Raw genomic sequence first — 57,042 nt, forward strand, 5'->3', positions numbered from 1 at the left:
GGACGAGGAGAAAAATTTGTGGCAAACTGTCTGTAAAGGCACGATGAGGTCTCTTCTGTATTGTTAGCGCAACCAGTAGATCACACTTCATCGTGCCTTTCATTTTTCTGGGGATACCTCAGCCCCACGGGAGAGGGTCGGGGTGAGGGGAAAATCAATGCAGCCAGTGCACGCCGTCGTCCGGCATAAAGAGCGCGTTGTAGCGCATCTGGAAATTATTGATTTCCGCCACGTCCGGCTCCAGCTCGCGCAGGAAGCCGAGCGCCTGACGCACCTGGGCGTCGGTCAGCGGAGCGGCAAGGCGGGCTTTTTTCAGCAGACGGTGCCAGTACTGGAGGTTTTGCTCGCTGGCATCGACAATGCACGCCTGCCATACCAGCAGCACCTGCGCGGCATTTTGCAGATGGGCTTCATCCGGGCGCGCCAGATACTGAATGTACTCCGCGCCTGCGGTTTTCCCCATTTGATCCAGCATCGACTCCACCGGCACTGGCGTGATGCCGAGCCGTTCATTCAGGCGGCGCACCGCCCGACGGGAGTCGGAGGTTAATACCCGAAACCCCACTACAAACACGACGACCAGCGTCGCCAGCGTTAACCAAATCATGAAAGCTCCAGCCCCTTTTGCGAGCGCTTATCATAAGGGTAAACGCGGCGACGTACAGCCTCAGTTTATGCCGTTATGCCGGTGGTTACGGTGAAACGCCGGGTTTCCAGCGGGGCCAGCATCAGCAGGCTGCCGTTACGCTCTGCCGCCAGAAATCCTTCCGGACGACAGGTCGCCGGCAGGGCAAAGGCTGCAACCTGCTGATCGCCGTTATATAAAATCCAGCGCGTGACATAGTTGAACTCAGCGCTGGAAAAACGGGTGACAAAGGTGGTGCCGTCCGGCGCGGTCATACTGAATTCGGGCGTCGCCGTGTAGCGATCGAGTTTATCGGCAAAAAAGACGATCTCCGGATCGTAAAACTGCGGCTCGCTCAGGGTAGTCACCGTGGTTTCGCCCTGGCGGATGCGTTCGTTAAACGCCAGCCACTGTTCGGTAGGCTTCACATGCGCCGGAACAGACTCCCGCAGCGCCAGCGCCTCATCCGGCAGGTTCTGGCTGAACGCCGCCTGCGGCACGTATGCGTAATTCATATGGCACATGTACTGCAACGGCATCGCCACCGACGCCAGATTGGTCACCGCCATCTGGATGTCGAACAGCGCGCTGGCGTTATGCAGCGTGACCGACGGCTGCGCCTCGTAGTGATGCCCGAAGCCCATCACATATTCGTAGCGCCCGCCGACACGTAACGCCTCGCCGTCCAGTTCCAGCCAGGCGTCGTCCATCGCCGCGCAGGCCATTTCACCGTGCAGCGAGTGATTATCCTCCGGCGAGGGACAGCCGTTCGCCAGCAGCCCGGAGTGAAACGCGAAACAGCCATAGGTGTCGACAATCTGCGCTGCCGGTTTCGGCTGGCGGAACATGTTTTTCATGGTCAGGTCGTGACCATCAAATTCCGCGTCCCAGATCATCTGCCCCAGCCACGGCAGGATCACCAGATGCCCGCGGGTGTTCGCCACTTTCAGCCCTTCCACGCCGCTGGCGTAACGAAAAGCGGTAACCGTAAAGTCGCTGTTTTCCAGCAGGATTTTCGGCTGCGCGGTAAATAACTCACGCCACAGTGTCAGTCGCGTTGCCATGAAGGGCCTCCTTATTAACCACTTTCGATTCACGCCAGAAATAGATGCCGACATAGACAAAGCACAGCATGGACACCACGAACGAGAGTTGCAGCGAGTGGAACAGGTCTGCCACGTAGCCCTGTACCGCCGGGACCACCGCCGCGCCGACAATCGCCATCACGATCACCGCCCCTGCCATTTCTGTGTGCTCGTTATCCACGGTGTCCAGCGTACCGGCATAGATGGTCGCCCAGCACGGCCCGAACAGAATGCTCACCGCTACCGCCACGTAGACCGCGCTGAAGTTTGGCGCGAGTGCGACGTAGGCCAGGAAGAGCGCGCCAATCACGGAATAGAGGATCAGCACTTTTTCCGGGTTGAACCGGGTCATCAGGAGGTTGGCGACAAATTTACCGATAAAGAAGCAGATGAAGCTGTAGACCATAAAGTTAGAGGCATCGCGCTCGTTAATGTCACCCAGCTCCAGCGCCAGACGGATGGTGAACGACCACACCGCGACCTGCATACCGACATACAGGAACTGCGCGATGATGCCGCGACGGAAGCGGGCGTTACCTGCCAGATAGCGCAGCGTGTCCATTGCCGACGGGCGCTGGCGTTGCGTGGTCTGTGCGACTTTGCAGGTCGGGAAACGCGTCAGCATAAACAGCACCATGACCACCACCAGTACCATGATCATGTACTTATAGGGTTCAAGGGTGTTTTCCAGCATCAGCACTTTAAAGTCATGTATTTGCGCGGCGCTCATGCCCGCCATCTGTTTTTCCAGGCTGTCGCCTTCGGAAAACACCAGATATTTGCCGAGCAGAATGCCCGCTATCGCGCCAACCGGATAAAACGTCTGGCTGACGTTAAGGCGCAGGGTAGCGTGGGATTTTGGCCCAAGCATTGAGCTGTAGGTATTGGCGGCCGTTTCGAGGAAACTTAAGCCAATGGCGATGGCGAAGATGGCGGCGAGGAACATGGTGTAAGTAGCCATGTGCGATGCCGGGAAGAATAAGGTACAGCCGACGATATACAGCGTCAGACCGATTAAAATCGCCATCTTATAACTGCTTTTCTTAATCACCAGCGAAGCCGGAATAGCAATTAAGAAATAGCCGCCGTAAAACGCGCTCTGCACTAAGGCAGAGGCGAAATTACTTAATGAAAATACGCTTTTAAACTGCGTAATTAATATATCGTTTAACGCAGCAGCGCATCCCCATAATGGGAACAGGCACGATAACAAAATAAACTGGAACAGAGGGGTTTTATTCAGATACCCGTCGGGCATCTGAACGATATTTTTATCGTTCATAGTGCTACCTTTTACGTTGCAGGGTTTTTACCCTTCGTATTTCAAGCTGCATATTTGTTGGCGGCATTTACGCGCCCGAATCACTTACTACAGTAAGCTCATCGGGCTGCGCGCTTTTGCCGCCGCAATGCAACTGGAAATGCATTGGGTATATTATTCGTTTAACGCCAGAAACTCATTGAATTGCTCAATGCTGGGGTAAGACGACTGGGTGCCTTTGCCCGTTACGCTGAACGCAGCGAAGCGTGAGGCTTTTTTCATGGCGGCTTCAACATTACCGCTCTGGACATAGTAGTGGGCAAAGCAGCCAATAAAGGCATCGCCTGCGCCGCTGGTATCAATGGCATTGACTTTGATGGCCGGGACATGGACGTCAATATCGCGCGTCATCCACAGCGCGCCTTTTTCGCCCATGGTAACAATAATATTATTCAGCCCTTTGTCGATCAGGCTGCGGGCCGCCTGACGGATATGATCCAGATTATCGACTGGCATGCCGGTAAGTATTTCCAGTTCGGTTTCATTCGGCACGAAGAAATCACATTTGCAGGCATAGGACATGTCTAATTCACGCAGTGCCGGGGCGGGATTCAGTAAAACTTCGATGCCGTGTTTTTTACCAAATTCAATGGCGTGATATACCGTTTCCAGCTGTACTTCGAGCTGCAACACAATAAGCTTACATTTTTTAAGATCGTCTGCGGCACGGTCTATATCCTCCGGCGAGAGGAATTTATTCGCGCCCTTAATAATAAGAATGCTGTTGCTGGAATTTGGATTCACAAAAATCGGCGCCACGCCGCTGCTGGTGCACGGCACTTTTTCAACGTAGGTGGTGTTGATGCCCCAGGATTCCAGGTTACGGATCGTGTTGTCGGCAAAAATGTCATCGCCCACTTTGGTCAGCATCAACACTTTCGAGTTGAGCTTCGCCGCCGCCACCGCCTGGTTTGCGCCTTTCCCGCCGCAACCAATTTTAAACGCCGGTGCTTCAAGGGTTTCGCCCTCTTTCGGCATCTGATTGGTGTAGGTGATCAAATCCACCATGTTGGAGCCGATGACTGCAATATCCATTTTTACTACCTCTTAGAAACAATCACATAACAATGATATTATCGTAACATTACCATGTTATTTTAGTATCATTTGTGACTCATCTCGCGATTACAGGAACATTTTGATCGCCGATATTCCCGCTTTCCGGCGAAAATGTTACTTTAGGAACATCAGCGTTGAGGCCTGTATTGCGGAGAAAGTGAATGGAAACCAAGCAGAAAGAGCGAATTCGTCGGCTGACGGAGCTGCTCAAAAAGACCGATCGCATCCATCTGAAGGAGGCGGCGCGTATGCTGGAAGTTTCTGTGATGACGATTCGCCGCGATTTCAGCCAGGATGATGAGCCGTTGCCGCTGGCGTTGTTAGGCGGCTATATCGTGATGGTGAATAAGCCCGCCGCCCTATCTGCCAGCCTGCCAGTCGCGCCGGTGGCCGGGCATCATCGCGATGATGTGCCGATGGCTATCCTCGCCGCCGGGCTGGTAAGCGAAAACGATGTGGTGTTTTTCGACAACGGCCCGGAAATGCCGCTGGTGATCAGCATGATCCCCGACGACATCGCGTTCACCGGTATTTGCTATTCCCATCAGGTCTTTATGGCGCTTAACGCGCGCCCCAACACCACCGCCATGCTGTGCGGCGGTACCTATCGGGCAAAAAGTGATGCGTTTTACGATCCGGTGAATGCCTCGATCCTCGATTCGCTCAATCCGCGCAAAGTGTTTATCTCGGCCAGCGGCGTGCATGCGCAGTTTGGCGTTACCTGGTTTAACCCGGATGATCTGCCGATGAAGCGCAAAGCGATGGAGCGCGGGCTGCGCAAGATTTTGCTTGCCCGTTATGCACGCTTTGATGAGGTGGCGCAGGCGAACATTGCGCCGCTCGCCGCTTTTGATGTGCTGATCAGCGACAGGCCGTTACCGGCGGATTACCCCGACCGCTGCCGTAACGGCTTTGTGAAAGTGCTCACCCCCGGCAACGGGAGTGAGTGAGGCGCGGTTTACTCGAAGAACAGCCCCAGTTTGTTGAACACGCCGGGGTCCGTCTGATGGCGGATCACCTGCACCACATCTTCCAGCTTGTCGATTTGGCTTATCATCTGCTCCAGTCGCTGATCGTTAGCCACCAGTAGCCAGATACGGCTTTGCTCACCGCCCTGTAGCGGCAAACAGAGAATGCCTTCGACGTTAAACGCGCGACGGGCAAACAGGCCGCAGACATGGGTCATCACGCCGGGGTGGTTACGGACGGTGAGTTCAAGGATCACGTTGTCATGTTCAGAATGTTGCATGGCTTATTCTCCCACCATCTCAGTATTGGCCGCGCCCGGCGGCACCATCGGATACACTTTTTGGTCAGCGTCGATACGCACATGGATCAGCGCCGGGCCAGGGCGGGAAATCGCCGCCTGCAAGGCGGCCTGCGGATCCGCTTCGCTATTTAAATCACAGCTGTACAGCCCAAAACCGGCGGCGATCTGCATAAAGTTCACCATTCCCGGATAGGTGGCGGCAAACACGCCCTGCTGATAAAACAGGCTTTGCTGCTGATGCACCAGCCCCAGCGCTTCGTTATTCATCAGAATGATTTTTACATCGAGATGATTTTCCGCGGCGGTGGCCAGCTCCTGAATGTTCATCATCAGGCTGCCGTCGCCGGAGAAGCACAGCACTTTGCGATCCGGGTTCGCCAGCGCCGCGCCAATGGCGGCAGGCAGGCCAAAGCCCATGGTGCCAAGCCCACCGGAGGTCAGCCACTGGCGCGGGCGGTTCAGCGGATAGGCCTGCGCGGTCCACATCTGATGCTGGCCCACATCGGTGGTGATAATGGCGCTGTCGTCCACGCAGGCTGCCGCCGCGCGGATAATACCGTAATGGGAAAGCGGATCGTCCGCCCCTGCCATGTTCGCCGGAAATTCCCGTTGTAACTGCGCGACCAGATCGCGCCAGGCCGCGCGCGGCTGCGCCTCGATCTGCGGGTTCAGTTCCGCCAGTACCTCGCCGACATCCCCCTGAATGGCGATATGCGGCTGGCGGATCTTGCCAAGCTCGGCACGGTCAATATCGACGTGAATGATTTTCGCGTTCGGGCAGAACTGTTCCGCTTTGCCAATCGCCCGGTCATCAAAACGCGCCCCCAGAACGATCAGCAGATCCGCTTCCTGCAAAATAAAGTTGGTGCTGCGCGCGCCGTGCATTCCCAGCATCCCCAGCGATAACGGGTGCGCTTTTGGCAACATGCCGAGGGCCATCAGCGTCATGGTGGTAGGCAGGTTCGCTTTTTCCGCCAGCGTGCGCACCGCGTCAGGCGCGTTGATCACGCCGCCGCCGAGATAGAGCACCGGGCGCTGCGCCTGGTTAATCATGGTCGCGGCATCACGCACGCTTTGCGGTTCAAAAACCGGGGCTGCCGCCACGCCGCCAGGCGCTGGCAACTCGCTCAGTTCGATTTCAGTGGTCTGAATATCCTTGGGAATATCTATCCACACCGGGCCAGGACGGCCTGACTGCGCGATCCGGAACGCGTCGCTTATCACCTGCGGCAATTCACGGATGTCACGCACCAGATAGTTATGCTTGGTGATGGGGATAGAGATGCCGTAGGTGTCCACTTCCTGGAAGGCGTCGGTGCCAATCATCGAGGAGGGAACCTGGCCGGTAATGCACACCAGTGGAACCGAATCGAGACGCGCATCGGCAATAGCGGTGACCAGGTTGGTCGCGCCAGGCCCGCTACAGGCCATGCATACCGCCGGTTTGCCCTGTGTGCGCGCCATGCCCTGGGCGATAAAACCGGCGCCCTGTTCATGACGGGCAAGCACATGGCGGATCTGCGTACTCTGGCTTAAGGCGTCATACAACGGCAGCACGGTGCCGCCGGGAATACCGGTCACGATGGTGATGCCCTGGCGCTCCAGTAAATGAACGATTAATTGCGCGCCGGTAAAGCGCTTTGTCTGTGATGTTGTGTCCGAAATTGCCATGCTCCAGTCCTGTTCTTCTGGGCCGACTTTCCGGGGAGGTCGCAATAAAAAACCCCGCCCGGTTTGCGCCGGCGGGGTTTGGAATCGTGTGTTCCGGACCCTACGGCGCGATGCCGACGACCACCACCACACGCACGACGACCACCGCGGCGAATGGCGCGGTATTTAGTAGGGTCGAGGTCAGCATGGATGGGTTCATTAGGGTTCTCAGTTCATTTTTTTAACAGGATTCATACAAGCACAGGATGTCGCCGGTGACAATGGTTTTGTGTAAGAGCGGGGGAAAATGCGTGAACGATCACGCTTTCCTGCAACCTGGCTTACGGGTATTAATTATTCATTTCCTGCAATAAACGGGTGTTGATAAACAGCTTTTCCCGACCAACAACGGCATCTTCAAGCACACCCAGCTCGACCAGCTGTTTTAGGTAAACGGAGGCCGTTTGCCGTCTGGCGATGCCAGCTTCAACAAGGTTTTCAATACGGCAATAGGGCTGCGCAAACAGGATTTGCACCAATTCCCAGCTATAAATTTTGGGTAACATTTCCCGCATTAGCCGCGCCGTATTTTCAACCAGTGCCCGGATGATAGCGATTTTATTTCGGGTCCATACCGCGGTATTTTCAACGGCGCTAAGCATAAACAGGATCCATTTTTCCCACTCCCCCTTTTCTGTCACCTCTCGTAGCAACGCATAGTATTCATTCCTGTGCGCCAGGATATAACGGGAGAGGTACAGCACGGGCAGACTCAGTAAGCCGGCCTCGATTAAAAAAAGAATATTAAGGATACGGCCTGTGCGTCCGTTGCCATCAGGAAAAGGGTAAATACACTCAAACTGATAGTGAGAAATGGCCATTTTCACTAATGGATCCAGATCATCTGCGCTGTGAATAAAGGTTTCCCAGTTCGTCAGTAAATCCCGGATAACCTTTTCACCTTCCGGTGGCGTGTAGATCACTTTCATGTCCTGATCGCGCAGTACCGTGCCAGGCGTTTTACGCACGTCGGTCTGTACGGCGCGTAAGGTTGTACATATTTGGATGGCTGAACTCGCACAAAGAGGGTATTTATCCAGCTCATTGATGCCCTGATAGAGTGCGGTGCGATAACGCAGCGCCTCTTTCGTCGCCGGATCAGCATGCTCCTCTCTTGAAGCGTACTGAAAAAGTTGATCGCTGGTGGTGACAATGTTTTCGATGCGTGATGAATCCTTTGCTTCAAGCATCGGTAACAAGTTGATCAGTAGCCCCTGGTCGGGCAACAACTCTCCTGCCGCCTTCAGTTCTGCCAGCGCCGCACGCGCGCCGATGCACGCTTTGAGTATCGCGCGGGTTTCAACTCTCTCCACATCAGGTGGCAGATAAGGTAACTGGTTGTAAGGCCGTTCGGGCTTCCACATGTTCATTAAATTCCATTTTATCGACATGTATTCATGTTATGTCGATACCATCGACATGTCACGCCGTTATGTCGATAAAATCCATTTTTATCGACATGTACTTCCCCCTGTCGTGCCGCTCATTCACGCACTGAAAGATTTTCCCACACGTTCGCAACGGTCATCCCCGGCTAACGCGACTACTATTAATGGCAGTTAATTCATTGCAGTCACAAGAGAAACCCTATGTTTAATGCTCTACATAAACTATTTGCCAGCCCTGAGAGGCTTCTTAACGTTATCGACCGCAACAAGGTGCAGGAATCGATTGAAGACGGGGAGCGCATCATCATTGATGAGGACGGCAATGCCAGCGTGAATATCAATTGTCCGGCGGTGGTCGAGGATTTTGCCCGGCACGTTGAAGCACTGAAAAGGGTTTAGGATGGGAACGGCAATTTTTATGGTGTTGATGGTGTGCGGCTACTGGTACACCAGCCGCGATCTGTCGACACGCCTGAAATTCCGCCGTACTTTCGGCTGGGATGTCTATTTTCTGGTGGCGCTGTACGGCTGCATTTTCGTGTTGCAGGGGATCATTGCGACGGCCATCGTCTGGCTTGGTTTGTTGCTGGCGTCGGTAACGATGAACGCCCTGCCGGGGCTGTTCGGCAGCGAAGAACATCGCTACCAGATGACCTTTATGAACTGGAGCTTTCTCGGCATCCAGGCACCGGTGGTGATCATCCTCGCCTTCGCGATCCTGTTTTGCCTCTATCGCTCAAACTGGGCGCGCAGCGCGAACCTCGACAGTACCGGCAGAAAGAACCTCTACAAGCACCTGTCGCGCGCCAATGGTATCGAAGGGTTGCTTTATCAGTGCATGGAAACCGGGCAACTGGTGTGGCTGACGCTGAAATCCCAGCGCGTGTACATCGGCATGATCCACACTGCGACGGTGGACGGCGAATCCTTTAACAATATCGTGCTGATCCCGATGCTCACCGGCTATCGCGACGCCCGCAACGCGGAAATGAAGATCGAGAATAACTACAGCGCGCTCTATGCCCGGCAAAATATCACGCTGACCTCGGAGCCGCATTCGGCCTTTCATTTTCGGAAGGTGATTTTGCTCGATCAGGTGGAAAGTTTGTCGCTATTCGACCCCAACCACAGCCTGGCGCTGGGATACGGCAAGGACATCGACAAAGATGAGGAGTAACGCGTCACATAAAAAAACGGCCCTGCATGAGGGCCGTTATTCTTTTAAGCCCCTGGCACAAAACAGGTTTGTGCGATGAGGCTTTATCGAGCGTTTGCGGGGTGGTGGACCGCAGAACACACTGTGCTACGTCAACTCTCACAGTATATGTTGAATCAGCAACAGGCGCAATTTTGCGCAGTAAGAGTATCGGTCAAAGATCGCATTTCGTCCAAAAAATACTGTTCATGCATACAGTATTTTTCTATACTGAATCTGTATTCAAAGTGTGCGATACGGGGCTGCTAGTTTGTCGGGCGCGAATGAGTCCTGGCTGAAACGGGTGGTGCCGTCAGTGCCTTAACCCCGGGAGTGCACACTGTGATACGCCAACACACACAACCTCGTTTCGCCACGTCTGCCCCCAGGCTAACGGAGCGACAGCGTGTGAAAAACGGCTGGTGACAGGCAGCGGAAAGGTAAGCCAGCCGGACGTACTCCTTACGCCATAAGGAGAAGCGTATGAGCGGAGTGGATATGGTTATTCTGATCCTGAAACTCATTGTTGCGTTGTTGCAACTGCTTGATGCCGTCCTGAGATTGCTGCGGTAATTCAGGTTCAAGTCGCACCGAAGAGGGGCGGGCAACCGCCCCTCTTTCACCTTCTGCGCCTGCCGCTATGGACTGGCGTCACCCGCAATATGTGTTACATTTTTATGACATTTCTTCCGGTCGCGCCTGTTATGACACTCTCCGTTTTCCTGATTTTGCTGTTTGCCGCGCTGCTACACGCCAGCTGGAACGCCATCGTTAAAGCGGGCAGCAATAAGCTCTATTCAGCGATCAGCGTCAGCGGATCGGCGGCGCTCATCGCACTACTCCTGCTGCCATTTTCACCGCAACCGGCATGGGCCAGCGCGCCTTACCTGGCACTCTCCTGCGTATTGCAGGTTGTCTACACCGTGCTGGTGGCGAAAACCTATCAGGTTTCCGATATGAGTCAGACCTACCCGCTGATGCGCGGCACCGCGCCGCTACTGGTGGCGATGATCAGCGTGCTGGTGCTGGGGGAACATCTGTCGACCATGGCATGGATCGGCATCGCGGTGATCTGCCTCGCCATTCTGGGGATGGCGTTCAATGGCCGTTCCAGCCCGCGCAAAGGCATTGTGCTGGCACTGATCAACGCCTGTTTTATTGCCGGGTATACGCTGGTGGACGGCACCGGCGTGCGCGTATCCGGCACCGCCCTTGGCTATACGCTGTGGACCTTTTTCATGAACGGGGCCTGCCTGCTGATCTGGGCGATGATGGCCCGTCGTCGTGAGGTGTCACGCTACCTGAGCGCGCACTGGAAAAAGGGCATTTTTGGCGGCCTCGGCACCATGGGCTCTTACGGGCTGGCGCTATGGGCGATGACCCAGGCCCCGCTGGCAGTGGTCGCCGCGCTGCGTGAAACCTCGATCCTGTTTGGCGCGCTGATTGCGTTTGTGCTGCTCAAGGAGCACGTCTCCGGGATGCGGATTGCCGCCGCCTGCGGTATCGCGCTGGGTGCGATATTGCTGCGTCTCGCCTGATGTAAACTGGCAATATTTATTGCCACAAATTCTTTACATTTCCCCGCTGTCATCCTTCTTTCATTCACGCCATGCATGATGGCTTTCGCCGGGCGCTGTGGTAGATTCCTCTCGCATTCAGCGGCCTGACCAGGCTTTTATCCTTCTTTTCCTTAATTTTAAAAAGTATTACGCGACATGAAACGGGACAGAAACGTTAATTTGTTAATGATGCTGGTGTTGCTGGTGGCGGTCGGCCAGATGGCGCAGACCATCTATATTCCGGCGATCGCTGATATGGCGCTGGCCTTCAACGTACGGGAAGGCGCGGTGCAGAGCGTCATGGCGGCTTATCTGCTGACCTATGGCGTCTCACAGCTTTTTTATGGCCCGCTTGCTGACCGGGTGGGCCGCCGTCCGGTGATCCTCGCCGGTATGACTATTTTCATGCTCGCCACGGTGATGGCGATCGCCTCTCCCAGCCTGACGGTGCTGATCATCGCCAGCGCGCTTCAGGGCATGGGTACCGGCGTCGGCGGGGTGATGGCACGAACCCTGCCGCGCGATCTCTACGCCGGCACACAACTGCGCCAGGCGAACAGCCTGCTGAACATGGGCATTCTGGTCAGCCCGCTGCTGGCGCCGCTGATTGGCGGCCTGCTCAATACGCTGTGGGACTGGCGTGCCTGCTTCGCCTTTTTACTGCTGCTGTGCATCGGCGTGACCCTCAGCATGGCGCGCTGGATGCCGGAAACCCGACCGGTGGACGCGCCGCGCACACGTCTTATCGCCAGCTATAAAACACTGTTTGGTAACGGTTCTTTCACCTGTTATCTGCTGATGCTGATTGGCGGCCTCGCCGGGATCGCGGTGTTTGAAGCCTGCTCCGGCGTGCTGCTGGGCGCGGGTCTGGGGCTGAGCAGTATGGTGGTGAGTATTCTGTTTATTCTGCCGATCCCGGCGGCGTTTTTCGGCGCATGGTTTGCCGGACGGCAGAACAAGCGCTTTTCCACGCTAATGTGGCAGGCGGTGGCCAGCTGTCTGCTGGCCGGGGTGATGATGTGGATCCCCGGCTGGTTTGGGGTGATGAACGTCTGGACGCTGCTGGTTCCGGCGGCGCTGTTTTTCTTCGGCGCGGGGATGCTGTTTCCTCTTGCCACCAGCGGCGCAATGGAGCCATTTCCATTTCTGGCAGGCACCGCGGGCGCGCTGGTCGGCGGCCTGCAAAATATCGGTTCCGGCGTGCTGGCGTGGCTGTCAGCCATGCTGCCGCAAACCGGTCAGGCTAGCCTTGGGATGCTGATGACGCTGATGGGGCTGCTGATCCTGTTGTGCTGGCTGCCGCTGGCGTCACGCTTTGCCCATCACGAACCGGCGGTTTAACCTCACACGGCGGGTCAATCATCGTTTTTAACAGCGGCGCGGGGCCAGGTCGCCACGCGCCCTCCTCACCATCATAAAACTGCGCGTCGGCATTGATGGCATAAGGGATTTTTGCCCGCTTCAGTTCGCAGGCCATAAAGGTGGCGAAGGCCAGCTGTGAGGCCGTCGGCGCGCTTTTAATGGATTCCCCCACCGCCCAGCCACCCACCCAGCTAACGTGTCCGGTTTTCTGCTGCCAGCGCAGCGCCGCGTTGATACGCGCGCGGATGGCGGCTTTCTCAGCGGCCGTACCGGATGTCCACGGGTATTTGCCGTTACTTTTTTGCGGTCCCCAGCCAAAAATATGCCACTCCGCCAGCACGAAATTCTGGCTGTGCGGCGGCAGTTTCAGCTCGGTCAGCGCTTCCGGGGCCGAGCGCAGGCGCGGGGCGACAAAAATCATGCGCCGGGGATCAATGCCGTGCAGGGTTTTGATCAGCCGATCATAGACACGGTTCAGCGCCGCCTGATCGTGATTGAGTTTCTCTGCCGGTTCGTAGATCAAATCAAAGCCAAGCAGCGGATGGTCCGTGCCAAAATAGCGCGCCACCGTCGTCCACCATGCCAGTAACGCCGCCTCGTTTTTCAGCGGATCGGCCTTAAAGCCATCGGCCTGAAAAGCGATGATCGGGATGACGCCGTACTGCTCGCATGCCTCCACCAGCTTACGCAGGTGCACCAGCCGCGCCTCGGTCATGTTCTGCGCCACGCGGATACGCACATGATGGATACCCAGCGCCGCAAAATCTCTCACCACCAGCGGATCGAATTCGCGGATACCGCGCTCGGTGCGCGCCCAGTCAACATCCATGCCAGGCCCCAGCTGCGCGGCGTAACGGGCTGCCGTCAGCGTCGGCGCGGCATACGCGGCGCTGGCAGCAAACAGCAACGCACTGGCGATCACGGTTTTATACACGATGAACCCTGCATGAAATGGCGTGGCAAAGAGGTGTTTTTTAGCATGCTTTTCCGTATTCCGTGTAGCGTAAATTGTTGGCATCGCTTGCATCCCTGCCGTCTTCCTGTTTTCTTTAACACTCGCTTTTGCAAAGGGAACCGCCATGACACCTGCCGAACTGACTGCCCGCTTTCCGCTTGTCGCCTCGCTGATCAATTTGCAGGAGGCGTGCTGGTTTAATCCACACACCACGTCGCTGGCCGAAGGCCTGCCCTGGGTGGGGCTTACCGCTGACGACATCGCAGCCGCCCACGCGAGGCTGGCGCGCTTCGCGCCCTGGCTGGCCGAGGCCTTCCCGGAAACCGCCGCCAGCCAGGGGATGATTGAGTCTGAACTGGTGGCGATCCCCGCCATGCAGCAACGGCTGCAAATAGAATACGGCGCGGCTATTAACGGCACGCTGTGGCTGAAAAAAGACAGCCATCTGCCGATTTCCGGCTCCATCAAGGCGCGCGGGGGCATCTTTGAAGTGCTGACCCATGCCGAGAAACTGGCATTCGCTGCCGGGCTGCTGACGCCGGAAGATGACTATCGCCGCCTGCTCACGCCAGCGTGTAAGGCCTTTTTCTCACGCTACAGCATCGCCGTAGGCTCGACGGGGAATCTCGGCTTATCCATTGGCATTATCAGTGCCCGCCTCGGTTTTAAGGTGACGGTGCATATGTCCGCCGATGCCCGTGAATGGAAAAAAGCCACGCTGCGCCGCCATGGCGTCAATGTGGTGGAATACGATGAAGATTACGGCGTGGCGGTGGAGCAGGGGCGCAAAGCGGCGGCGTCGGACGCCAACTGCTTTTTTATCGACGATGAAAATTCACGCACCCTATTTCTGGGATACGCGGTGGCCGGAGAGCGGCTGAAAGCGCAGTTTGCCGCGCGCGGGCTGCGGGTCGATGCCGATCATCCGTTATTCGTCTACCTGCCGTGCGGCGTGGGCGGCGGACCGGGCGGCGTGGCATTCGGCCTGAAAATGGCCTTTGGGGATCACGTTCATTGCCTGTTCGCGGAACCTACCCACTCGCCGTGCATGCTGCTCGGCGTCTATACCGGGCTGCATGATGGTATTGCGGTGCAGGATCTGGGGATCGATAACCTGACCGCTGCCGATGGTCTGGCAGTGGGGCGGGCGTCCGGCTTCGTGGGCCGCGCCATGGAAAGGCTGCTCGATGGGTTTTACACGCTGGACGATCAAAGCCTGTACGACATGCTCGGCTGGCTGTCGCAGGAGGAAAATATCCGTCTTGAGCCGTCGGCGCTGGCAGGTATGGCCGGGCCGCAGCACGTGTGCGGATCGGCAGCCTATCAGCAGATGCACGGCTTTAGCGCCGCACAGCTGCAAAACGCCACTCATCTGGTGTGGGCGACGGGCGGCGGCATGGTGCCGGAGGCGGAAATGGCGCAGTATCTGGCGAAAGGCCGCTGACGGCGCGTTATCACCAGGCGGCGAGCATGCTCGTCACCTGGCGAATATGCGTAAGCGCAAACAACAGCGCGAGGCACAACACCGCCAGCGCGATGAGGAACTTGTCGCGCACCGCGGCTGGCTGCACGAAGTCGCTGTGGCTGACATCCATCAGGTTACGGCTGCGGGTATAACGCCAGAGGATCAGCGCGGTGAGCGCCAGCGCCGCCAGCGAGATCCAGAATGCCACCCCGGATTCAAACCAGTGATGCCTGGCTGCCAGCGCAATCAGCGCCCCGTAGCCTAACAGCGTGCGAAACCAGGCCAGCGAGGTGCGCTCCGGTTGCAGACCGGGATCCTGCTCGCGGCGCGCTTTGCGGCTATCCGGCATAGAACACCAGCGCCATGACGACGACAGCGACGAGCGTCAGAATAAAGCTGATCACCAGCAGCGTGCGGGTATACGGCAGATCTTCTTTCAGCCGCATCGCCTTCTCATTGCGCAGCCAGCGCAGATAACCGTAAATCGCCAGCCCGCCCGCAAAAAGGCACAGCAGTAGCGCCAGCAGTTCGCGGATCAGCGGCGTGGCAAAATCCGGCGCGAGCTGATCCAGCCCGACGCCTGCGGCTAAAAACCCAAGCGCAGTGCGGATCCATGCCAGAAAGGTACGCTCGTTGGCCAGCGAGAAGCGGTAGTCCGGCGCTTCGCCGACGCGGGAAATTTTCATGGTGTGGCTTCCCTGAATAAACAGATGAGCGCCAATTCTAGCTGAGGGGGAGGCGGTAGGGCACTATAAAACTTACCCGGCCTGCGGGGTAAACCGCAGGCCGGGCAGGATTAACTTAATCGCGGCCAGTAGTCTTTATTGGCGGCAATTAAGTCATCGAGGATCGCTTTGGCGACAGAGGCGCTCGGCACGGTTTTCGAGAGCGTAATAGCCTGCCACAGTTTAAGGTATGACCCCTCCTCCCAGGCATCGACCACCAGTTTTTCCACCGCCACTTGCTGGCTCATCAGCCCTTTCTGGAAGTGCGGAATGTTGCCGACCGTCAGCGGCTCCGGGCCATTTTTTCCTACCAGACAGGGGATCTCCACCATCGCGTCGGCATCAAAATTGGCGATAGCGCCGTTGTTCGGCACGATCAGCAGCATGCGCTGTTGCGTGTTGAAGGCGATGGCCGCCGCCAGGTCGACGATATAAGACGCATGCTCGTCGATTTCCAGCTCACCGGCGGCAGAATGCCCGGCCTCAATAATCGCGCGGCAGGCGCTGAACACGTGCTTCTCCCGGTGATCCATCACCTCGTTCGCCCGTGTACGCGCGGGATTGGCGTGCGCCACAACATAATCCGGGAACAGATAATATTTCAGGTAGGTATTCGGCAGCGTAGCCGGATCCAGCGCCTGCACATCCTTCGCCTTCGCGAACGTATCGTTCCAGCTCGCTTCCGTATGGGCATCATTTGCCGGTGGAATGTAGCCGTGTTCAGCCACGTATTTGCGCAGCGCGGGCATTAAATCGTTGCCTTCCAGGTCCTCTATCGCATGCCACCAGCCAAAATGATTCAGCCCGTAATAGCGGGTGATCATCTGTTTGCGGTCCTGCAGGCCGAGGATCTGCGCCATGCGCCCTTCAATACCAATCGGCATATCGCAGATATTGAGGATTTTGGCCACCGGGCGCAGTCGCCGCGTGGCTTCTGCGACAATCGCCGCCGGATTGGAGTAGTTCAGCATCCAGGCGTGGGGCGAATACGTCTGCATATAATCCACCAGCTCCAGCACGCCGCCAATGGAGCGCATTCCGTAGGCAATACCGCCCGGCCCGCAGGTTTCCTGGCCGACCACGCCGTGTCGCAGCGGGATCTTCTCGTCTTTTTCACGCATCGGGTATTTACCCACGCGGATATGCGCCATCACAAAATCGACATCGCTGAACGCGGTTTGCGGATCGGTGGTATAGCAAAACTCGATGTCCGGTGCCTGTTCACGCAGGATGACTTTACAGGCTTCGGCAATCACCTCCTGGCGCGCGCCATCGTTGTCATAAAACTTCAGCGCCCGTAGCGGCAGACGATCCTGATTGGCGAGTAACATCAACACGATGCCGGGGGTAAAGGTGCTGCCGCCGCCAGCAATGACGACCGAGAATTTTTTCATGATATGACCTCTGTCATGGGGGATGGTTGGTTTGATAAAGGAGCTTTCATCAGGCTTTCCAGCTGATCGCGCACCAGGGGAACGTGCAGGCCGACAATCACCTGAATGGCGTTGCCGCGCCGCACGACACCGTGCGCGCCCAGGGCTTTAAACACCTCGTCACTTTGGGTTTTCGCCATATCGACCAGCGTGATACGCAGCCGCGTGGCGCAGTTATTAACGCTTTCAATATTTGCCGCGCCGCCCAGCGCATGCAGGAAACCAGCGGCCTGCCCTGTTTTGGTCTGTGCCGCCACAGGCGTCCGACCCTGCGCGGCGTTGTAATCGGCTTTGCTGTAGAGTTTGATTTCGCTCTCTTCACGGCCAGGGGTTTTCAGGTTAAAGCGCAGGATCAAGGCGCGGAAAACCACAAACCAGATGGCGGTGAACGTGAGACCAATGCCGAGCTGAATAAACATCACCGAAGCGTGGTTATGGAACATTGGCATCCAGTTGAGGGGTAAAAACTCATTAAGCAAACCGCCGCCGAACATACCGACGACGCCCGCCATATACATGATGGCGGTCATGGTTGCGGCTAACAGCGCGTGAATAACGAACAGAAATGGCGCGATAAATAAGAAGGTAAATTCCAGCGGTTCGGTAATACCGACCAGAATAGCGGTCAGGGTCGCCGGAATTAATAATCCGGCGACTTTCACCCGGTTTTGCGGCGCGGCGGTAAAATAGATCGCCAGTGCAATTCCCGGTGCGCCAAATACTTTGGAATTACCATGCATCGCGAAGCCACCTGCCGGAAAGAGATCTTTTAATGGCTGGGTGCTCTGGCTGAATTCATGAATATGCTGAACCCAGTACGGCTGTAATCCGCCCTCAATGACCACCGGGCCGAAAATAAACGGGCCATAAACAAAATGGTGTAACCCGGTGGGAATTAACAGTCGCTCAAGTAATGTATAGATCCATACGCCCAGCGCCCCGGCACCGCTTAAAAACGTTTGCAGCGACCCAATAGCCACCTGCACTTTTGGCCAGCACAGGAGTGTTAACCATGCGCAGGGGAGCATAACGAAAAAGGCGACAATCACCACAAAAGAGGTGCCCTGAAAAATGCCGAGAAACACCGGCAGGCTCTTATCATAAAAGCGGTTATGGATGGCCGTCACGAGGCCGGAAATGACAATCGCGCCAATAATGCTGGTGTCGAGCGTTTTAATCCCGGCGATCATCGTCAGACCGCTTCCGGCAACGGGTTCACTGTTGAAATTAACGTGAAAAAAATCGCCCCAGGCCATGCCCATCGCGCCAATAAAATAGTTCCAGGTCAGAAAAGAAATTAATACGGCAAGGCAAGCCCGGCCATGCGCCTGTTTAGCCAGGCCCAGCGGCAAACCGACAGCGAAAATAAGCGGCATATTGCGAAATACTGCCCATCCGCCCTCTTCAATAATCTTTACGATTTGAAAAAATAAGCTGTCGGGCCGCGTCAGCGATTCGCCAATAAACAGGGGATTTTGCAGCATAATGGCAATGCCGACGATCATGCCGGCAAACGGAAACAGCAAAACCGGGGTGAACATCGCGCCACCAAAGCGTTGTATTTGACTGAGCATTTTTACATCCTCATAAAACAACAAATGTAGGGTTAATGGTTTTTTGTAGTAATACTGGTGGCTGGAGAATAGAGAGTTGCGGTTCTGGCGACATGACGCGCCGCTGCGTTCCGTGATCCCTTTCATGGTTTTATTTCGCGCTATCAGGTCTACTTTTCTTAAATAAACTGGACATGTTCAGCGGCACTATCCCTGTTCACAGGCACAGAGAGATCTACAGATGATCTATAAATCCATTGCCGAACGATTACGTCTGCGGCTGAATTCTTCGGATTACAATATTGGCAGTCCGTTACCTGGCGAGAAAACGCTGGCGCAGGAATTTGGCGTGGCGCGGATGACCATCCGCAAGGCGATTGATCTGCTGGTGGGCTGGGGATTAGTGGTACGCCGTCATGGCAGCGGCACCTTTGTGGCGCGTAAGGATGTTCATCACGAAACCACCAATCTTACCGGCTTTGTGGAGGTGATGCGCCAGCAGGGGAAAAACGTCTCCAGCAAGGTGCTGGTGTTTGAACTGATGCCCGCGCCGCCCGCCATCGCCAGCCAGTTGCGCATCCAGATTAACGAGCGGATCTACTTTTCACGCCGCATCCGCTATGTGGAGGGCAAACCGCTGATGCTGGAAGACAGTTATATGCCGGTGAAGCTGTTTCGCAACCTGTCGCTGGTGCATCTGGAAGGCTCAAAATTTGATTACATCGAGAAGGAGTGCGGCATAACCATCAGCGGCAATTATGAAAGCCTGACGCCGATGCTGGCGGATAAACAGCTCGCCAGCTTTATCAACGTGCCAGAACATACGCCGCTGCTGCGCATCACGTCCCTTTCCTACAGCGACAGCGGCGAGTTTCTTAACTATTCCGTGATGTACCGTAATACCAGCGAGTACCAGGTGGATTACCACCTGCATCGCATCCGTCCGGAAACCCTGTTAACCCATTCCCCAGAATAATACCGCCAGCAGCTGCGGAGTGATGATGCGCAGAAACATCACCAGCGGGTACACGGTGGCATAGGAGAGCGCGGCCGCACCGCTGGTGGCGTGCAGACCGTTGGCGAAGGCCAGCGCCGGGGGATCGGTCATTGAACCGGCCAGCATGCCGCACAGCGTCAGGTAGTTCATTTTGGTGAAGATACGCGCCAGCAGACCGACGGCGATCAGCGGCACGGCGGTGATCAGCATGCCGTAGCCCATCCAGTTAAGACCGTCGCCGTTAATCAGCGTGTCGATGAAATCGCCGCCGGATTTTAAGCCGACCACCGCCAGAAACAGCACAATTCCCAGCTCACGCAGTGCAAGGTTGGCACTGGGCGGCATAAACCAGTACAGCTTGCCGATGCTGCCGATACGCCCGAGGATCAGCGCCATGATCAGCGGCCCGCCTGCCAGCCCCAGTTTTAACGCCACCGGAAAGCCCGGCACGTACAGGGGAATGGAGCCTAACAGCACGCCGAGGCCGATGCCGATAAATACCGGCAGCATCTGCACCTGCTGGAGTTTTTGCTGCGCGTTGCCGACTTCGGCGGCCACCGCATCAATAGACGCCTGACGTCCCACCAGGTTGAGAATATCACCAAATTGCAGGCTGGCATGGCTGCTGGCCACCAGCTCGACCCCGGCGCGGTTGAGGCGCGAGATCACCACGTCGTAACGCTGCTTGAGGTGCAGATCGCGGATTTTTTTGCCGAGTACCTTTTCGTTAGTCACCACGACACGTTCAACGCGCAGATCGGTGCCGCGCGTGGAGAGCGAGGTATCGACTTCCTGACCGATAACCACCAGCGCGTTACGCAGATCCGCCTCCTGACCAACGAGGTGCAGCAGGTCGCCGTGCATGATCAGCGTGGACGGCGACGGCACCATCAGGGTGTCATCGCGTTTCAGACGGGAGCAGATAATGTTATCGCTGTTAAGTACCGGCACATCCTGGATCGCCATGCGGTTCAGGTTGGGGTTTTCCACGCGGATATTGATGGTTTTAAGCTGAGGATGACCGTTACCGGCGCTCTCCTCATGCTGCTGCGCTTCGTGGTCGATATTGACGCGAAACAGCCGCCGCATCAGCCACATGGTCAGCAGAATGCCGCAGATGCCGAACGGATAGGCCATCGCGTAGCTCATGCCCATCTGATCGACGATGTCGCCCGGCGTGCCTAAATCCCGCAGGATTTGCTGCCCCGCACCCAGCGCGGGCGTGTTAGTGACCGCGCCGGAGAAAATCCCCAGCACGACCGGTAACGGAATGGCAAAAAACTTATGCAGTAGCGTCGTGACCAGCCCGCCCATCACCACAATCAGCACGGCGAACAGGTTGAGGCGTAATCCCGACACCCGCAACGAGGCGAAAAAGCCCGGCCCGACCTGGATACCGATGGTGTACACGAACAGGATCAGACCAAACTCCTGCATCACGTGCAGCATGTCGCTGCTAAGGCCGATCCCGGCCTGATCGACAAAATGCCCGACGATAATGCCGCCAAACAGCACGCCGCCAATCCCAAAACCCACGCCGCGGATTTTGATGTTGCCGATCCACAAACCCACGACAGCAACCAGCGCCAGAATACTGACCGTTAACGCTATCTCACTCATAAAGGGATCCTTGTGAATAACACTAATATTTACAGGGATTTTCGCAGAGCGCAGCGCGGCTGTATGGGTGGTGGCGCACAAAAGGGAGTAAGCAGAGACAAGCAGGCCGGGTCAGCGTGGTGCTGGCCCGGCCAGAAGATCAGCGGTGAGAAAGACTTAGCTGTTCAGCGCAGGACGTTCGCTGATGGCGATACGCTGCGGGGCGATGGCTTCCGGCACGTTGCGGGTCAAATCGATGTGCAACAGGCCGTTGGTGAAGGTCGCGTTATCCACTTCCATATGTTCGGCCAGCGTGAAGCCCAGGCTGAACGGCTGGATGACCAGGCCCTGATGCAGCCATTTCGGTTCACTGGCGGGTTTTTCCGGCGTGCCTTTGATAGTCAGACGCTGCCCTTCCAGCTGGATCTCTAAATCGTCCTGACGGAACCCGGCCAGCGCCAGCGTGATGCGGTAGTGGTTATCGTCGCTTTTTTCGATGTTGTACGGCGGGAAAGACTGGCCTTCAGCCGTGTTTTGCAGCGCATTGGCCAGTTTGTCAAAACCGATCCATTGACGCAGAAGTGGGGACAAATCGTAGTTACGCATGGTTATTCTCCTTCTGTGAAGCGAGTATATTCCTGCCTGTCCGAAGACAGGCATCTACTCCCTGACGGCGAGCAAGGTGTAGCGGGCCGCGCAGGCGACCCTGGCAATTAGTTGATTTCGATACGGCGCGGTTTGTTCGCTTCCGGAATGACACGTTCCAGATCGATATACAGCAGGCCGTTGACCAGGTTAGCGCCACGAATATGAATGTTCTCAGCTAACTGGAATTTGCGCTCGAAGTTGCGTTCGGCGATGCCCTGATAGAGGTAAGTACGCTCTTTCTGGTCGGCGGCATGGGCGCCTTTCACCACCAGCACATTGTCCTGGGCGGTGATCTCCAGTTCGCTTTCTGCAAAACCGGCCACGGCAATGGCGATGCGGTAATGGTTTTCGTCAACCAGTTCAACGTTATACGGAGGGTAACCGCCGTTGCTTTGGGTTTGATTATTTTCTAACAGGTTGAACAGACGATCGAAACCAATGGCAGAACGGTACAGCGGAGAGAGATCGAAATTACGCATAAATAAGCTCCTGAAATCAGCGAGAATTTTAAGCCTTCCACCATGGACAGGCTTGTTGGCCCCCGAACACCCCGCAGGCGTGTTCTTTCCGGGACATAACCTAAAATGGGTGCAGTCGTTTTCTTTTCAAGGGCGTTTATCTGACTTTTTTTTGCACTTTCGCAGCCATTGCTTAGACTGGATTACAGCATAAATTGTTAAATTGCGATGACCGCCACACTGTGGCGCTCCTTCACTACTCTTTTACGTTCAGGATCGCTATAAGCGTGTACGGCCACTCACTATGATCAAATCGTCATGAAAAACGTTCTTCTAACACTGGCTGTCGTAAGCGGGATGATGTCGATCGGCGGCTGCTCCAGCGTAATGTCACATACTGGCGGCAAAGAAGGCATTTACCCCGGAACCAGCGCCAGTAGCAAAATGCTCGGCGATGATGACACCAGCCTCGGCATGAAATCGCTGGTGGCGCTGGATATGCCCTTTACGGCGGTGGTAGATACGCTGCTGCTGCCCTGGGATTTATTCCGCAAAGACAATTCACTGCGATCGCGCGTCGAGAAAAGCGAGCAGGCGAATCTGGCGACTAACTCGGTGATCCCGCCTGCCGTCAGCCCCTGATTTATGATCCCGTTGCCGTTAACCACAGTTGACGGTACCCCTGCGTCTCTTCCATCCAGGCGATATGTCGCCCGTCCGGCGAAAAGACCACCGCGTCGGCGGCGGGTGTATTCTCATGATCGGTTGTCAAAAAGGTGATGTCGCCGCGTTGCGCGTCACACATCGCAATGCGATTTTCCAGCACAAAGCCCAGTGCATCGCCTGACGGATGCCAGTTAAACGCCGACTGAATATCGCTGGTATTGTGCGTCAGCTGGCGCGGCTCCCCGCCCTGGGGCGACATCAGCCACAGCTGAACAATGCCCTGCTCGTCACGCATCAAAAATGCAATGGCAGTGGCTTGTGGATTGCTGCGCACCCAATGCCGCAGCGTGCTCACCAGCCCCGGAAAAGGTCGATCATGCGTAAAGGTCAGACGTTGTTGCACGACGCCTGCGGGCGGCGCGGGCAGCGTATCGGGCGTACCGGCTAAAGGCCGATCGCCCGCCTGTTTCCAGCCTGCTTCTGTGCGCGGCAACGTGACGATAAACAGTTCCGGCACTTTCTCCCCGCGCATCGACAGCGTATCGCCGATAAACGCCAGCGCATGGTTTCCCACCCAGCCCTCTTCATAGGCCCGGTTGATGTCATCGCTGCCCGGCTGCGGTGTGGCGGTGGTGCTGCTGACCAGTACGCACCAGTGGCTGCCGGCATATTCCCGTGGATGCGTACAGGGCGGGTTTACCGGGCCAAAGGGGGCTGCCACGCCGACGTTGCGCAGATCCTGCGCCGGGGAGAGCGTATGCATTACGTGATCGTTATAGGTAAAGCTGACGTAATCCCCGTTCGGACTGTAGACGTGCACATGGCTGCCGCCGCGCAGCGCACCGGGGGTGAAGGGCGCAGTAATGTCCATCGCATCCAGATTACGGGTGTGACCGGCGTGCGTCACCACGCCACGGCGGTGGTGAAAATCGTACTGCCACTCTGCGTCGGGGTTCTCCGGGCCATGAATAAAGACATATTTCTCCGCCGCCGGATGCACCGTCACCACGCCGACGTGCGCGCCCTGGGGGGCGGTATAGATCACCTCGACGGCACCGCTGTGCACATTCACCCGCTCAATGGTACGCCCGGTAAAAGAAGCACCAGAGGGCCGCACGTCATACACCAGCCACTGGCTGTCCGGCGTCCAGGTTTGGGTATTGGTGAGTTGATGGTGTTGTGCAGCAAAAGTGATTTGTTTCATGTCGTTATCCGTTAGCGGGCGTCGTGAGTGCTCAGTACAGCATACTTTTCTGACGACGGCAGCAGGACTTCACACCGACTTCATATTCGTTTTCTGCAGTACCGCCTATTCCCCCTCCCAATGGATAAGCAGATGGAACATTTTGACGTGGCGATTATCGGTTTAGGACCGGCTGGCTCGGCGCTGGCCCGACAGCTAAGCGGCAAGATGCGCGTGATTGCGCTGGATAAAAAACAGCAGTGCGGCAGCGAGGGTTTTAACAAGCCGTGCGGCGGTTTGCTGGCTCCGGATGCCCAGCGTTCGTTCATCCGCGCAGGTATTACCCTGCCGGTCAGCGTTATCGCCAACCCGCAAATCTTCAGCGTTAAAACCGTCGATGTGACCGCCGGGCTAACGCGCAATTACCAGCGCAGCTATATCAATATTAATCGCCATGCGTTTGATTTATGGATGAAATCCCTTATCCCTGACGATGTAGTGGTCCACCACGACAGCCTGTGCCGGAAAATCTGCCGCGCCGGGGATCGCTGGCAGGTCACGTTCATGGCCGACGGCCAGGAGCAGCAGATCACCACCCGCTATCTGGTGGGCGCTGACGGCGCGAACTCGCTGGTGCGCCGCCATCTTTATCCCGATCATCAGATCCGTAAATATGTCGCCATCCAGCAATGGTTTACGGAGCAGCATCCGGTGCCGTTTTACTCCTGCATTTTTGATAATCAGATCACTGACTGCTATTCCTGGAGCATCAGCAAAGACGGCTATTTTATTTTTGGCGGCGCGTATCCGATGAAAGAGGGGCAGGCGCGCTATGAGTCGTTGAAAGAGAAGATGGGCGCGTTCGATTTTCAGTTCAGCGCGCCGGTGAAAAGCGAGAAATGCACTGTACTGTTCCCGTCACGCTGGGCGGATTTTGTCGGCGGCAAAGAGAATGCATTTTTGATCGGCGAAGCCGCAGGGTTTATCAGCGCCAGTTCGCTGGAAGGGATTAGCTATGCGCTGGACAGCGCGGAGATCCTGCATGACGTACTGGTTCAGGAAACCACGCAGGCGAACCAGGCATACTGGCGGGCAACGCGAAAATTACGCGTCAAACTTTACGGCAAGATACTGAAAAGCCGGTGTTTAACCGCACCGGCATTAAGAAAGTGGATAATGCAAAGCAAGGTGGCGCATATCCCGCTCCATCAGGATGCGCAGCCCGCCACAACACTGTGCGGGCTGGCAAATGAGCATTAACCGACGCGCTTCACATCGCCCACCAGCAGGATGTAAGACAGCGCGCCAATCAACGCCACGGCGGAAATATAAACCAGTGCCGGCGCGAAACCATACCCCTGCGCGAGGTAGCCAATCACCAGCGGCACGGTGATCCCACCCAGCCCGCCGACAAAGTTAAACACCCCGCCGGTAAGGCCTATCAGGCGCATCGGCGCAAGGGAAGAGACCAGCGACCAGGTGATAGACGCAAAGCCATTGCCGAAGAACGCGATGGCCATCAGCGTCATGATCCAGACCGGATCGTTCGTGTAGTTCGCGCCCATGATGCAGGTAGAGATCAGTAAACCGCAGATAATCGGCGTCTTGCGTGCCACGCCCAGCGAGAAGCCTTTTTTCACCAGCTTATCCGCCAGCCAGCCGGAAAGCAGTACGCCAAAGAAGGCCGCCAGGAAAGGTACGGTGGTCATAAACCCTGCCTTCAGCGCGGTGATGCCTTTCTCCTGAGTCAGATAGTTGGGGAACCAGGTCAGGAAGAACCACAGCGTGGAGGTAACGGCAAACTGCCCCAGATAAACCCCAAGCAGCTTGCGATGGAAGACCAGTTTCCAGTCTGCCTTCGTCAGCGGCTGACGCTCCGCTTTTTTAACCGGCGCATCGCCATCTATCAGCCCACCGCCGTCACGGATGTAATCCAGCTCGGCTTTGGTGATACTTTTGGTCAGACGCGGCGGCTGATAGACCTTAAACCAGATCAGCGACCAGACAATCCCGATACCGCCGGTGACAATAAATACCCAGTGCCAGCTCAGTATTTCCTGGATCCAGATCAGCAGCGGCGTCAGGAAAGCCAGGCCCACAAATTGCCCGGACGTATAAAAACCCACCGCCGATGCGCGTTCATGTTCCGGGAACCAGCTGGTCACCATCCGGTTATTGGTCGGAAACGCAGGCGCTTCGAAAATACCGGTGATCGCCCGCAGGTCAATCAGTGACATTAATCCGGTAGCAAATCCCTGGAACAGCGTTGCCACCGACCAGCCGAAAATGGCAATAAAATAGGTTAAGCGTGAACCCACCCGATCGAGGAACCAGCCGCCAGGGATCTGGCATAGCGTATAAAGCCAGGCGAACGCCGAAAAGACGTAACCCATCTCCGCTTTGGTGATGCCAAATTCTTCCTGAATATGGGCTGAAGCAACCGCCAGATTTGCCCGGTCAACGTAGCAAATCACCACGGTAATAAAGATCATAACCAGCGTCAGATAACGGCGACGACCAGGTTTTTTAGCAGTAACGGAAATATCCATCGCAATCTGTCTCCAGATTTTGGGCATAGCGAAGCCGCTCACCATGCCCTGTAATTTACAGAGGGTGTCTACGAATTTTTATATTTGCTTAAGAATGCTCTAAATAGTTCGCGTTGCAGGAAGGCGGCAAGATTGCAAATCCCCAGGAGCTTACACGAGTAAGTGACTGGGGTGCGTAATCGCAGCCAACGCACCTGCGGCGTGAAATATGAAGAGCATTTACCACTCGGCGACGGAGCCATCCTCATGCCGCCACAGCGGATTACGCCAGTCCGGCGCATTTTTGCTCAGTTCAATCACGCGCGCTTCGTCGATTTCCACACCCAGGCCCGGTTTGGTGAGCGGTTTAAAGAATCCGCCTTCCATACTGAAGTCTTCTTTATTGTTTACAAAGTCGAGTAATTCCGCGCCCTTGTTATAGTGGATGCCCATGCTTTGCTCCTGGAATACCGCGTTACGCGAGACGAAATCCACATGCAGACAGGCGGCCAGCGCAATGGGTCCCAGAGGACAGTGCGGGGCCAGTGCGACGTCATAGGCTTCAGCCATACCGGCAATTTTGTAGCATTCGGTGATGCCGCCCGCGTGGGACAAATCGGGTTGCAGGATCGCCAGCCCACCGACTTCCAGTACACGTTTAAATTCAAAGCGCGAGAACATACGCTCACCGGCGGCAATAGGAATATGGGTCTGGGCGGCCAGTTTCGGATAATATTCTGCCTGTTCCGCTAATACCGGCTCTTCAATAAATAAAGGTCGGTATTGTTCCAGCTCTTTAATTAATACTTTCGCCATCGGCGCACTCACGCGACCATGAAAATCGAGTCCAAATTCAATATCGTTGCCGAAGGTTTCGCGAATTTGCGCCACCGTATTTACCGCGGTATCCACGGCGCGGGAATTATCGATAATGCCCATCTCTTCACAACCGTTGAGCTTAAACGTATCAAACCCGATACCGCGTAATTTTTTAATGCCTTCGATCACTTCTGCGGGACGATCGCCCCCCACCCAGCTGTAGGCTTTAATTTTGTCACGCACCAGGCCGCCCATCAGTTGCCACACCGGCGCATTCAGGACTTTCCCTTTAATATCCCACAACGCCTGGTCGATACCGGCAATGGCGCTCATCAGGATCGGGCCTCCGCGATAAAAACCCGCCCGGTACATGACCTGCCACAGGTCGTTGATGCGCGCCGGATCCTGACCAATCAGATATTCACTCAGTTCATGCACGGCCGCTTCAACCGTCCGCGCGCGGCCCTCGATAACCGGCTCACCCCAGCCAACCACACCTTCATCGGTGTCGATTTTCAGGAACATCCAGCGCGGGGGTAAACGGTACGTGGTGATGTTGGTTATTTTCATTTCACTGCCTCTCGATACGCCTTAACAAATGCTTTCGCCTGCTGCGCGGTGCGCTCAACGGTCTGTCCTGCGCGATAGAGATCGCTGCCTAAACCCGCCCCCGCGCAGCCTGCATTCAACCATTGCACGAGGTTTTCCGGGGTGACGCCGCCGACCGCAAAGACCGGGACCTCAGGTGGCAGCACCGCTTTCAACGCTTTGATGTAGTCCGGACCAAAAGCCGACGACGGGAATATTTTCAGCGCCTGCGCACCTGCATCCAGCGCGGTAAATGCCTCGCTTGCGGTGGCGCATCCGGGGCAGACGGTCATGCCGTAACTCACCGCCCGGCGAATAACCTCTGGTTGAATATTTGGCGTGACGATAAGCCTGGCCCCCATGCGGTGAAGCTGGTCCACCTGTTCGGGCTTAAGAACCGTGCCTGCGCCGATCAGGGCCTTGTCGCCATAAGCGTCGATAATCGCCGGAAGACTTTTTTCCCACTGCGGTGAGTTCAGCGGGATTTCGACCGCATCAAAGCCGGCCTCAATGACGGCGCCAACATGCGCCAGTGCCTCTTCTGGCGTGATGCCTCGCAGGATCGCGATAAGCGGGAGTTTAGTTTGCCACTGCATGTACGATGCTCCTTATACCTTCCTGAAATGCCGTATCGCCGGAAACCACTGTGGTATGACGACCCACAGCATCCAGCGCTTGCTGATAGCGGCTGGCAAGGGCGTTTCCGGCAACAATCGTGATTGCCTGTTCATTCGCAAAGTGTTCCACCATGCTGGCGACTTCTGCGCCAATCAGCAGACCCGATAAAAATTCACTCACCTGTTCGCGCGGCAGCGTGCCCAAAACATGCGAGGCGCGAACCTCGAAAAGCTGCGGCAAAATAAGCGGGGCGTTAAGGCCACGTTCCAGCCCGGCGGTAAATGCCCCGCAAGCGGATTGCTGTTCCGGTAATCCCGCGCCCACCAGCGAATGCTGTAATAACAGATGGTGTAATTCACCGGTCATCACGGTCCGAAAATCATGGATTTGTTGCGTGTCGGTCTGCACCCATTTGCAGTGCGTACCAGGCATCACATAGACAGAGGAAGGAGAGAGCCTGCGGGCGCCGAGCAATTGCGTCTCTTCGCCACGCATCACATTGTGGTTATCGTCGCGCGAGACTGACAAACCGGGAATAATCCAGATATTGTCGCCAACGGACGTTAATTGCTGACCAATGGCAGAGAATTTTGCGGGAACCGGCAGATAGGGCGCCATTTTCCAGCCCACATTGCTGCCCACCATTCCCGCCATAACGACGGGGGTGTCATCCTCGCGCCAGTTGTCTGTCACTTCAGCTAGCACCGCCTGCGGGGAACGACCGTTAAGTCGCGTGACGCCTGCTTCTGATTGCCTGCTCTCCAGGCATTTTTCACCCTGATAAAGCCAGGCACGCAGGTTGGTCGATCCCCAGTCAATTGCGATGTAGCGAGCTGTCATGTGATTTCCTTTAACCTTCGTGTCGAGCTGGCGATCATCGTTTGGGCCGCCTGCTCTGCCGCATCGCCGTCCTGATGCCTTATCGCATCGAACAGCGCTTTATGTTCCTGGAGCGTTTTGGGCATATTGGCCTCATCGCCCATCCAGGTTCGTTCAAATACCGCTTGCTGTAGCGAGCTGATCGCCACGCTGAGCTGTTGTAAAACGGGGTTGTGCACCGATTTCAATACCGCTTCGTGATAGCGAATATCGGCGTCATTGAACGCGTCCCGATCCTGATTGTTTGCAATCATGTCGTTGAGCGCCGCTTCAATTTCGGCCAGATCGCTTGAGGTTGCCCGTTCTGCCGCCCAGCGAGCGATGGCTGGCTCCACCAGGTTGCGGACCTCGCTCATCGCACTGATCAGCCGCGGGTCATAGTCGTTTTCCAGCACCCATTGCAGTACGTCGGTATCAAGGTAATTCCATTGATTACGCGGCGTGACAAACGCCCCGCGATACCGCTTCATTTCAATCAGCCGTTTTGCCATCAGCGACCGGAAGACTTCACGAATAATGTTGCGCGAGGTTTCAAACTCCTCGCATAACTCGGCTTCCGCCGGTAATGCGGCACCGGGAACGTATTTACCGCTGACAATCTGCGTGCCCAGCGTGATAACGATGCGATCGGTTTTATTGAGTGTCATGGAGAGTCCTTATGCTCTGTAAGTACCCTTCTACTTTACCGCGACCGCTGAATTTCGATGCAATTTTGTAGTACTAACGTGATGGTGTTCATCGTTGCCATGGCCACAATGTAGTACAACAAGATAATGTTGTACTACAATTTAGATCACAAAAACGACAATTGGTGACAAGAATGTTATGAAGGCGTCACTAAGGACGTAAAAAAACCCGCAGCCTGTGCGGGTTTCAGGAATGACAGATAGACTGGTTAATTCAGTACAAACTTCTCAATCGCGTACGCCACGCCGTCTTCAAGGTTGGATTTGGTGACGAAATCCGCCACCTCTTTTACGGAATCAATGGCGTTATCCATCGCCACACCGAGACCGGCGTATTCGATCATCGCAATGTCGTTTTCCTGATCGCCAAGGGTCATGATTTCTTCTGGCGTGATCCCAAGCGTGTCGGCCAGCGATTTTACACCAGTGCCTTTATTGACGCGTTTATCGAGGATTTCGAGGAAGTACGGCGCACTTTTCAGCAAGGTATATCTCTCTTTTACGTCTGCCGGAATGCGCGCAATGGCTTTATCAAGAATGGCCGGTTCGTCAATCATCATCACTTTCAGCAGCTGGATCGCCGGGTCCATTTTTTCCGCTTCGCAGAAGACCAGCGGGATGGTGGCAACGTAGGATTCATGCACCGTGTAGTAGCTGATGTCGCGGTTGGCGGTGTACAGCGTGTTGCGATCCAGCGCGTGGAAGTGCGACCCCACCTCGCGGGAAAGCTGTTCCAGATAACGGTAATCGTCGTAGCTCAGCGTGGTTTGCGCCACCGTGCTGCCATCACTCGCTTTTTGCACCAGCGCGCCGTTGTAGGTGATGCAATAATCACCCGGCTTATCCATATGCAGCTCTCTCAGGTAGTTATGGACTCCGGCATAGGGACGCCCGGTGGTCAGCACAACGTTAACGCCCTTTTCGCGCGCGGCGGCAATCGCCTTTTTGACTCCAGGTGAAATGGTATGGTCCGGCAGCAGCAAAGTACCGTCCATATCGATTGCAATGAGTTTGATAGCCATGAGTTCCCCGCAGTAAATGAGTCTTAACGCATGCTAACGCGATTCTGCTCAAAAAACACGGTAAGAAAGGGGATGGAGTCTGGCGAGGGGATCCCCCTTTTGCGGCCGAAAAAAAGCCCGGTAGCGCTGACGCTGACCGGGCCTGATGCTTTTGTCGCCCCGGTCAGCAACGGGTATGAACCGGAAACATGGGTAACACTTCAGACCGGATACATGGGTAACAGTTATAACTGGCATAGAAGAGGAGACTCGCTATGCCCTGGACTGAGACCCGACCTATGCAACGCCTTGATTTTATCCGTGCCTGCCATGCAGGTACGGACTCCTTTTCAGCCCTTTGCCGGCTTTCTGGCATCAGCCGGAAAACCGGGTACAAATGGCTTGAACGCTTTAATCCTGATGACCTTTCATCCCTCTCTGACCGCTCGCGTGCCCCACACTCCCATTCCCGGGCCGTGCCGGATGATACCGTCAGCCATCTGATTGCGCTGCGGCATAAACATCCTGACTGGGGGCCTAAAAAGCTGAGGATGTGGCTCCTCAATCATCAGGTCGATTTTATCGTGCCCGCCGCCAGTACCATCGGCGATGTCCTCAAACGCGAAGGGCTGGTTCCGGATAAAAAGAGAAAACGCAGAACACCGGGCAACCGCCAGCCGCTGACCACCATCAGTGAAAACAACCAGGTCTGGAGCGCGGATTTTAAAGGCAAGTTCAGACTGCTGAGCAGAGAATACTGCCATCCCTTCACCCTGACGGATAACCACAGCCGGTATCTGCTGAGCTGCCAGGCAACGTCCCGGGAGAGTGAGCCTTTTGTCAGAACGTGTCTGACACAAGCGTTCCTGGAATACGGTCTGCCGGAAGTCCTCAGAACAGACAACGGGCAACCCTTTGCGGGGACAGGCATAGCCGGATTAAGTCGCCTTGCGGTCTGGCTCATCAAGCTGGGCATCAGGCCGGAGCGCATCAGAAAGGGCCATCCGGAAGAGAATGGTCGCCATGAGCGCATGCACCGTTCACTGAAAAGAGCGGTGAGCTGTGGCAATACCTTTATGACCATGGAAGAACAACAGCAGTGGTTCAGAGATTACCGGAATGAGTTTAATCACGAAAGGCCGCATGAAGCGCTGGGTGGAGCAACGCCTGACAGCGTGTGGGAGCCGTCGCCACGCCACTGGGACGGCAGGGTACCGGAATACGATTACCCGGTGGGAGCCATGGTCCACAAGGTAAAGTCGAGAGGGACACTCTTCATGGGTAAAAGGGGAACGGTCTTCCTGAGCGAAGCGCTGACAAACGAGTACATTATGCTGGAAGAACAAGATGATGGCCTGGAGGCCATCATCTTTAACGGAATAACGCTTGCGTACTACGACCGTAAAACCCAGAGTGTGCTGCGGATAGACTAGAAAAGTGTTACCTATGTTCCCGGTCTGATCTGTCACCTGTGTATCCGGTCATACAAACGTGCCACCGGGGAAACGGCTTAAATATCGATGTTCGCTGCTTTCAGGGCGTTCTCTTCGATAAAGGCGCGGCGCGGTTCAACGGCGTCGCCCATTAACGTGGTGAACAGCTGGTCGGCTGCAATTGCATCTTTCACCGTTACACGCAGCATACGGCGGCTGTCCGGATCCATGGTGGTTTCCCACAGCTGATCCGGGTTCATCTCGCCCAGCCCTTTATAACGCTGAATAGACAGACCACGACGGGACTCTTTCACCAGCCAGTCCAGCGCCTGCTCGAAGCTGGCAACCGGCTGACGACGTTCGCCACGCTCGATAAAGGCGTCTTCTTCGATCAGGCCACGCAGTTTCTCACCCAGCGCGCACAGACGGCGGTATTCGCCACCGACAATGAATTCCTGCTCCAGCGGATAATCAGTATCCACACCGTGGGTACGGACGCGCACGATCGGCTCGAACAGTTTCAGTTCAGCGTTCTCGCGCACCGCGACGTTCCAGGTGCTGCCGTGCATTTCGTTTTCATTGAGCGTGTTGATGAGCTGCGTCACCCAGCCGGTCACTTTTGCTTCATCGGCAAGATCGGCTTCCGTCAGCGTCGGCTGATAGATCAGCTCTTTCAGCAGCGCACGCGGGTAGCGACGCTCCATGCGGCCAATCATTTTCTGCGCGCCGTTGAATTCAGCCACCAGTTTTTCCAGTGCTTCACCTGCCAGCGCCGGAGCGTTAGCGTTGGTGTGCAGCGTGGCGCCGTCAAGAGCGATAGAGATCTGATACTGATCCATCGCTTCGTCGTCTTTAATGTACTGTTCCTGCTTGCCTTTCTTCACTTTGTACAGCGGCGGCTGTGCGATGTAGACGTGGCCACGCTCAACGATTTCCGGCATCTGACGGTAGAAGAAGGTCAGCAACAGCGTACGGATGTGCGAGCCATCGACGTCGGCATCGGTCATGATGATGATGCTGTGATAACGTAGTTTATCCGGGTTGTACTCGTCACGGCCAATGCCGCAGCCGAGCGCAGTGATAAGCGTTGCCACTTCCTGAGAGGCGAGCATCTTGTCGAAACGCGCTTTCTCTACGTTAAGGATTTTACCTTTCAGCGGCAGGATGGCCTGATTCTTACGGTTACGCCCCTGCTTGGCAGAGCCGCCCGCAGAGTCCCCTTCCACCAGGTACAGTTCGGAATGAGCCGGGTCGCGCTCCTGGCAATCCGCCAGTTTGCCTGGCAAACCGGCCAGATCCAGTGCGCCTTTACGACGGGTCATTTCACGGGCGCGACGGGCTGCTTCACGGGCGCGTGCCGCATCAATGATTTTGCCAACGACGATTTTCGCGTCAGTCGGGTTTTCCAGCAGGTATTCGGCCAGCAGTTCGTTCATCTGCTGTTCAACCGCGGTTTTCACCTCGGAAGAGACCAGTTTATCTTTGGTCTGCGAGGAGAATTTCGGATCCGGTACTTTCACAGAAACCACGGCAATCAGGCCTTCACGCGCATCGTCGCCGGTGGCGCTGACTTTCGCTTTTTTGCTGTAGCCTTCTTTGTCCATGTAGGCGTTCAGGGTACGGGTCATCGCCGTACGGAAGCCAACCAGGTGCGTACCGCCATCACGCTGCGGGATGTTGTTGGTAAAGCAGTAGATGTTTTCCTGGAAACCATCGTTCCACTGCAATGCCACTTCCACGCCGATACCGTCTTTTTCGGTGGAGAAATAGAACACGTTCGGGTGAATTGGCGTTTTGTTCTTGTTGAGATACTCAACAAACGCTTTGATGCCGCCTTCGTAGTGGAAGTGGTCTTCTTTACCGTCACGTTTGTCGATCAGGCGAATGGACACGCCGGAGTTCAGGAACGACAGTTCGCGCAGACGCTTGGCCAGGATGTCATATTCAAATTCGGTGACGTTGGTGAAGGTTTCATGGCTCGGCCAGAAACGCACCTGCGTCCCGGTAGCGTCGGTTTCGCCGGTAACGGCCAGCGGTGCCTGCGGCACGCCGTGCACGTAAGTCTGCTGGTGGATTTTGCCTTCGCGACGGATCAACAGCTCCAGTTTTTGCGACAGGGCGTTAACCACGGACACGCCCACACCGTGCAGACCACCGGAAACTTTATAGGAGTTATCATCAAATTTACCGCCTGCGTGCAGTACGGTCATGATAACTTCCGCCGCCGATACGCCCTCTTCCGGGTGAATACCGGTCGGGATGCCACGGCCATCGTCCGTTACGGAGACAGAGTTATCGGCGTGGATCGTCACCACAATATCTTTACAGTGACCCGCGAGCGCTTCGTCGATAGCGTTATCCACAACCTCGAATACCATATGGTGCAGGCCGGTGCCGTCATCCGTATCGCCGATATACATACCCGGGCGCTTACGCACCGCATCCAGCCCTTTCAGGACTTTGATACTGGAGGAGTCATAAGAATTCGACATCAACGTTTCTCGCTCATTTAGTCTTGGGTTAATCCGTTATTTTACCCTTTTCCACGGTGAACATCTTCGAATTTTTGTCCGACATGTCCAGAACGTGTTCAGCGCTGATGGCGCTGACAAAGACCTGTGACTGCGTGGCTTTTAAGCGGCTGGCAAGCAGTCCGCGCCGTGCGTCATCAAGCTCTGAGGCAAAATCATCTATCAGGTATAAACAGCGTCGCCCGCTTTCACGGGTTAAGAACTCACCCTGCGCGAGTCGCAATGCACACATCAGCAGCTTTAACTGCCCGCGTGAGAGCGTATCTTCCACCGGCGCACCGTCGGCACGAATGCGGAAATCCGCCTTGTGCGGGCCATGCGCCGTGTACGTCAGCATGCGATCGCGCTCGAAGCTGCGCTCCAGCACGTCGGCATAATCAGTCTCTTTTTCCCAGCCGCGCTGGAAAGAGAAGCTCAGGGTAAATTCGGGCAGAAACTGTTTACAGGTATCCGCCATATCTTCAGCGATAGCGGCGCTGTATTCGGCACGCCACTGGCTGATTTGTTCCGCCAGCGGGATCAGTTCCTTATCCCACGGGCGCAATTGCGCATAGTGGCTTACCTGGCGCAGCGCGGCGTTGCGTTGTTTCAGCAGGCGCTTCAGGTTGCTCCAGGCGGTAAAGAATCCGGTTTCATTGTGAAAGCATCCCCAGTCGATGAATGCTCTTCTGTATTTGGGGCCGCCGTTGAGTAAAGTAAACCCCTCGGGCGTAATCAGCTGCATCGGCATCAGCAGCGCCAGTTCCGCGACCTTATGGCCGTCGGTGCCGTCGATGCGTACCGTGCTGTCGCCCAGTTTGTCTTTGGTCAGACCGATTAAGGTTTCGCGCTCTTCGCCCTGCAGGCGACCATGCAGAATAAAAGATCCCTGCTCGTGACGAATGACGCGACCAATTTGCAGACTGCGAAAAGCCCGGCCATGGCCCAGGGTGTAGATCGCCTCCAGCACGCTGGTTTTGCCGCTACCGTTCGCGCCAACCAGAAAGTTAAAGCCGGGGGATAAAGCGAGATCCGCGCTTTCAATATTGCGAAAGTCGCGGATCAACAAGCGGGTGAGCGACATTACAATCTCATTGGCATGACAACGTAAGCCGCGCTTTGGCTGGCTGCATCTTCAATCTGCACGCTGGACACTGAGTCCGTCAGCATCATGCGGACGTTTTCGCACTTCAGCGCGTTGAGCACATCCAGCACGTAACTGACGTTAAAGCCAATTTCCATATCCGTGCCGCCGTAAGTGACGTCGAGGATCTCTTCCGCCTCTTCCTGCTCAGGGTTATTGGCAGTAATTTTGATCTGATTCTGGCTGACGTACAGCCGCACGCCGCGGAACTTCTCGTTCGAGAGGATCGCCGCACGGGCAAACGCCTGTTTCAGGATGTCGCAGCCGGCTTCCAGATGCTTGTCCGGATTTTTCGGCAATACGCGGCGATAATCCGGGAAACGGCCATCAACCAGCTTCGAGGTGAAGATAAAATCGCCGACATGCGCACGAATATTGTTGCTGCCGATTTGAATGCGCAGCGGCGAATCGCCGCCGTCCAGCATACGCATCAGCTCGATAACGCCTTTACGCGGCACGATCACCGAATGGTTGGGCAGTGACTGACCCACCGGCATAGAGCAGACCGCCAGGCGGTGACCATCGGTCGCCACGGTGCGCAGCTCTTCGCCTTCGGTTTCAAACAGCATGCCGTTTAAGTAATAACGCACGTCTTGATGCGCCATGGAAAACTGGGTCGCTTCGATCAGACGCTTCATGGTCGCCTGCGGAAGCGTAAATTCAACTTCGCTCTGCCAGTCGTCCAGGTTCGGGAAATCAGCCGCCGGCAGGGTCGACAGCGAGAAACGGCTGCGCCCGGAGCGCACCAGCATACGGTCGCCCTCCAATTGTACGGCGATCTCGGCACCTTCCGGCAGACCACGGCAAATATCAAAGAATTTGCGCGCCGGAACGGTAGTCGCGCCCGGTTCGTGCGGCTGCAGCAGCGCGACGCGGGCCACCATTTCCATTTCCAGATCGGTACCGGTCAGCGACAGTGCGCCGTCTGCCACTTGCAGCAGGAGGTTACCCAGAATAGGCAGCGTAGGACGACCACCCAGCGGGCCACTGACCTGCTGGAGCGGCTTGAGTAAATGTTCACGTTCAACGGTAAATTTCATAGCGTCACTTTCATCGCATCACGAAGATAATGTTCTGATTAAATTGGAAAAGTCTTCTTTGATATCATGACTTTCTTCACGCAACTGCTCGATCTTACGGCAGGCATGCAGCACGGTAGTGTGGTCGCGGCCCCCAAACGCATCGCCGATTTCCGGCAGGCTGTGGTTGGTGAGCTCTTTCGCCAGCGCCATCGCCATCTGGCGTGGTCGCGCTACCGAGCGGGAGCGGCGTTTGGACAGCAAATCCGCCACTTTGATTTTGTAGTACTCCGCCACCGTCTTCTGAATGTTGTCGATGGTGACCAGTTTTTCCTGTAACGCCAGCAGATCGCGCAGGGCTTCCCGCACGAAATCAATGGTAATGGCGCGACCGGTAAAGTTCGCATTGGCAATGACGCGGTTCAGTGCGCCTTCCAGTTCACGCACGTTCGAGCGCAGACGCTTGGCAATAAAGAACGCCACTTCACCCGGCAGACGAATGTCGTTTTCGTCAGCTTTCTTCATCAGGATCGCCACGCGGGTTTCTAACTCCGGCGGTTCGATCGCGACGGTCAGCCCCCAGCCGAAGCGGGATTTCAGACGATCCTCAACACCGTTGATCTCTTTGGGATAACGATCCGAGGTGAGAATGATCTGTTGATTACCTTCCAGCAGGGCGTTGAAGGTGTGGAAAAACTCTTCCTGGGATCGTTCTTTATTCGCAAAGAATTGAATGTCATCGATCAGCAGGGCGTCAACGGAGCGGTAGTAGCGTTTAAACTCTTCGATCGCGTTGTTTTGCAGGGCTTTTACCATGTCCTGAACAAAACGCTCGGAGTGCATATACACCACTTTGGCATTCGGCTTGCGCGCCACAATGCCGTTACCCACCGCATGCAACAGGTGCGTTTTACCCAGACCCGTACCACCATAAAGGAAGAGCGGGTTGTATGCGCCGCCTGGGTTATCCGCCACCTGACGCGCCGCAGCACGGGCCAGCTGGTTAGATTTACCTTCAACGAAGTTATCAAAGGTGTGTTTAACGTTGACGTTGGAGCGATAGGTTGGCTCCGCTGGTGCCGGGACGTTATCCCAGCCAGAGCGGGCAAGCGCAGGGCGCGGGGCAGGTACCGCCGCCACTTGCGCGGGTGCGGCCACATTCACCGTTTCCCTGACAGTTTGCGTTACCGGCTTAGTCCCCACTTCAAAACGCAGCTGTGGGGCGTCGGTACCGCAGAAATCATTGAGCAGTCCATTGATATTATTAAGGTATTTGTCCCTTACCCAATCGAGAACAAAACGGTTGGGCGCGTACAAAGCCAGCGTGTTATCACTCAGTTCCGCCTGCAACGGGCGGATCCACATACTAAATTCTGTGGCTGGTAACTCATCCTGCAATCGGGCAAGACACTGCTGCCAAAGCGAAAGTGACACGGCGGACTCCACTCGAACAAAGTCGATAAAATGACAAAGGCTGAAAATTCGTGATTGTTGACACACGTCGAAAAGGTCCCTGAAAGACCCTGAAGGGTGACGTGCGAACCGCTATCTGCGATTTGTCCCTTTCTGCGATCGAGGATCGTGATCGGGACCGCGGATCATAGCGTAAACAGCCGAAGAGATCTTGTGTTTCTCACAGATTCTTCACTATTTATCCACAGGGCGATCCGAACCGGGTAAGTGTAAACGATCCTGGCAGGGGGGTGGCAGGATTTAGCCCGCATATTGGAAAATATGCTGAGCAGCGCCAAAATTTTGCTTAATTGATCTCAGGAAGATCCTTGAGGATCCTTGCGCTTTCGTCGCCAGCCCGTATAATCCTCCACCCGGCGCGCAGCGTATGATTTTTGTCGTTTAAGGCTGTTCATTTTACAGACAGAATCGTGCGAAAATACGCGGGATATAAGGAAAGAGAATTGACTCCGGAGTGTACAATTATTACAATCCGGCCTCTTTATTCACCAACACTGAAGCGTACGCAGTTGGCATTGCCAAACGAGCAGGCGCAAAAGTCAGTGAAATCATTCAAGTTTAGGTAGAAATCGCCATGAAACGCACTTTTCAACCGTCTGTACTGAAGCGCAACCGCTCTCACGGCTTCCGCGCTCGTATGGCAACTAAAAATGGTCGTCAGGTCCTGGCACGTCGTCGTGCTAAAGGCCGTTCCCGTCTGACCGTTTCCAAGTAATAAAGCTAACCCTGCGTGGTTAAGCTCGCATTTCCCAGGGAGTTACGCTTGTTAACTCCCAATCATTTCACATTCGTCTTCCAGCAGCCACAACGGGCTGGCACGCCGCAAATCACCATCCTCGGCCGCCTGAATTCGCTGGGGCATCCCCGTATCGGTCTTACCGTCGCCAAGAAAAATGTTAAACGTGCGCATGAACGCAACAGGATCAAACGCCTGACGCGCGAAAGCTTCCGTTTACGCCAGCATGAACTTCCTGCAATGGATTTCGTGGTGGTGGCGAAAAAGGGGGTTGCTGACCTCGATAACCGTGCTCTCTCGGAAGCGTTGGAAAAATTATGGCGCCGTCACTGTCGCCTGGCTCACGGCTCCTGATAGCCCTGATAAGGGTTTATCAACGCCTGATTAGTCCGCTACTCGGGCCACATTGCCGTTTCACTCCAACCTGCTCGGCCTACGGAATTGAGGCATTGCGCAGGTTTGGAGTGATAAAAGGCAGTTGGTTGACGGTGAAACGCGTATTAAAATGCCACCCTTTACACCCGGGTGGCGACGACCCCGTCCCGCCAGGACCTTTTAATACCAGAGAACACTAACGATGGATTCGCAACGCAATCTTCTTGTCATCGCTTTGTTGTTCGTGTCTTTCATGATCTGGCAAGCCTGGGAGCAGGATAAAAATCCTCAGCCTCAGACGCAGCAGACCACGCAGACTACGACCACCGCAGCGGGTAGTGCCGCAGACCAGGGCGTACCAGCCAGTGGCCAGGGAAAACTGATTACTGTTAAGACCGATGTGCTGTCTCTTACCATCAACACCCGTGGTGGTGATATTGAACAAGCGCAGCTGTTAGGTTATCCGAAAGAACTGGGCTCCTCCGAGCCGTTCCAGTTGCTGGAAACCACCCCGGAGTTTATCTATCAGGCGCAGAGCGGTCTGACCGGTCGCGACGGCCCGGATAATCCGGCTAACGGCGCACGTCCGCTGTATAACGTCACCAGTGACGCGTTTGTGCTGGCGGATGGCCAGAACGAACTGGCGATCCCGATGACCTTCACCGATGCGGCAGGTAACACCTTCACCAAAACCTTCACCCTGAAACGCGGTGATTATGCGGTGAACGTCGGTTATAACGTGCAGAACAGCAGCGCGAAACCGCTGGAAGTGGCACCTTTCGGTCAGCTGAAGCAATCCATCAATCTGCCAGCCCATCGTGACACCGGAAGCAGCAACTTTGCGCTGCATACCTTCCGTGGTGCGGCGTACTCGACGCCAGATGAGAAGTACGAAAAATACAAATTCGATACCATTGCTGACAACGAGAACCTGAACGTCACCGCAAACGGCGGCTGGGTAGCGATGCTGCAACAGTACTTCGCAACCGCGTGGATCCCGCGTAACGACGTGGCCAACAATTTCTATACCAACAACCTGGGCAACGGCATTGCCGCAATCGGCTATAAGTCTGCACCGGTTCTGGTACAGCCGGGTCAAACCGGTGCGCTGAGCAGCACTCTGTGGGTGGGTCCGGAAATTCAGGACAAAATGGCCGCTGTTGCGCCGCACCTTGACCTGACTGTGGATTACGGCTGGTTGTGGTTCATCTCGCAGCCGCTGTTCAAACTGCTGAAATGGATCCATAGCTTCCTGGGTAACTGGGGCTTCTCCATCATTGTTATTACCTTTATCGTTCGTGGCATCATGTACCCGCTGACCAAAGCGCAGTACACCTCCATGGCGAAGATGCGTATGCTGCAGCCTAAAATTCAGGCTATGCGTGAGCGTCTGGGCGATGACAAGCAGCGTCAGAGCCAGGAAATGATGGCGCTGTACAAAGCTGAGAAGGTTAACCCGCTGGGCGGCTGCTTCCCGCTGCTGATCCAGATGCCAATCTTCCTGGCGCTGTACTATATGCTGATGGGCTCTATTGAACTGCGTCATGCGCCGTTCGCCCTGTGGATCCATGACCTGTCCGCACAAGACCCGTACTACATTCTGCCGATCCTGATGGGCGTGACGATGTTCTTCATTCAGAAGATGTCGCCAACGACCGTTACCGATCCGATGCAGCAGAAAATCATGACCTTTATGCCGGTCATCTTTACGGTGTTCTTCCTGTGGTTCCCGTCTGGTCTGGTGCTGTACTATATCGTCAGCAACCTGGTGACCATTCTGCAGCAGCAGCTGATTTACCGTGGTCTGGAGAAACGTGGCCTGCATAGCCGCGAGAAGAAAAGCTCCTGATCCTAAGCTGTAGGCCGGGTTAGCGTAGCGCCACCCGGCAAAAGGAAAGTACAGAGAGGGCGGTCAAATGACCGCCTTTTTTATTTTTTTTAACGAGATAAATCATGAGCCATAACGACACTATCGTTGCTCAGGCCACCCCCCCTGGACGCGGTGGCGTGGGCATTCTGCGCATCTCTGGCCTGAAAGCGCGAGAGGTTGCGGATGTTGTGCTGGGTAAACTACCCAAACCGCGTTACGCCGATTACCTGCCGTTTAAAGATGCTGACGGCAGCGCGCTGGATCAGGGTATCGCACTGTGGTTCCCCGGCCCGAACTCCTTTACCGGTGAAGACGTGCTGGAGCTTCAGGGGCATGGCGGGCCGGTGATTCTCGATCTGCTGTTAAAACGCATCCTGAAGATCCCCGGTGTGCGTATTGCGCGGCCAGGCGAATTCTCTGAACGCGCGTTCCTGAACGATAAGCTGGATTTAGCCCAGGCCGAGGCCATCGCCGATCTGATCGACGCCAGTTCAGAACAGGCGGCCCGTTCGGCGCTGAACTCGTTGCAGGGCGCGTTTTCCGCGCGCGTTAATCATCTGGTGGAAGCACTCACTCACTTACGCATTTACGTTGAAGCGGCCATCGACTTCCCGGATGAAGAAATTGATTTTCTCTCTGACGGCAAAATCGAAGCGCAGCTCAACGAGGTCATTGGCGATCTGGATGCCGTTCGTGCGGAAGCGCGTCAGGGCAGCCTGCTGCGTGAAGGCATGAAAGTGGTGATCGCGGGCCGTCCAAACGCCGGTAAATCAAGCCTGCTCAACGCGCTGGCCGGGCGTGAGGCGGCGATTGTCACCGACATCGCGGGTACCACGCGCGATGTGCTGCGCGAGCATATTCATATCGACGGCATGCCGCTGCATATCATTGATACCGCCGGGCTGCGCGAAGCCAGCGATGAAGTCGAGCGTATTGGTATTGAGCGCGCCTGGCAGGAGATCGAACAGGCCGACCGGGTGCTGTTTATGGTAGATGGCACCACCACCAGCGCGGTTGACCCGGCAGAGATCTGGCCCGATTTTATCGCCCGTCTGCCGGCAAAATTGCCCATTACGGTAGTACGTAATAAAGCCGATATCACTGGCGAGACGCTGGGCATCAGCGATGTGAATGGTCACTCACTTGTACGCCTGTCGGCGCGAACCGGCGAAGGTGTCGACGTGCTGCGCCATCATCTTAAAGCCAGTATGGGCTTTGATACGCGTATGGAAGGCGGTTTTATGGCGCGTCGTCGTCATTTGCAGGCACTGGAGCTGGCGGCTGACCATCTGCAACAGGGTAAAGCGCAACTGCTCGGCGCATGGGCAGGCGAATTGCTGGCAGAAGAGCTGCGGCTGGCGCAACTGGCGTTAAGCGAGATCACCGGCGAGTTCACGTCCGACGATCTGTTAGGCCGGATCTTCTCCAGTTTTTGCATTGGCAAGTGATCGTTTTAAAATAAACGTTGCACCTCACTACGGATCTGTGCGTTAATAGCCTCATTGGTTTGACGCACAGACCTTTAAAGCAGTTAGTAAAGTAGTCCTCCAGAAGTTATCCAAAGATACCCTTCGTCGTGAGCTTCTCTTAATCGCTTCAAAAATTCTGTCAAGCACACCATCACGCCGTAAGGCACTAATTCAATATCAAAGGTAATTTCTATGTCTGCTAAAATGACTGGTCTGGTAAAATGGTTCAACGCTGATAAAGGTTTCGGCTTCATCACTCCTGACGATGGCTCTAAAGACGTGTTCGTACACTTCTCTGCTATCCAGAATGAAGGCTACAAATCTCTGGACGAAGGTCAGAAAGTGTCCTTCACCATCGAAAGCGGCGCTAAAGGCCCGGCAGCTGGTAACGTTGTAAGCCTGTAAGCTTCCTCGTTCTAAGCACAGTATTTTAAAACCCGCCTCTGGCGGGTTTTTTCGTTTTTATGTGCTGCTGTTAAAGGAAATGTAAAATTCCGGCACAGTGGTTCAAATCCCCTTTTTTCCTTTATCAAACCTGCGCACAATACAGGCCATTAGCTTTCCTCGTTGTCTGACACTTCAGACCATTATCACGGAGCGAAAAATGGCAACACACTTTGCAAGAGGGATACTGACTGATGGTCATCTTACCTCAACGAGGCTACCTTCCGCCTGCCACCACGCCGCACGACAACTTCCGGAACATCAACGTCACCGCTTTCTGGCCTCCCGGGCATTACTCGCCGAACTCATGTTTATGCTTTACGGCATTAGCGAACTGCCGGACATCGTGAACCAGCCAAACGGTCGTCCCGTCTTTTTTGATATGCAGTTACCGCATTTCTCCCTTGCCTATGCCGGGAACATGGTTGGTGTGGCGATCACCACCGAGGGCATTTGTGGGCTGGATATGGAGCTACAGCGTACAACCCGCGGTCTGCACAACCCCCTGGCACAAGAGCGGCAGATCTTCAGCAACAACGAAAAACTGTGGATCAGTAACCAGAGCGATCCGAATGAAGCCCAGACGCAGCTCATCACGTTGCGTCAGAGCGTGCTAAAGATGACCAGCCAGACGCAGGACTCACCAGAGCTATTACAGCTGCTGCCGGGTTCAGGTCGTTTACGGGCGGCGCTGGCAGCCCCTGTGGAAGCGTTGTGTGATGCGGAGGATGTGCTGATCTGGTCGGTGGCCGTTTCGCCGGCGATGGAAACGCTGCGGATCTGGGCGTTCGACAGTAAAAGCGGCTGGAGTAGCCTGCCGGATATTCAACAGCGGGCGAATGCCCCTGCGGCGCGACTGATGCGATTTAGCAGTTTATCTGCCTGAGCATGGATCTGCCCTCACCCCGGCCATTTTGCCAGGATGAGGGAGCAAAGATTAGTGCGCGTCGATAAACGCAATCTTCAGCACAAACAGCAGCGCGACAATCACCACGCAAGGGCTGAGTTCGCGCAGGCGACCGGTACCGATTTTCATCACGCAGTAAGAGATAAAGCCCAGCGCGATGCCTTCGGTGATCGAGAAGCTGAACGGCATCATGACTGCGGTGATAAATGCCGGTACCGCTTCGGTCAGGTCATCCCACTTCACACGCGCTAAACTGGACGTCATCAGCACGCCCACGTAAATCAGCGCGCCAGCAGCAGCGTACGGCGGCACCATCTTAGCCAGCGGCGAAAGAAAAATCACCAGCAGGAACAATACACCCACCACCACCGCAGTCAGACCAGTACGGCCACCAACGGAGACGCCGGAAGAAGATTCAATGTACGCGGTTACGGACGAGGTGCCGATAAACGAGCCTGCCACCGACGAGATACTGTCCACGTACAGCGCCTGCTTCATGCGCGGGAATTTGCCTTTTTCGTCTGCCAGACCCGCTTTGTCCGTCACGCCAATCAGCGTACCGGAGGAGTCGAACAGGTTTACCAGCATGAACGAGAAGATCACGCCCGCGAGGCCCAGATTAAACGAACCGGCTAAATCGACATGGCCAACCACACTGGTCACGCTCGGCGGCACAGAGACGATACCGTTATACTCCACGTCCCCCAGAATCCACGCCAGCAGCGTGGTCACCACGATAGAGACCAGCACTGCCGCGTGAATATTACGCGAGGCGAGAATGGCGATAATAAAGAAGCCCAGCACGCCCAGCAGTACGCTGTGTGAGGACAGATTACCAATGGTGACAAGGGTTTCCGGATTCGCCACGATCACGCCGGCGTTTTTCAGACCCATCATCCCGATGAATAAACCGATACCGCTGGTAATACCCACGCGCAGGCTGACCGGGATATTCGCAATCATCCAGTAACGCACGCGGAAAATCGTCAACAGCAACAAGCCAACCGCACCCCAGAAAATCGCGCCCATACCGATTTGCCACGGCAGACCCATAGCGCCCACCACCACAAAAGCAAAGAAGGCATTCAGCCCCATCGCCGGTGCCAGCGCAACGGGCAGGTTAGCGAACATCCCCATCAGAATGCTGCCAAGCGCTGCAATCAGACAGGTGGTCACGAACACCGCGCTGGTATCCATGCCAGCGGCACCCAAAATTTGTGGGTTAACAAAAACGATGTAAACCATCGTCAGGAAGGTGGTGAACCCGGCGATCACTTCGGTGCGTGCCGTTGTGCCGTGTTCACGCAGTTTAAACACGCGGTCGAGCAACCCCTGGCCAGCTGGCTGGGTGGTGTGTTGTTGGCTCATTATCAATTTCCAAACATGGGAGGGAAAAATCCGTCGCTATCCTATACCAAAATGCGACAATGGTGATGGGTATCACCCATTTTTTTTCATTGAATTTGCTTATACGGCAACGATTGCGTGGCGTAATCTGCGCCAAGTAATCGTTAAAATTGCATTAAAACAGGAAACGGCATGTCCCAAATTGACGCGGTATTTTTCGACTGTGACGGCACGCTGGTCGACAGTGAAGTGATTTGTTCCCGGGCTTATGTCCATATGTTCCAGGAATTTGGCATTACGCTTGATCTTGAAGAGGTGTTTAAGCGCTTTAAAGGCGTGAAGCTCTACGAGATTATCGACATTATTAACGCCGAAAACGGCGTGGATCTGGCGAAAGCCGATCTCGAACCTGTCTACCGCGCCGAGGTCGCACGTCTGTTCGACAGCGAACTGGAGGTGATCGCGGGTGCAAATGCGTTACTGGATGCGATGGCCGTGCCGATGTGCGTGGTCTCTAACGGGCCGGTGAGCAAAATGAACCATTCGCTGGGTAAGCTGGGAATGCTGCACCACTTCCCGGATTTGCTGTTCAGCGGCTACGACATTCAGCGCTGGAAACCCGATCCGGCACTGATGTTCCACGCCGCGAAAGCCATGAATGTCGATCCAACGAAATGTATTCTGGTGGATGATTCCTCCGCCGGGGCGCAGGCAGGTATCGCGGCGGGCATGGAAGTGTTCTACTTCTGCGCCGATCCGCATAACCAGCCGCTTGACCACCCGAAGGTGACGACCTTTACCGAACTGGCGCAGCTACCGGAATTATGGAAGGCGCGCGGGTGGAATATTACGCGGTAATTTTTACCCCTCACCCCGGCCCTCTTCCACTGGGAGAGGGAGAAAGGCGGGATTGTGCTCGATCAGTTCCCTCTCCCTGGGGAGAGGGTTAGGGTGAGGGGGCACTAACTCACTCTTTCGGATCTTTCCCGGCGAGCAGTTTGTCCAGCTCGTCGCCGCCCACGTGGCGGAAATCCTGGCCTTTCACGAAATAGAAAATGTATTCGCAAATGTTCTGGCAGCGGTCACCGATACGCTCAATAGAGCGCGCGCAGAACAGCGCCGTCAGTACGCTTGGGATAGTGCGCGGATCTTCCATCATGTAGGTCATCAGCTGACGCACAATGCCTTCATATTCCTGATCCACTTTCTTGTCTTCGCGGTAAATACGGATCGCTTCATCCAGATCCATGCGCGCGAACGCATCCAGCACATCGTGCAGCATCTGCACCGTGTGACGGCCAAGTGACTCCAGGCTTACCAGTAACGGCTGGTGTTGCTGAGAGAACTTCTCCAGCGCCGTGCGGCAAATTTTGTCAGCCACGTCGCCAATACGCTCCAGCTCAGCGATGGTTTTGATGATCGCCATCACCAGACGCAGATCGCTGGCGGTCGGCTGACGCTTGGCGATGATGCGCACACAGGCTTCATCGATAGCGACTTCCATCATATTGACCTGCTGGTCGCCAGCCACAACGCGCTTAGCCAGCTCGCTGTCCTGATTATGCATGGCGGTGATAGCGTCAGAGAGCTGCTGCTCCACCATGCCACCCATGGTCATGACCTGCGTGCGAATACTTTCCAGCTCGGCGTTAAACTGGCCGGAAATGTGTTTATTGAGGTTAAGGTTATCCATAGCGTGCTCCTGAATCAGCCGTAGCGACCCGTAATGTAATCTTCAGTTTGTTTCTTAGCCGGCTTGGTAAACAGATCGTCGGTATTGCTGAACTCAATAAGCTCGCCAAGGTACATAAACGCCGTGTGATCGGAGCAACGCGCAGCCTGCTGCATGTTGTGGGTCACGATGACGACGGTGTAATCCTGTTTTAATTCGGTGATCAGCTCTTCAATACGGCCGGTAGAGATCGGATCCAGCGCCGAGCAAGGCTCATCCAGCAACAGCACTTCCGGGCGAATGGCGATGCCGCGGGCGATACATAAACGCTGCTGCTGACCACCGGAGAGCGAATAACCGCTCTGATGCAGTTTATCTTTGGTTTCGTTCCACAATGCGGCCTTGGTGAGCGCCCACTGGACGCGCTCGTCCATATCTGTGCGGGAGAGCTTTTCAAACAGGCGCACGCCAAACGCGATGTTGTCGTAAATCGACATCGGGAACGGCGTCGGCTTCTGGAATACCATGCCAACTTTGGCACGCAGCAGCGCGATGTCCTGGGTATTGGTGAGAATGTTGTCACCATCCAGCAGGATTTCGCCTTCTGCACGCTGCTCAGGATAGAGCGAGTACATTTTGTTAAAGGTACGCAGCAGGGTGGATTTGCCACAGCCTGACGGGCCGATAAACGCCGTCACCTGGTTTTTGGCAATATCCAGACTGATGTTTTTCAGGGCATGGAATTTCCCGTAATAGAAGTTCAAATCACGAACCTGGATCTTACCGGATGCAGTATCAACCATACTCATTTTACTCTTTCCTCATTCGACACGGCCGGGGGCCATGCCGCTAAAAATTAACCGTGTTTCTTCTTCGAGAAGATCACGCGCGCCAGAATGTTCAGCAACAGTACGCACAGGGTGATAATCAGCACGCCTGCCCAGGCCAGTTCCTGCCACTCTGCAAACGGGCTCATGGCAAATTTGAAAATCGTCACCGGCAGGTTAGCGATAGGCTGCATCATGTCCGTGCTCCAGAACTGGTTGGAGAGCGCAGTAAACAGCAGCGGTGCGGTTTCACCCGCGATACGCGCAATGGCCAGCAGAATGCCGGTCAGGATCCCGGAAACAGACGCTTTTAACGTGATGGAGGAGATCATCTTCCATTTCGGCGTGCCCAGCGCATAAGCCGCTTCACGCAGGCTGTCCGGCACCAGTTTGAGCATGTTCTCAGTGGTACGGATAACAATCGGCACCTGCAGCAGCGCCAGCGCAATCACGCCCGCCCAGCCAGAGAAGTGTTCCATTTGCGCCACCACAATGGTGTAAACGAACAGGCCAACCACAATTGACGGCGCGGAGAGCAGAATATCGTTAATAAAACGAATCACTTCTGACAGCCAGGATTTACGGCCATACTCCGCCAGATAAATGCCGGCCATAATGCCCAGCGGCGTCCCGACCGCGGTAGCCCAGAAAATCAACAGACCGCTGCCCGCCAGGGCGTTCGCCAGGCCACCACCTGCCGTATTAGGCGGCGGCGTCATTTCGGTGAATAACGCCAGCGACATGCCATCAATACCGCGCGTCACCGTGGAAAACAGGATCCACACCAGCCAGAAAAGACCGAATGCCATGGTCGCCATCGACAGCGTCAGCGCGACACGGTTCTTAAAACGGCGTCGCGCCTGCATCTTGCGACGTGATTCCGCCAGCGCGGTGACGTTTTGCATTTCGAGCGTTGCCATTATCGCGCCCCCTCGTTTTTCGCCAGGCGCATGATCATGATTTTAGAAATCGCCAGCACGATAAAGGTGATCACAAACAGGATCAGGCCCAGTTCCATCAGCGCCGATACATGCAGCCCGGATTCGGCTTCCGCAAATTCGTTCGCCAGCGCAGAGGTAATGCTGTTGCCCGGCATGTACAGCGAGGCGCTGTCGAGCTGGTAGGTATTACCGATGATAAAAGTCACCGCCATGGTTTCACCGAGTGCGCGACCAAGACCGAGCATCACGCCGCCGATTACGCCATTTTTGGTGAACGGCAAAACAATGCGCCAGATAACTTCCCAGGTCGTACAGCCAATGCCGTATGCCGACTCTTTCATCATCACCGGCGTTTGTTCGAACACGTCGCGCATCACGGAGGCAATGTACGGAATGATCATGATGGCGAGGATCACCCCGGCCGCCAGAATACCGATACCGAAGGCCGGGCCGGAGAACAGCGCGCCCACAAACGGGATGTTCGACAGCACGTTGCCGACCGGCTCCTGAAAATATTTCGCAAACAAGGGCGCGAAAATGAACAGCCCCCACATGCCGTAAACAATACTAGGGATAGCCGCCAGCAGTTCAATGGCGATACCCAGCGGGCGACGCAGCCAGCCTGGCGCCAGTTCAGTCAGAAACAGAGCAATGCCGAAACTTACCGGAACGGCGATCAGCAGTGCGATAAATGAGGTTACCAGCGTGCCGTAAATGGGCACTAACGCCCCGTACACATCGTTCGGCGCGTCCCAGTCTTTGGTCCACAGGAAAGAGAAACCAAACTTCTGGATGCTTGGCCAGGAGGAGATAATAAGCGACACAATAATGCCGCCCAGCAGCAATAGCACAATCAGCGCAGCCAGTTTTACCAGTGCGCTGAAGATCATGTCGGCTTGTTTACCCGGTGGGTTAAAAGCGGGCTTAGTTGCAGCCATAGGTCACTCTTTTAGTTGAACTCTGTTTTGAACGATGCCCGGTAGCGATGCCGCGTACCGGGCCTACAAAAAAGCATGTTAGCGGATTTTTGTAGGGCGGATAAGCGAAAGCGCCATCCGCCATCATTAACTACTTTGATTAGTACAGTGCTTTACCGCTGCTGTCTTTCACGTTGGTTTTCCATGCAGCACGGATCTGCTCAACCACGTTGTCTGGCAGGGTGGCGTAATCCAGGTCATTCGCCTGTTTAGCACCATCTTTGTAAGCCCAGTCAAAGAACTTCAGCACTTCAGCGCCCTGCTCAGGTTTCTTCTGCTCTTTGTGGATCAGAATGAAGGTGGTGGAGGTAATCGGCCACGCGTCATCGCCTTTCTGGTTCGTCAGGTCCTGAGCGAAGGTTTTGCTCCAGTCCACGCCTTTAGCGGCGTTAGAGAAGCTTTCTTCGGTCGGGGATACCGGTTTGCCATCCGCGGACACCAGTTTGGTGTAGGCGAGGTTGTTCTGTTTCGCGTAAGCGTATTCAACATAGCCAATCGAGCCAGGCAGACGTTGCACGAAAGCAGCGATGCCGTCGTTACCTTTACCGCCCAGACCAGTCGGCCAGTTTACGGTGGAGCCTGCGCCAATTTTAGATTTCCACTCTTCGTTCACTTTCGCCAGGTAGCTGGTGAATACGAAAGAGGTGCCTGAACCATCAGCACGACGAACAACAGCGATGTTCTGAGCAGGCAGCTTCAGGCCTGGGTTGAGTTTCGCAATCGCGGCGTCATCCCATTTTTTGATTTTACCGAGGTAAATATCGCCCAGTGTTTTACCGTCCAGCACCAGCTCGCCGGATTTCACACCCTGCAGGTTAACCGCCAGAACCACGCCACCAATAACGGTCGGGAACTGGAAGAGGCCTTCCTGAGCCAGTTTTTCATCAGACAGCGGAGCATCAGACGCGCCGAAATCAACGGTGTTCGCAGTAATTTGCTTCACGCCGCCGGAGGAGCCGATACCCTGGTAGTTTACTTTGCTACCGGTGGCTTTCTGATAAGTATCAGCCCATTTGGCATACACCGGTGCCGGGAAGGTTGCACCCGCGCCAGTCAGGCTTGCTGCCGCGTTAACAGCAAAAGCGCTCAGAGATAAGGTCGCAGCGACAACAGTGGCGACAGTGGTACGCATGGCTTTCATAATGACTCCTGCAAGATTTCGTAAATCGTTGTTTGAGTAGCTCCGGTATGCAAAATAGGACAAACAGGTGACAGTAAAATGTATGAAATATGACAGTTTTATGACAGACCTTATATTCTCGGTGCCATTCTAAATAATTATCTATAAATCAAAAAGTTGCGAAGTTAATGAGGGAATTATTGCGGGAATATTTTCTTTTTATTACAGGATAAAAAGTAGCTGAAGGTGAGGGATTGTTATAAAGAAAGACGGGAAATTTTGATTAAAAACAAAACAAATGAAGAAACGCCCCGGCCATGCAGGGGCGTTTAAGGGATTACTCGACGGTAACGGATTTCGCCAGGTTACGCGGCTGGTCAACGTCAGTGCCTTTGATCAGCGCAACGTGATAGGCCAGCAACTGCAGCGGTACCGTGTAGAAGATCGGTGCAATCACATCTTCCACGTGTGGCATTTCGATAATGTGCATATTTTCGCTGCTGTTGAAACCGGCATCACGATCGGCGAAGACGTACAGCTGGCCGCCACGGGCGCGCACTTCTTCGATGTTGGATTTCAGTTTTTCCAGCAGTTCGTTGTTCGGCGCCACGACGATAACCGGCATATCGGCATCAATCAGTGCCAGCGGGCCGTGTTTCAGCTCGCCTGCGGCGTAGGCTTCCGCATGAATATAAGAGATCTCTTTGAGCTTCAGCGCCCCTTCCAGCGCGATCGGATACTGATCGCCACGACCCAGGAACAGCGCGTGATGCTTGTCAGAGAAATCTTCTGCCAGCGCTTCAATACGTTTGTCCTGTGACAGCATCTGCTCGATACGGCTCGGCAGCGCCTGCAGACCATGCACAATGTCATGCTCAATGGACGCATCCATACCTTTCAGACGGCTTAACTTCGCCACCAGCATCAGCAGTACCGTTAACTGGGTGGTGAACGCTTTGGTAGAGGCAACGCCGATTTCAGTCCCGGCATTGGTCATCATCGCCAGATCGGATTCACGTACCAGCGAGGAGCCAGGCACGTTGCAGATCGCCAGCGAACCGAGGTAACCCAGCTCTTTCGACAAGCGCAGCGCGGCCAGCGTATCCGCCGTTTCACCGGACTGAGACAGGGTGATCATCAGGCTATTACGACGCACCGCGGATTTGCGGTAACGGAACTCAGACGCGATCTCCACATCACAAGGCACGCCAGCCAGGGATTCAAACCAGTAGCGTGACACCATACCGGAGTTGTACGAGGTGCCGCAGGCCACAATCTGGATATGCTCAACCTTTGACAGCATGTCATTGGCATTCGCGCCCAGCTCGCTTAAATCCACTTCGCCGTGGCTGATACGCCCGGTCAGGGTGTTTTTAATGGCGTTCGGCTGCTCGAAAATCTCTTTTTGCATGTAGTGGCGATAGATACCTTTATCACCCGCGTCATATTGCAGATTGGATTCGATTTCCGGACGCTCAACTTCGTGGCCTGATTTGTCGAATACCGTCACGCTGCGGCGCGTCACTTCTGCAATATCACCTTCTTCCAGGTAGATAAAGCGACGGGTTACCGGCAGCAGGGCTAACTGATCGGACGCGATAAAGTTTTCGCCCATGCCGAGGCCGATCACCAGCGGGCTGCCTGAGCGGGCGGCCAGCAGGGTATCCGGATGACGGGTATCCATGATCACCGTACCGTAGGCACCGCGCAGCTGAGGGATCGCGCGCAGTACCGCATCACGCAGCGTACCGCCCTGTTTCATCTCCCAGTGAACGAGGTGAGCAATCACTTCGGTATCGGTTTCGGAAACAAAGACGTAGCCACGCGCTTGCAGCAATTCACGCAGCGGCTCATGGTTCTCAATAATACCGTTATGGACCACCACAATGTGTTCAGACACATGTGGGTGCGCATTCCCTTCAGAGGGTTCGCCGTGCGTTGCCCAGCGTGTATGTGCAATCCCCGTACCGCCATGAAGCGGATGTTCTTCCGCAGCCTGAGACAGCATCTGAACTTTACCCAAACGACGCAGACGGGTCATGTGCCCTTCGTTATCGACGACGGCCAGACCCGCAGAGTCATACCCACGATATTCCAGACGACGTAAGCCTTCGAGAAGGATTTCAGCAATATCACGCTGCGCGACTGCGCCAACAATTCCACACATAGTTAATTTCCTGATAATAATGCGTTGTCGCTGACCTGTTTTTGCCCGTATCGGGCGCCCCGAGCCTTGTAGAGAGTGGGGTTATTTTTATAGTTACTGCTGGTGGGCGGGGGCAATCATTGTTGTTGCCCCTCATCCGAATCCTCTCCCGCAGGAGAGGAGGAAAATCAAATCTTCTTCTTCACCGGACGTTTCCAGCCCTTGATATGGGTCTGTCGTACACGGCTGATGACCAGCTCATTTTCAGCGATGTCATTGGTGACCGTGGTGCCCGCGCCGATACTTGCACCGCTCGCCACCGTTACCGGCGCCACCAGCTGTGTATCGGAGCCGACAAATACGTCATCGCCAATAATGGTTTTATGCTTATTGGCACCATCGTAGTTGCACGTGATAGTGCCTGCGCCGATGTTCACGTTGTCGCCAATTTCCGCATCGCCCAGGTAAGTAAGGTGACCCGCTTTCGAGCCTTTACCCAGACGCGCTTTTTTCATTTCGACAAAGTTGCCCACGTGCGCGCCTTCCAGCAGCTCGGCACCTGGACGCAAACGCGCGAACGGACCGATGGTGCAGGCGGCGGCCAGTTCAGCGTCTTCGACCACGCTGTAAGGGCTGATTTCGCAGTCGTCGCCGATCACACTGTTTTTGATCACGCAGCCTGCGCCGATCTTGACGCGATGCCCCAGGGTCACATTGCCCTCAAGGATAACGTTAGTATCGATTTCCACATCGCGCCCGTGGGTCAGGGAGCCGCGTAAATCGAAACGCGCCGGATCGCGCAGCATGACGCCTGCCAGCAGCAGTTTTTCCGCCTGTTCGGCCTGATAGACGCGCTCCAGACGGGACAGTTGCAGGCGGTTGTTAACGCCTTCTACTTCGCTCAGGCGTTCCGGATGAACAGCGGCGATCTCGTGTCCTTCCTGATAAGCCAGCGAGATAATATCAGTGATGTAGTATTCGCCCTGCGCATTGTTGTTAGTCAGTTTCGCCAGCCAGCGCTTCATGTCTGCGCCGTTAGCGATCAGAATACCGGTATTAATTTCCTGAATCTGACGCTGTTCATCGGTGGCATCTTTGTGCTCAACGATGCCGGTCACCTTGCCGTTCTCGCGGGTGATACGGCCATAACCAGTCGGATCGCTGAGATTCACGGTCAGTAAGCCAATGCCGTTCTGCGGTTTCGCGTCACGCAGACGTTGCAGGGTGGCGACCGAAATCAGCGGCACATCGCCATAGAGCATCAGAATATCTTCATCATCGGCGAAATAGGGGGCGGCCATCTGCATGGCGTGGCCTGTGCCCAACTGTTCAGCCTGCAGCACCCAGTTCAGCTTATCGTCACGCAACCTCTGCTTAAGCAGTTCGCCGCCGTGACCGTATACCAGATGGACACGGTCTGCACCCAGTTCATTCGCGGCATCAATGACATGCTGGACCATCGCTTTCCCTGCAAGGGTATGCAGCACTTTTGGAAGATCGGAATACATGCGGGTCCCTTTACCAGCGGCAAGGATGACCACACTCATAGCATTGTTCAACATACGCGTCCTGACTGTAATTTGAGGGTGAATTTTTACTTTTTCACATTGAAAATACTACATTTTTTTCGCCGTGAATTGGGTAGCAGATAAACTGCCCACAGCGAGGTAATAACCACCTGTTGCGCCCCCTTTTCCGGTCATCATAATGCCATTGGTCTAAAAAAATGAACATATTGCTTACTGTAAAGTTGTTATCTCGATGTTTTACTTATTTTTTCGGAGAATGAATAAAGAAAACACAGCCAGACGGGCAGCAGTAGAGGTGAGTATAGGGGAGTAAAGCAGAGCGCGAAGCGGTACGAATGGGGGATATTTTTGCTGGATTATTAAAAACATAAAGGCCGCCTGAGGCGACCTTTATTGATGTCCGATCACGCCACCAGCTGTTGTCGTTTTAATGGGCGGCACTACGTGATTACAGATTAAAAGTACCAAAAGAAACGTTCATGTTATTAAAAAAAGCGATAATTTTGTTAATCAGTTTCATGATGCTTTCCCGACTGTTGAATTTATTTATGTGACTTACTTCACAAAACTAAGTCTACACCTCAACTTTTAACCGATCAACATTTTTGTGACTCAACTCACAAAAAATAAGAAACATCATTTCATTTGTCGCATCCGTTCCATTCGGGCATAAAAAAAGCCAGCCTGGGAACCAGACTGGCTTTGTACTTTTCAAGCCGGTGTTACATCGCTTTTTTGGTCAACTCGATAACACGCAGTTTCGCGATCGCTTTGGCCAGCTCCGCAGACGCCTGAGCGTAATCCACGTCGCCATGAGAGCTCTTAATGTGCTCTTCTGCTTTACGTTTCGCTTCCAGAGCTCGCGCTTCGTCGAGATCCTGGCCACGAATAGCAGTATCAGCGAGAACGGTCACGCTGCCAGGCTGCACTTCAATAATGCCGCCGGACAGGTAGATAAACTCTTCATGACCGAACTGTTTAACGATGCGGATCATACCAGGCTTAATGGCGGTGAGCAGCGGGGCGTGACCCGGGAAAATACCCAGTTCACCTTCACTACCCGTTACCTGGATTTTTTCGACAGTACCCGAGAACATTTGTTGCTCGGCGCTGACGACGTCCAGGTGGTAAGTCATTGCCATATCACCCTCCGATTAAGGCGTTAAAGTTTTTTGGCTTTTTCCACGGCTTCGTCGATGGAACCAACCATGTAGAACGCCTGCTCTGGCAGGTGATCGTATTCGCCTTCCATGATGCCTTTAAAGCCACGGATGGTGTCTTTCAGGGAGACGTATTTGCCCGGAGAACCGGTAAATACTTCTGCCACGAAGAACGGCTGGGACAGGAAGCGCTGGATCTTACGTGCGCGAGCTACCACCAGTTTGTCTTCTTCAGACAGCTCATCCATACCCAGGATGGCGATGATGTCTTTCAGTTCCTGGTAACGTTGCAGCAGGGACTGTACGCCACGCGCGGTGTCGTAGTGTTCCTGACCAACTACCAGTGGATCCAGCTGACGGCTGGTGGAATCCAGCGGGTCAACGGCCGGGTAGATACCCAGAGACGCGATCTGACGGCTCAGTACCACGGTTGCGTCTAAGTGCGCAAAGGTGGTGGCTGGTGACGGGTCAGTCAAGTCATCCGCAGGTACGTATACCGCCTGAACGGAGGTGATAGAACCGGTTTTGGTGGAGGTGATACGTTCCTGCAGCACACCCATCTCTTCTG

General features: G+C 55.1%; 56 protein-coding genes and 1 other annotated feature (1 of these 57 only partly in view). Of the genes, 19 read left to right on the plus strand and 37 right to left on the minus strand.

The annotated features are described in order from the left end of the window. Positions 1-154: 154 nt before the first annotated feature. The 4 genes from KW828_RS17915 to rbsK form a co-directional block, all read right to left on the minus strand. A complete protein-coding gene (locus tag KW828_RS17915) occupies positions 155-607 on the minus strand; it encodes a DUF1198 family protein (RefSeq protein ID WP_218337656.1) in 453 nt (150 codons plus the stop codon). 65 nt (positions 608-672) lie between these two features. After that, positions 673-1,689 carry an aldose 1-epimerase family protein gene (locus tag KW828_RS17920; protein WP_218337657.1) on the minus strand — a complete coding sequence of 339 codons (1,017 nt, stop codon included), beginning with the start codon at positions 1,687-1,689 and terminating at the stop codon, positions 673-675. Beyond that, entirely contained in the window at positions 1,661-2,992 is a 1,332-nt protein-coding gene (gene fucP, locus KW828_RS17925) for an L-fucose:H+ symporter permease (RefSeq protein ID WP_218337658.1), read from the minus strand. Before fucP ends, KW828_RS17920 begins: the two co-directional genes overlap by 29 nt. Before the next feature lie 153 nt (positions 2,993-3,145). Further along, a complete protein-coding gene (gene rbsK, locus KW828_RS17930) occupies positions 3,146-4,066 on the minus strand; it encodes a ribokinase (protein WP_218337659.1) in 921 nt (306 codons plus the stop codon). 185 nt (positions 4,067-4,251) lie between these two features. Here rbsK and KW828_RS17935 point away from each other — a divergent pair, with 185 nt between their 5' ends. Continuing rightward, positions 4,252-5,040 carry a DeoR family transcriptional regulator gene (locus KW828_RS17935; RefSeq protein ID WP_218337660.1) on the plus strand — a complete coding sequence of 263 codons (789 nt, stop codon included), beginning with the start codon at positions 4,252-4,254 and terminating at the stop codon, positions 5,038-5,040. An 8-nt stretch (positions 5,041-5,048) separates the two neighbouring features. Here the strand turns inward: KW828_RS17935 and ilvN are convergent, their stop codons facing one another. The 4 genes from ilvN to fic all read right to left on the minus strand — a co-directional run bounded on the left by ilvN (position 5,049) and on the right by fic (position 8,440). Then, complete coding sequence (ilvN, locus tag KW828_RS17940; protein WP_072570949.1) at positions 5,049-5,339, minus strand: acetolactate synthase small subunit; 291 nt, start codon at positions 5,337-5,339, stop codon at positions 5,049-5,051. A 3-nt stretch (positions 5,340-5,342) separates the two neighbouring features. After that, positions 5,343-7,031: an acetolactate synthase large subunit gene (ilvB, locus tag KW828_RS17945; RefSeq protein WP_218337661.1), complete on the minus strand. Its 1,689-nt coding sequence runs from the start codon at positions 7,029-7,031 to the stop codon at positions 5,343-5,345. A 100-nt stretch (positions 7,032-7,131) separates the two neighbouring features. Then, entirely contained in the window at positions 7,132-7,230 is a 99-nt protein-coding gene (gene ivbL / locus KW828_RS17950; RefSeq protein WP_088221233.1) for an ilvB operon leader peptide IvbL, read from the minus strand. A 130-nt stretch (positions 7,231-7,360) separates the two neighbouring features. Then, on the minus strand, positions 7,361-8,440 hold the full coding sequence (gene fic, locus KW828_RS17955) for a protein adenylyltransferase Fic (RefSeq protein ID WP_218337662.1): 1,080 nt from the start codon (positions 8,438-8,440) through the stop codon (positions 7,361-7,363). Positions 8,441-8,659: 219 nt separating this feature from the next. Here fic and KW828_RS17960 point away from each other — a divergent pair, with 219 nt between their 5' ends. From KW828_RS17960 to emrD, 5 genes are all read left to right on the plus strand, one after another. Beyond that, entirely contained in the window at positions 8,660-8,857 is a 198-nt protein-coding gene (locus KW828_RS17960) for a hypothetical protein (protein WP_218337663.1), read from the plus strand. Between the two features lies 1 nt (position 8,858). After that, the gene (locus tag KW828_RS17965) at positions 8,859-9,635 is read left to right on the plus strand and encodes a hypothetical protein (RefSeq protein WP_218337664.1); all 777 of its coding nucleotides are present in this window, start codon (positions 8,859-8,861) and stop codon (positions 9,633-9,635) included. A gap of 501 nt (positions 9,636-10,136) precedes the next feature. Then, the gene (gene tisB / locus KW828_RS17970) at positions 10,137-10,226 is read left to right on the plus strand and encodes a type I toxin-antitoxin system toxin TisB (RefSeq protein WP_088221237.1); all 90 of its coding nucleotides are present in this window, start codon (positions 10,137-10,139) and stop codon (positions 10,224-10,226) included. Positions 10,227-10,357: 131 nt separating this feature from the next. Further along, entirely contained in the window at positions 10,358-11,191 is an 834-nt protein-coding gene (locus tag KW828_RS17975; RefSeq protein ID WP_218337665.1) for a DMT family transporter, read from the plus strand. A gap of 177 nt (positions 11,192-11,368) precedes the next feature. Next, on the plus strand, positions 11,369-12,553 hold the full coding sequence (gene emrD / locus KW828_RS17980) for a multidrug efflux MFS transporter EmrD (RefSeq protein WP_218337666.1): 1,185 nt from the start codon (positions 11,369-11,371) through the stop codon (positions 12,551-12,553). Here emrD and KW828_RS17985 read toward each other — a convergent pair. After that, complete coding sequence (locus KW828_RS17985) at positions 12,456-13,508, minus strand: cellulase family glycosylhydrolase (RefSeq protein ID WP_218337667.1); 1,053 nt, start codon at positions 13,506-13,508, stop codon at positions 12,456-12,458. The two genes, emrD and KW828_RS17985, sit on opposite strands and share 98 nt — an antisense overlap. Positions 13,509-13,653: 145 nt before the next feature. Between KW828_RS17985 and dsdA the strand changes: the two genes are divergently transcribed. Then, on the plus strand, positions 13,654-14,973 hold the full coding sequence (gene dsdA, locus KW828_RS17990; RefSeq protein ID WP_218337668.1) for a D-serine ammonia-lyase: 1,320 nt from the start codon (positions 13,654-13,656) through the stop codon (positions 14,971-14,973). A gap of 10 nt (positions 14,974-14,983) precedes the next feature. Here dsdA and KW828_RS17995 read toward each other — a convergent pair whose 3' ends face one another. From KW828_RS17995 to KW828_RS18010, 4 genes are all read right to left on the minus strand, one after another. After that, entirely contained in the window at positions 14,984-15,343 is a 360-nt protein-coding gene (locus tag KW828_RS17995; RefSeq protein ID WP_218337669.1) for a DUF202 domain-containing protein, read from the minus strand. Continuing rightward, the gene (locus tag KW828_RS18000) at positions 15,333-15,680 is read right to left on the minus strand and encodes a YidH family protein (protein WP_218337670.1); all 348 of its coding nucleotides are present in this window, start codon (positions 15,678-15,680) and stop codon (positions 15,333-15,335) included. Before KW828_RS18000 ends, KW828_RS17995 begins: the two co-directional genes overlap by 11 nt. Before the next feature lie 110 nt (positions 15,681-15,790). After that, positions 15,791-17,113, minus strand: a complete 1,323-nt coding sequence (locus tag KW828_RS18005) for a 6-phospho-alpha-glucosidase (protein ID WP_218337671.1) — start codon at positions 17,111-17,113, stop codon at positions 15,791-15,793. Next, positions 17,110-18,726 (minus strand): alpha-glucoside-specific PTS transporter subunit IIBC, encoded by a 1,617-nt coding sequence (locus tag KW828_RS18010; protein ID WP_218337672.1) that lies wholly within the window; start codon positions 18,724-18,726, stop codon positions 17,110-17,112. Before KW828_RS18010 ends, KW828_RS18005 begins: the two co-directional genes overlap by 4 nt. A 220-nt stretch (positions 18,727-18,946) precedes the next feature. On the opposite strand from KW828_RS18010, the gene KW828_RS18015 reads away from it, so the two are divergent. Continuing rightward, positions 18,947-19,681 carry a GntR family transcriptional regulator gene (locus KW828_RS18015; RefSeq protein WP_218337673.1) on the plus strand — a complete coding sequence of 245 codons (735 nt, stop codon included), beginning with the start codon at positions 18,947-18,949 and terminating at the stop codon, positions 19,679-19,681. On the opposite strand, the gene KW828_RS18020 is transcribed toward KW828_RS18015, so the two are convergent. The 3 genes from KW828_RS18020 to ibpA form a co-directional block, all read right to left on the minus strand. Further along, positions 19,661-21,322 carry a putative transporter gene (locus tag KW828_RS18020; protein ID WP_218337674.1) on the minus strand — a complete coding sequence of 554 codons (1,662 nt, stop codon included), beginning with the start codon at positions 21,320-21,322 and terminating at the stop codon, positions 19,661-19,663. The two genes, KW828_RS18015 and KW828_RS18020, sit on opposite strands and share 21 nt — an antisense overlap. 156 nt (positions 21,323-21,478) lie before the next feature. After that, positions 21,479-21,907 carry a small heat shock chaperone IbpB gene (gene ibpB / locus KW828_RS18025; RefSeq protein ID WP_088221246.1) on the minus strand — a complete coding sequence of 143 codons (429 nt, stop codon included), beginning with the start codon at positions 21,905-21,907 and terminating at the stop codon, positions 21,479-21,481. A 107-nt stretch (positions 21,908-22,014) separates the two neighbouring features. Continuing rightward, entirely contained in the window at positions 22,015-22,428 is a 414-nt protein-coding gene (gene ibpA, locus KW828_RS18030) for a small heat shock chaperone IbpA (protein ID WP_218337675.1), read from the minus strand. Then, positions 22,422-22,492, minus strand: a sequence feature (ROSE (Repression Of Heat Shock gene Expression) occurs in the 5'-region of heat shock genes and acts as an RNA thermometer to modulate expression.). It overlaps the preceding gene by 7 nt. A 233-nt stretch (positions 22,493-22,725) precedes the next feature. Between ibpA and KW828_RS18035 the strand changes: the two genes are divergently transcribed. Further along, a complete protein-coding gene (locus tag KW828_RS18035) occupies positions 22,726-23,049 on the plus strand; it encodes a YceK/YidQ family lipoprotein (protein ID WP_218337676.1) in 324 nt (107 codons plus the stop codon). A gap of 1 nt (position 23,050) precedes the next feature. On the opposite strand, the gene KW828_RS18040 is transcribed toward KW828_RS18035, so the two are convergent. Continuing rightward, on the minus strand, positions 23,051-24,277 hold the full coding sequence (locus tag KW828_RS18040) for a DUF3748 domain-containing protein (RefSeq protein ID WP_218337677.1): 1,227 nt from the start codon (positions 24,275-24,277) through the stop codon (positions 23,051-23,053). Between the two features lie 132 nt (positions 24,278-24,409). Between KW828_RS18040 and cbrA the strand changes: the two genes are divergently transcribed. Further along, entirely contained in the window at positions 24,410-25,516 is a 1,107-nt protein-coding gene (gene cbrA, locus KW828_RS18045; protein ID WP_218337678.1) for a colicin M resistance lipid reductase CbrA, read from the plus strand. Here the strand turns inward: cbrA and KW828_RS18050 are convergent. The 6 genes from KW828_RS18050 to yidA form a co-directional block, all read right to left on the minus strand. Beyond that, complete coding sequence (locus tag KW828_RS18050; RefSeq protein ID WP_218337679.1) at positions 25,513-26,850, minus strand: MFS transporter; 1,338 nt, start codon at positions 26,848-26,850, stop codon at positions 25,513-25,515. The two genes, cbrA and KW828_RS18050, sit on opposite strands and share 4 nt — an antisense overlap. Before the next feature lie 174 nt (positions 26,851-27,024). Next, on the minus strand, positions 27,025-28,173 hold the full coding sequence (gene dgoD, locus KW828_RS18055) for a galactonate dehydratase (RefSeq protein ID WP_218337680.1): 1,149 nt from the start codon (positions 28,171-28,173) through the stop codon (positions 27,025-27,027). Next, a complete protein-coding gene (locus KW828_RS18060; protein WP_218337681.1) occupies positions 28,170-28,787 on the minus strand; it encodes a 2-dehydro-3-deoxy-6-phosphogalactonate aldolase in 618 nt (205 codons plus the stop codon). Before KW828_RS18060 ends, dgoD begins: the two co-directional genes overlap by 4 nt. Next, complete coding sequence (locus KW828_RS18065; RefSeq protein WP_218337682.1) at positions 28,771-29,649, minus strand: 2-dehydro-3-deoxygalactonokinase; 879 nt, start codon at positions 29,647-29,649, stop codon at positions 28,771-28,773. Before KW828_RS18065 ends, KW828_RS18060 begins: the two co-directional genes overlap by 17 nt. Then, positions 29,646-30,335, minus strand: a complete 690-nt coding sequence (gene dgoR / locus KW828_RS18070) for a D-galactonate utilization transcriptional regulator DgoR (RefSeq protein WP_129363921.1) — start codon at positions 30,333-30,335, stop codon at positions 29,646-29,648. The genes KW828_RS18065 and dgoR overlap by 4 nt, the downstream gene beginning before the upstream one ends. Before the next feature lie 248 nt (positions 30,336-30,583). After that, positions 30,584-31,396 (minus strand): sugar-phosphatase, encoded by an 813-nt coding sequence (gene yidA, locus KW828_RS18075; protein ID WP_218337683.1) that lies wholly within the window; start codon positions 31,394-31,396, stop codon positions 30,584-30,586. A 254-nt stretch (positions 31,397-31,650) separates the two neighbouring features. Here yidA and KW828_RS18080 point away from each other — a divergent pair, with 254 nt between their 5' ends. Then, positions 31,651-32,808, plus strand: coding sequence for a DDE-type integrase/transposase/recombinase (locus tag KW828_RS18080; RefSeq protein WP_218337684.1), 1,158 nt, complete (start codon positions 31,651-31,653; stop codon positions 32,806-32,808). Positions 32,809-32,885: 77 nt separating this feature from the next. Here the strand turns inward: KW828_RS18080 and gyrB are convergent, their stop codons facing one another. The 4 genes from gyrB to dnaA are packed head-to-tail and all read right to left on the minus strand — an operon-like array spanning position 32,886 to position 38,915. Next, positions 32,886-35,300 (minus strand): DNA topoisomerase (ATP-hydrolyzing) subunit B, encoded by a 2,415-nt coding sequence (gene gyrB / locus KW828_RS18085; RefSeq protein ID WP_218337685.1) that lies wholly within the window; start codon positions 35,298-35,300, stop codon positions 32,886-32,888. Positions 35,301-35,328: 28 nt separating this feature from the next. Further along, on the minus strand, positions 35,329-36,402 hold the full coding sequence (gene recF / locus KW828_RS18090) for a DNA replication/repair protein RecF (RefSeq protein WP_088221258.1): 1,074 nt from the start codon (positions 36,400-36,402) through the stop codon (positions 35,329-35,331). After that, positions 36,402-37,502, minus strand: a complete 1,101-nt coding sequence (dnaN, locus tag KW828_RS18095; RefSeq protein WP_218337686.1) for a DNA polymerase III subunit beta — start codon at positions 37,500-37,502, stop codon at positions 36,402-36,404. Before dnaN ends, recF begins: the two co-directional genes overlap by 1 nt. Before the next feature lie 18 nt (positions 37,503-37,520). Then, entirely contained in the window at positions 37,521-38,915 is a 1,395-nt protein-coding gene (dnaA, locus tag KW828_RS18100) for a chromosomal replication initiator protein DnaA (protein WP_218337687.1), read from the minus strand. Between the two features lie 613 nt (positions 38,916-39,528). Between dnaA and rpmH the strand changes: the two genes are divergently transcribed. The 7 genes from rpmH to KW828_RS18135 all read left to right on the plus strand — a co-directional run bounded on the left by rpmH (position 39,529) and on the right by KW828_RS18135 (position 44,734). Next, positions 39,529-39,669, plus strand: a complete 141-nt coding sequence (gene rpmH / locus KW828_RS18105; protein WP_003849659.1) for a 50S ribosomal protein L34 — start codon at positions 39,529-39,531, stop codon at positions 39,667-39,669. 15 nt (positions 39,670-39,684) lie between these two features. Beyond that, positions 39,685-40,044, plus strand: a complete 360-nt coding sequence (rnpA, locus tag KW828_RS18110) for a ribonuclease P protein component (RefSeq protein WP_088221260.1) — start codon at positions 39,685-39,687, stop codon at positions 40,042-40,044. Continuing rightward, positions 40,008-40,265: a membrane protein insertion efficiency factor YidD gene (gene yidD / locus KW828_RS18115; protein WP_088221261.1), complete on the plus strand. Its 258-nt coding sequence runs from the start codon at positions 40,008-40,010 to the stop codon at positions 40,263-40,265. Before rnpA ends, yidD begins: the two co-directional genes overlap by 37 nt. A gap of 2 nt (positions 40,266-40,267) precedes the next feature. After that, positions 40,268-41,914, plus strand: a complete 1,647-nt coding sequence (yidC, locus tag KW828_RS18120) for a membrane protein insertase YidC (protein ID WP_088221262.1) — start codon at positions 40,268-40,270, stop codon at positions 41,912-41,914. Between the two features lie 104 nt (positions 41,915-42,018). Continuing rightward, positions 42,019-43,383 carry a tRNA uridine-5-carboxymethylaminomethyl(34) synthesis GTPase MnmE gene (gene mnmE, locus KW828_RS18125; protein WP_218337688.1) on the plus strand — a complete coding sequence of 455 codons (1,365 nt, stop codon included), beginning with the start codon at positions 42,019-42,021 and terminating at the stop codon, positions 43,381-43,383. A gap of 213 nt (positions 43,384-43,596) precedes the next feature. Then, positions 43,597-43,809: an RNA chaperone/antiterminator CspA gene (cspA, locus tag KW828_RS18130; RefSeq protein ID WP_014168131.1), complete on the plus strand. Its 213-nt coding sequence runs from the start codon at positions 43,597-43,599 to the stop codon at positions 43,807-43,809. Between the two features lie 199 nt (positions 43,810-44,008). Continuing rightward, positions 44,009-44,734, plus strand: a complete 726-nt coding sequence (locus KW828_RS18135; RefSeq protein WP_218337689.1) for a 4'-phosphopantetheinyl transferase superfamily protein — start codon at positions 44,009-44,011, stop codon at positions 44,732-44,734. A 51-nt stretch (positions 44,735-44,785) separates the two neighbouring features. Here the strand turns inward: KW828_RS18135 and KW828_RS18140 are convergent, their stop codons facing one another. Next, positions 44,786-46,123: an NCS2 family permease gene (locus tag KW828_RS18140; protein WP_218337690.1), complete on the minus strand. Its 1,338-nt coding sequence runs from the start codon at positions 46,121-46,123 to the stop codon at positions 44,786-44,788. A 171-nt stretch (positions 46,124-46,294) separates the two neighbouring features. On the opposite strand from KW828_RS18140, the gene yieH reads away from it, so the two are divergent. Further along, positions 46,295-46,960, plus strand: a complete 666-nt coding sequence (gene yieH / locus KW828_RS18145; RefSeq protein WP_218337691.1) for a 6-phosphogluconate phosphatase — start codon at positions 46,295-46,297, stop codon at positions 46,958-46,960. 109 nt (positions 46,961-47,069) lie between these two features. On the opposite strand, the gene phoU is transcribed toward yieH, so the two are convergent. From phoU to atpD, 9 genes are all read right to left on the minus strand, one after another. Next, positions 47,070-47,795 carry a phosphate signaling complex protein PhoU gene (gene phoU, locus KW828_RS18150; protein ID WP_218337692.1) on the minus strand — a complete coding sequence of 242 codons (726 nt, stop codon included), beginning with the start codon at positions 47,793-47,795 and terminating at the stop codon, positions 47,070-47,072. Positions 47,796-47,809: 14 nt separating this feature from the next. After that, positions 47,810-48,583 carry a phosphate ABC transporter ATP-binding protein PstB gene (gene pstB, locus KW828_RS18155; protein WP_088221266.1) on the minus strand — a complete coding sequence of 258 codons (774 nt, stop codon included), beginning with the start codon at positions 48,581-48,583 and terminating at the stop codon, positions 47,810-47,812. A 47-nt stretch (positions 48,584-48,630) separates the two neighbouring features. Continuing rightward, entirely contained in the window at positions 48,631-49,521 is an 891-nt protein-coding gene (pstA, locus tag KW828_RS18160; RefSeq protein WP_088221267.1) for a phosphate ABC transporter permease PstA, read from the minus strand. After that, on the minus strand, positions 49,521-50,480 hold the full coding sequence (pstC, locus tag KW828_RS18165; protein ID WP_218337693.1) for a phosphate ABC transporter permease PstC: 960 nt from the start codon (positions 50,478-50,480) through the stop codon (positions 49,521-49,523). The genes pstA and pstC overlap by 1 nt, the downstream gene beginning before the upstream one ends. A 139-nt stretch (positions 50,481-50,619) precedes the next feature. Beyond that, a complete protein-coding gene (gene pstS / locus KW828_RS18170) occupies positions 50,620-51,660 on the minus strand; it encodes a phosphate ABC transporter substrate-binding protein PstS (protein WP_218337694.1) in 1,041 nt (346 codons plus the stop codon). A 316-nt stretch (positions 51,661-51,976) separates the two neighbouring features. Continuing rightward, positions 51,977-53,806, minus strand: coding sequence for a glutamine--fructose-6-phosphate transaminase (isomerizing) (gene glmS, locus KW828_RS18175; protein ID WP_218337695.1), 1,830 nt, complete (start codon positions 53,804-53,806; stop codon positions 51,977-51,979). A 167-nt stretch (positions 53,807-53,973) separates the two neighbouring features. Next, the gene (glmU, locus tag KW828_RS18180) at positions 53,974-55,347 is read right to left on the minus strand and encodes a bifunctional UDP-N-acetylglucosamine diphosphorylase/glucosamine-1-phosphate N-acetyltransferase GlmU (protein WP_218337696.1); all 1,374 of its coding nucleotides are present in this window, start codon (positions 55,345-55,347) and stop codon (positions 53,974-53,976) included. Between the two features lie 689 nt (positions 55,348-56,036). After that, positions 56,037-56,456: a F0F1 ATP synthase subunit epsilon gene (locus KW828_RS18185; protein WP_088221272.1), complete on the minus strand. Its 420-nt coding sequence runs from the start codon at positions 56,454-56,456 to the stop codon at positions 56,037-56,039. A gap of 20 nt (positions 56,457-56,476) precedes the next feature. After that, positions 56,477-57,042: the 3' portion of a F0F1 ATP synthase subunit beta gene (gene atpD / locus KW828_RS18190; RefSeq protein ID WP_088221273.1), read on the minus strand. Its footprint extends 817 nt past the window's final position; 566 of the gene's 1,383 nt are visible here — the last part of the coding sequence; its start codon lies off the right edge, out of view; its stop codon occupies positions 56,477-56,479.

It is taken from the genome of Enterobacter sp. ENT03 (assembly GCF_019218745.1).
Lineage (GTDB): Bacteria > Pseudomonadota > Gammaproteobacteria > Enterobacterales > Enterobacteriaceae > Enterobacter_D.

Bases quoted from the DNA above. Each gene is read 5' to 3' on its own strand.
- KW828_RS17915 (WP_218337656.1), bottom strand. From the start codon at position 607: ATGATTTGGTTAACGCTGGCGACGCTGGTCGTCGTGTTTGTAGTGGGG.
- KW828_RS17920 (WP_218337657.1), bottom strand. From the start codon at position 1,689: ATGGCAACGCGACTGACACTGTGGCGTGAGTTATTTACCGCGCAGCCG.
- fucP (WP_218337658.1), bottom strand. From the start codon at position 2,992: ATGAACGATAAAAATATCGTTCAGATGCCCGACGGGTATCTGAATAAA.
- rbsK (WP_218337659.1), bottom strand. From the start codon at position 4,066: ATGGATATTGCAGTCATCGGCTCCAACATGGTGGATTTGATCACCTAC.
- KW828_RS17935 (WP_218337660.1), top strand. From the start codon at position 4,252: ATGGAAACCAAGCAGAAAGAGCGAATTCGTCGGCTGACGGAGCTGCTC.
- ilvN (WP_072570949.1), bottom strand. From the start codon at position 5,339: ATGCAACATTCTGAACATGACAACGTGATCCTTGAACTCACCGTCCGT.
- ilvB (WP_218337661.1), bottom strand. From the start codon at position 7,031: ATGGCAATTTCGGACACAACATCACAGACAAAGCGCTTTACCGGCGCG.
- ivbL (WP_088221233.1), bottom strand. From the start codon at position 7,230: ATGAACCCATCCATGCTGACCTCGACCCTACTAAATACCGCGCCATTC.
- fic (WP_218337662.1), bottom strand. From the start codon at position 8,440: ATGAACATGTGGAAGCCCGAACGGCCTTACAACCAGTTACCTTATCTG.
- KW828_RS17960 (WP_218337663.1), top strand. From the start codon at position 8,660: ATGTTTAATGCTCTACATAAACTATTTGCCAGCCCTGAGAGGCTTCTT.
- KW828_RS17965 (WP_218337664.1), top strand. From the start codon at position 8,859: ATGGGAACGGCAATTTTTATGGTGTTGATGGTGTGCGGCTACTGGTAC.
- tisB (WP_088221237.1), top strand. From the start codon at position 10,137: ATGAGCGGAGTGGATATGGTTATTCTGATCCTGAAACTCATTGTTGCG.
- KW828_RS17975 (WP_218337665.1), top strand. From the start codon at position 10,358: ATGACACTCTCCGTTTTCCTGATTTTGCTGTTTGCCGCGCTGCTACAC.
- emrD (WP_218337666.1), top strand. From the start codon at position 11,369: ATGAAACGGGACAGAAACGTTAATTTGTTAATGATGCTGGTGTTGCTG.
- dsdA (WP_218337668.1), top strand. From the start codon at position 13,654: ATGACACCTGCCGAACTGACTGCCCGCTTTCCGCTTGTCGCCTCGCTG.
- KW828_RS17995 (WP_218337669.1), bottom strand. From the start codon at position 15,343: ATGCCGGATAGCCGCAAAGCGCGCCGCGAGCAGGATCCCGGTCTGCAA.
- KW828_RS18000 (WP_218337670.1), bottom strand. From the start codon at position 15,680: ATGAAAATTTCCCGCGTCGGCGAAGCGCCGGACTACCGCTTCTCGCTG.
- KW828_RS18005 (WP_218337671.1), bottom strand. From the start codon at position 17,113: ATGAAAAAATTCTCGGTCGTCATTGCTGGCGGCGGCAGCACCTTTACC.
- KW828_RS18010 (WP_218337672.1), bottom strand. From the start codon at position 18,726: ATGCTCAGTCAAATACAACGCTTTGGTGGCGCGATGTTCACCCCGGTT.
- KW828_RS18015 (WP_218337673.1), top strand. From the start codon at position 18,947: ATGATCTATAAATCCATTGCCGAACGATTACGTCTGCGGCTGAATTCT.
- KW828_RS18020 (WP_218337674.1), bottom strand. From the start codon at position 21,322: ATGAGTGAGATAGCGTTAACGGTCAGTATTCTGGCGCTGGTTGCTGTC.
- ibpB (WP_088221246.1), bottom strand. From the start codon at position 21,907: ATGCGTAACTACGATTTGTCCCCACTTCTGCGTCAATGGATCGGTTTT.
- ibpA (WP_218337675.1), bottom strand. From the start codon at position 22,428: ATGCGTAATTTCGATCTCTCTCCGCTGTACCGTTCTGCCATTGGTTTC.
- KW828_RS18035 (WP_218337676.1), top strand. From the start codon at position 22,726: ATGAAAAACGTTCTTCTAACACTGGCTGTCGTAAGCGGGATGATGTCG.
- KW828_RS18040 (WP_218337677.1), bottom strand. From the start codon at position 24,277: ATGAAACAAATCACTTTTGCTGCACAACACCATCAACTCACCAATACC.
- cbrA (WP_218337678.1), top strand. From the start codon at position 24,410: ATGGAACATTTTGACGTGGCGATTATCGGTTTAGGACCGGCTGGCTCG.
- KW828_RS18050 (WP_218337679.1), bottom strand. From the start codon at position 26,850: ATGGTGAGCGGCTTCGCTATGCCCAAAATCTGGAGACAGATTGCGATG.
- dgoD (WP_218337680.1), bottom strand. From the start codon at position 28,173: ATGAAAATAACCAACATCACCACGTACCGTTTACCCCCGCGCTGGATG.
- KW828_RS18060 (WP_218337681.1), bottom strand. From the start codon at position 28,787: ATGCAGTGGCAAACTAAACTCCCGCTTATCGCGATCCTGCGAGGCATC.
- KW828_RS18065 (WP_218337682.1), bottom strand. From the start codon at position 29,649: ATGACAGCTCGCTACATCGCAATTGACTGGGGATCGACCAACCTGCGT.
- dgoR (WP_129363921.1), bottom strand. From the start codon at position 30,335: ATGACACTCAATAAAACCGATCGCATCGTTATCACGCTGGGCACGCAG.
- yidA (WP_218337683.1), bottom strand. From the start codon at position 31,396: ATGGCTATCAAACTCATTGCAATCGATATGGACGGTACTTTGCTGCTG.
- KW828_RS18080 (WP_218337684.1), top strand. From the start codon at position 31,651: ATGCCCTGGACTGAGACCCGACCTATGCAACGCCTTGATTTTATCCGT.
- gyrB (WP_218337685.1), bottom strand. From the start codon at position 35,300: ATGTCGAATTCTTATGACTCCTCCAGTATCAAAGTCCTGAAAGGGCTG.
- recF (WP_088221258.1), bottom strand. From the start codon at position 36,402: ATGTCGCTCACCCGCTTGTTGATCCGCGACTTTCGCAATATTGAAAGC.
- dnaN (WP_218337686.1), bottom strand. From the start codon at position 37,502: ATGAAATTTACCGTTGAACGTGAACATTTACTCAAGCCGCTCCAGCAG.
- rpmH (WP_003849659.1), top strand. From the start codon at position 39,529: ATGAAACGCACTTTTCAACCGTCTGTACTGAAGCGCAACCGCTCTCAC.
- yidD (WP_088221261.1), top strand. From the start codon at position 40,008: ATGGCGCCGTCACTGTCGCCTGGCTCACGGCTCCTGATAGCCCTGATA.
- yidC (WP_088221262.1), top strand. From the start codon at position 40,268: ATGGATTCGCAACGCAATCTTCTTGTCATCGCTTTGTTGTTCGTGTCT.
- mnmE (WP_218337688.1), top strand. From the start codon at position 42,019: ATGAGCCATAACGACACTATCGTTGCTCAGGCCACCCCCCCTGGACGC.
- cspA (WP_014168131.1), top strand. From the start codon at position 43,597: ATGTCTGCTAAAATGACTGGTCTGGTAAAATGGTTCAACGCTGATAAA.
- KW828_RS18135 (WP_218337689.1), top strand. From the start codon at position 44,009: ATGGCAACACACTTTGCAAGAGGGATACTGACTGATGGTCATCTTACC.
- KW828_RS18140 (WP_218337690.1), bottom strand. From the start codon at position 46,123: ATGAGCCAACAACACACCACCCAGCCAGCTGGCCAGGGGTTGCTCGAC.
- yieH (WP_218337691.1), top strand. From the start codon at position 46,295: ATGTCCCAAATTGACGCGGTATTTTTCGACTGTGACGGCACGCTGGTC.
- phoU (WP_218337692.1), bottom strand. From the start codon at position 47,795: ATGGATAACCTTAACCTCAATAAACACATTTCCGGCCAGTTTAACGCC.
- pstB (WP_088221266.1), bottom strand. From the start codon at position 48,583: ATGAGTATGGTTGATACTGCATCCGGTAAGATCCAGGTTCGTGATTTG.
- pstA (WP_088221267.1), bottom strand. From the start codon at position 49,521: ATGGCAACGCTCGAAATGCAAAACGTCACCGCGCTGGCGGAATCACGT.
- pstC (WP_218337693.1), bottom strand. From the start codon at position 50,480: ATGGCTGCAACTAAGCCCGCTTTTAACCCACCGGGTAAACAAGCCGAC.
- pstS (WP_218337694.1), bottom strand. From the start codon at position 51,660: ATGAAAGCCATGCGTACCACTGTCGCCACTGTTGTCGCTGCGACCTTA.
- glmS (WP_218337695.1), bottom strand. From the start codon at position 53,806: ATGTGTGGAATTGTTGGCGCAGTCGCGCAGCGTGATATTGCTGAAATC.
- glmU (WP_218337696.1), bottom strand. From the start codon at position 55,347: ATGTTGAACAATGCTATGAGTGTGGTCATCCTTGCCGCTGGTAAAGGG.
- KW828_RS18185 (WP_088221272.1), bottom strand. From the start codon at position 56,456: ATGGCAATGACTTACCACCTGGACGTCGTCAGCGCCGAGCAACAAATG.